The sequence below is a fragment of the Maridesulfovibrio salinus genome (genome assembly GCF_055394525.1).
In genome coordinates this window covers 115,343-173,013 of the sequence record NZ_AP042461.1, presented here as the reverse complement: position 1 = coordinate 173,013, position 57,671 = coordinate 115,343, and the positions used below count along the sequence as shown (strand labels likewise).

The 57,671-nt window shown below is 43.9% G+C and carries 44 protein-coding genes and 3 pseudogenes (2 of these 47 running past the window's edge); 22 read left to right on the top strand and 25 right to left on the bottom strand.

Translation table 11 applies throughout. The annotated features are described in order from the left end of the window. Both ACZ5PW_RS00745 and ACZ5PW_RS00740 read right to left on the bottom strand, forming a co-directional pair. On the bottom strand, positions 1–412 hold the 5' portion of the coding sequence (locus ACZ5PW_RS00745) for a hypothetical protein (RefSeq protein WP_464557137.1). Its footprint begins 125 nt before the window's first position; the window shows 412 of its 537 coding nt (coding positions 1–412); the start codon lies at positions 410–412; the stop codon falls past the left edge of the window. 34 nt (positions 413–446) lie between these two features. Next, positions 447–671 (bottom strand): hypothetical protein, encoded by a 225-nt coding sequence (locus ACZ5PW_RS00740; RefSeq protein WP_464560465.1) that lies wholly within the window; start codon positions 669–671, stop codon positions 447–449. A gap of 201 nt (positions 672–872) precedes the next feature. Between ACZ5PW_RS00740 and ACZ5PW_RS00735 the strand changes: the two genes are divergently transcribed. The 3 genes from ACZ5PW_RS00735 (at position 873) to ACZ5PW_RS00725 (ending at position 3,289) form a co-directional block, all read left to right on the top strand. Beyond that, positions 873–1,142 carry a hypothetical protein gene (locus ACZ5PW_RS00735; RefSeq protein ID WP_464557134.1) on the top strand — a complete coding sequence of 90 codons (270 nt, stop codon included), beginning with the start codon at positions 873–875 and terminating at the stop codon, positions 1,140–1,142. Positions 1,143–1,311: 169 nt separating this feature from the next. After that, positions 1,312–1,557 carry a helix-turn-helix domain-containing protein gene (locus ACZ5PW_RS00730; RefSeq protein ID WP_464557132.1) on the top strand — a complete coding sequence of 82 codons (246 nt, stop codon included), beginning with the start codon at positions 1,312–1,314 and terminating at the stop codon, positions 1,555–1,557. Positions 1,558–1,750: 193 nt separating this feature from the next. Further along, entirely contained in the window at positions 1,751–3,289 is a 1,539-nt protein-coding gene (locus ACZ5PW_RS00725) for a Fic family protein (RefSeq protein WP_464557130.1), read from the top strand. Between the two features lie 76 nt (positions 3,290–3,365). On the opposite strand, the gene ACZ5PW_RS00720 is transcribed toward ACZ5PW_RS00725, so the two are convergent. The 4 genes from ACZ5PW_RS00720 to ACZ5PW_RS00705 all read right to left on the bottom strand — a co-directional run bounded on the left by ACZ5PW_RS00720 (position 3,366) and on the right by ACZ5PW_RS00705 (position 7,037). Then, positions 3,366–3,812 carry a hypothetical protein gene (locus ACZ5PW_RS00720; protein WP_464557127.1) on the bottom strand — a complete coding sequence of 149 codons (447 nt, stop codon included), beginning with the start codon at positions 3,810–3,812 and terminating at the stop codon, positions 3,366–3,368. Further along, positions 3,813–5,717: an RHS repeat domain-containing protein gene (locus ACZ5PW_RS00715; RefSeq protein ID WP_464557123.1), complete on the bottom strand. Its 1,905-nt coding sequence runs from the start codon at positions 5,715–5,717 to the stop codon at positions 3,813–3,815. Positions 5,718–5,944: 227 nt separating this feature from the next. Then, on the bottom strand, positions 5,945–6,838 hold the full coding sequence (locus ACZ5PW_RS00710) for a tyrosine-type recombinase/integrase (RefSeq protein WP_464557120.1): 894 nt from the start codon (positions 6,836–6,838) through the stop codon (positions 5,945–5,947). Beyond that, on the bottom strand, positions 6,792–7,037 hold the full coding sequence (locus tag ACZ5PW_RS00705; protein WP_464557117.1) for a hypothetical protein: 246 nt from the start codon (positions 7,035–7,037) through the stop codon (positions 6,792–6,794). The genes ACZ5PW_RS00710 and ACZ5PW_RS00705 overlap by 47 nt, the downstream gene beginning before the upstream one ends. 344 nt (positions 7,038–7,381) lie before the next feature. On the opposite strand from ACZ5PW_RS00705, the pseudogene ACZ5PW_RS00700 reads away from it, so the two are divergent. Further along, positions 7,382–8,495, top strand: a pseudogene (locus tag ACZ5PW_RS00700) (IS3 family transposase). Positions 8,496–8,597: 102 nt separating this feature from the next. After that, the gene (locus ACZ5PW_RS00695) at positions 8,598–10,583 is read left to right on the top strand and encodes a hypothetical protein (protein ID WP_464557114.1); all 1,986 of its coding nucleotides are present in this window, start codon (positions 8,598–8,600) and stop codon (positions 10,581–10,583) included. Between the two features lie 11 nt (positions 10,584–10,594). Here ACZ5PW_RS00695 and ACZ5PW_RS00690 read toward each other — a convergent pair. The 10 genes and pseudogenes from ACZ5PW_RS00690 to ACZ5PW_RS00645 form a co-directional block, all read right to left on the bottom strand. After that, positions 10,595–11,706, bottom strand: a protein-coding gene (locus ACZ5PW_RS00690; RefSeq protein WP_464557112.1) for an IS3 family transposase whose coding sequence is annotated in 2 segments (ribosomal slippage) — positions 10,595–11,454 and positions 11,454–11,706 — 1,113 coding nt in all. Because the reading frame shifts where the segments join, the coding sequence is not laid out codon by codon here. 155 nt (positions 11,707–11,861) lie between these two features. Next, entirely contained in the window at positions 11,862–12,986 is a 1,125-nt protein-coding gene (locus ACZ5PW_RS00685; protein ID WP_464557109.1) for a class I SAM-dependent methyltransferase, read from the bottom strand. 75 nt (positions 12,987–13,061) lie between these two features. Next, positions 13,062–15,050 (bottom strand): hypothetical protein, encoded by a 1,989-nt coding sequence (locus ACZ5PW_RS00680; RefSeq protein ID WP_464557106.1) that lies wholly within the window; start codon positions 15,048–15,050, stop codon positions 13,062–13,064. Between the two features lie 851 nt (positions 15,051–15,901). After that, positions 15,902–16,989, bottom strand: a pseudogene (locus ACZ5PW_RS00675) (IS3 family transposase). A 286-nt stretch (positions 16,990–17,275) separates the two neighbouring features. Further along, positions 17,276–18,403: a hypothetical protein gene (locus ACZ5PW_RS00670; RefSeq protein ID WP_464557103.1), complete on the bottom strand. Its 1,128-nt coding sequence runs from the start codon at positions 18,401–18,403 to the stop codon at positions 17,276–17,278. Then, entirely contained in the window at positions 18,403–19,389 is a 987-nt protein-coding gene (locus ACZ5PW_RS00665; protein ID WP_464557100.1) for an alpha-ketoacid dehydrogenase subunit beta, read from the bottom strand. The genes ACZ5PW_RS00670 and ACZ5PW_RS00665 overlap by 1 nt, the downstream gene beginning before the upstream one ends. A gap of 1 nt (position 19,390) precedes the next feature. Beyond that, a complete protein-coding gene (locus ACZ5PW_RS00660) occupies positions 19,391–20,272 on the bottom strand; it encodes a thiamine pyrophosphate-dependent dehydrogenase E1 component subunit alpha (RefSeq protein ID WP_464557098.1) in 882 nt (293 codons plus the stop codon). A gap of 38 nt (positions 20,273–20,310) precedes the next feature. Beyond that, on the bottom strand, positions 20,311–21,213 hold the full coding sequence (locus ACZ5PW_RS00655; RefSeq protein ID WP_464557096.1) for a hypothetical protein: 903 nt from the start codon (positions 21,211–21,213) through the stop codon (positions 20,311–20,313). Between the two features lie 45 nt (positions 21,214–21,258). Then, a complete protein-coding gene (locus ACZ5PW_RS00650) occupies positions 21,259–22,239 on the bottom strand; it encodes a radical SAM/SPASM domain-containing protein (RefSeq protein WP_464557094.1) in 981 nt (326 codons plus the stop codon). Positions 22,240–22,286: 47 nt separating this feature from the next. Further along, positions 22,287–23,390, bottom strand: a complete 1,104-nt coding sequence (locus ACZ5PW_RS00645) for a DegT/DnrJ/EryC1/StrS family aminotransferase (protein WP_464557093.1) — start codon at positions 23,388–23,390, stop codon at positions 22,287–22,289. Positions 23,391–23,905: 515 nt separating this feature from the next. Here ACZ5PW_RS00645 and ACZ5PW_RS00640 point away from each other — a divergent pair. From ACZ5PW_RS00640 to ACZ5PW_RS00565, 16 genes and pseudogenes are all read left to right on the top strand, one after another. After that, positions 23,906–25,567 carry a TIGR04372 family glycosyltransferase gene (locus ACZ5PW_RS00640; protein WP_464557090.1) on the top strand — a complete coding sequence of 554 codons (1,662 nt, stop codon included), beginning with the start codon at positions 23,906–23,908 and terminating at the stop codon, positions 25,565–25,567. Between the two features lie 53 nt (positions 25,568–25,620). Further along, on the top strand, positions 25,621–26,487 hold the full coding sequence (locus ACZ5PW_RS00635; protein ID WP_464557087.1) for an N-acetylneuraminate synthase family protein: 867 nt from the start codon (positions 25,621–25,623) through the stop codon (positions 26,485–26,487). Positions 26,488–26,528: 41 nt separating this feature from the next. Next, a complete protein-coding gene (locus ACZ5PW_RS00630) occupies positions 26,529–28,061 on the top strand; it encodes a PfkB family carbohydrate kinase (protein WP_464557085.1) in 1,533 nt (510 codons plus the stop codon). A 9-nt stretch (positions 28,062–28,070) separates the two neighbouring features. After that, positions 28,071–29,051 (top strand): GSU2086 family protein, encoded by a 981-nt coding sequence (locus ACZ5PW_RS00625; protein ID WP_464557082.1) that lies wholly within the window; start codon positions 28,071–28,073, stop codon positions 29,049–29,051. Continuing rightward, a complete protein-coding gene (locus tag ACZ5PW_RS00620) occupies positions 28,969–29,613 on the top strand; it encodes an SIS domain-containing protein (RefSeq protein WP_464557079.1) in 645 nt (214 codons plus the stop codon). The genes ACZ5PW_RS00625 and ACZ5PW_RS00620 overlap by 83 nt, the downstream gene beginning before the upstream one ends. Before the next feature lie 26 nt (positions 29,614–29,639). Continuing rightward, positions 29,640–30,713, top strand: coding sequence for a radical SAM protein (locus tag ACZ5PW_RS00615; protein WP_464557077.1), 1,074 nt, complete (start codon positions 29,640–29,642; stop codon positions 30,711–30,713). Positions 30,714–30,743: 30 nt separating this feature from the next. Beyond that, positions 30,744–31,349 (top strand): HAD family hydrolase, encoded by a 606-nt coding sequence (locus ACZ5PW_RS00610; RefSeq protein ID WP_464557073.1) that lies wholly within the window; start codon positions 30,744–30,746, stop codon positions 31,347–31,349. A 13-nt stretch (positions 31,350–31,362) separates the two neighbouring features. Then, positions 31,363–32,403 carry a phosphotransferase gene (locus tag ACZ5PW_RS00605; protein ID WP_464557071.1) on the top strand — a complete coding sequence of 347 codons (1,041 nt, stop codon included), beginning with the start codon at positions 31,363–31,365 and terminating at the stop codon, positions 32,401–32,403. Then, entirely contained in the window at positions 32,384–33,217 is an 834-nt protein-coding gene (locus ACZ5PW_RS00600; RefSeq protein ID WP_464557069.1) for a transketolase, read from the top strand. The genes ACZ5PW_RS00605 and ACZ5PW_RS00600 overlap by 20 nt, the downstream gene beginning before the upstream one ends. Beyond that, positions 33,217–34,140 (top strand): transketolase family protein, encoded by a 924-nt coding sequence (locus tag ACZ5PW_RS00595; RefSeq protein ID WP_464557068.1) that lies wholly within the window; start codon positions 33,217–33,219, stop codon positions 34,138–34,140. The genes ACZ5PW_RS00600 and ACZ5PW_RS00595 overlap by 1 nt, the downstream gene beginning before the upstream one ends. 11 nt (positions 34,141–34,151) lie before the next feature. Continuing rightward, entirely contained in the window at positions 34,152–34,811 is a 660-nt protein-coding gene (locus ACZ5PW_RS00590; RefSeq protein WP_464557067.1) for a class I SAM-dependent methyltransferase, read from the top strand. Between the two features lie 24 nt (positions 34,812–34,835). After that, positions 34,836–35,903 (top strand): radical SAM protein, encoded by a 1,068-nt coding sequence (locus tag ACZ5PW_RS00585; protein ID WP_464557065.1) that lies wholly within the window; start codon positions 34,836–34,838, stop codon positions 35,901–35,903. Between the two features lie 82 nt (positions 35,904–35,985). Further along, positions 35,986–37,413 (top strand): FkbM family methyltransferase, encoded by a 1,428-nt coding sequence (locus ACZ5PW_RS00580; RefSeq protein WP_464557062.1) that lies wholly within the window; start codon positions 35,986–35,988, stop codon positions 37,411–37,413. A gap of 66 nt (positions 37,414–37,479) precedes the next feature. Then, positions 37,480–39,345, top strand: a complete 1,866-nt coding sequence (locus ACZ5PW_RS00575) for a 6-hydroxymethylpterin diphosphokinase MptE-like protein (protein WP_464557059.1) — start codon at positions 37,480–37,482, stop codon at positions 39,343–39,345. Between the two features lie 48 nt (positions 39,346–39,393). Continuing rightward, positions 39,394–40,746 (top strand): sulfotransferase family 2 domain-containing protein, encoded by a 1,353-nt coding sequence (locus ACZ5PW_RS00570; RefSeq protein WP_464557055.1) that lies wholly within the window; start codon positions 39,394–39,396, stop codon positions 40,744–40,746. A 75-nt stretch (positions 40,747–40,821) separates the two neighbouring features. Then, positions 40,822–41,909: pseudogene (locus tag ACZ5PW_RS00565) on the top strand (IS3 family transposase). A gap of 415 nt (positions 41,910–42,324) precedes the next feature. On the opposite strand, the gene nhaB reads toward ACZ5PW_RS00565, so the two are convergent. From nhaB to ACZ5PW_RS00550, 3 genes are all read right to left on the bottom strand, one after another. Then, a complete protein-coding gene (nhaB, locus tag ACZ5PW_RS00560; protein ID WP_464557054.1) occupies positions 42,325–43,947 on the bottom strand; it encodes a sodium/proton antiporter NhaB in 1,623 nt (540 codons plus the stop codon). Positions 43,948–44,255: 308 nt separating this feature from the next. Next, positions 44,256–46,055 (bottom strand): SLC13 family permease, encoded by a 1,800-nt coding sequence (locus tag ACZ5PW_RS00555; protein ID WP_464557051.1) that lies wholly within the window; start codon positions 46,053–46,055, stop codon positions 44,256–44,258. Positions 46,056–46,094: 39 nt separating this feature from the next. Next, positions 46,095–46,520, bottom strand: a complete 426-nt coding sequence (locus ACZ5PW_RS00550) for a universal stress protein (RefSeq protein WP_464557048.1) — start codon at positions 46,518–46,520, stop codon at positions 46,095–46,097. A gap of 680 nt (positions 46,521–47,200) precedes the next feature. On the opposite strand from ACZ5PW_RS00550, the gene ACZ5PW_RS00545 reads away from it, so the two are divergent. Then, on the top strand, positions 47,201–49,249 hold the full coding sequence (locus ACZ5PW_RS00545; RefSeq protein ID WP_464557044.1) for a S16 family serine protease: 2,049 nt from the start codon (positions 47,201–47,203) through the stop codon (positions 49,247–49,249). Here ACZ5PW_RS00545 and ACZ5PW_RS00540 read toward each other — a convergent pair. The 6 genes from ACZ5PW_RS00540 to ACZ5PW_RS00515 form a co-directional block, all read right to left on the bottom strand. Continuing rightward, on the bottom strand, positions 49,246–50,589 hold the full coding sequence (locus tag ACZ5PW_RS00540) for a sigma-54-dependent transcriptional regulator (RefSeq protein WP_464557043.1): 1,344 nt from the start codon (positions 50,587–50,589) through the stop codon (positions 49,246–49,248). The genes ACZ5PW_RS00545 and ACZ5PW_RS00540 overlap by 4 nt on opposite strands. After that, entirely contained in the window at positions 50,586–51,914 is a 1,329-nt protein-coding gene (locus ACZ5PW_RS00535) for a sensor histidine kinase (protein ID WP_464557039.1), read from the bottom strand. Before ACZ5PW_RS00535 ends, ACZ5PW_RS00540 begins: the two co-directional genes overlap by 4 nt. A gap of 352 nt (positions 51,915–52,266) precedes the next feature. Beyond that, a complete protein-coding gene (locus ACZ5PW_RS00530; RefSeq protein WP_464557037.1) occupies positions 52,267–52,941 on the bottom strand; it encodes a S1 family peptidase in 675 nt (224 codons plus the stop codon). A gap of 31 nt (positions 52,942–52,972) precedes the next feature. Beyond that, the gene (locus tag ACZ5PW_RS00525; RefSeq protein WP_464557034.1) at positions 52,973–53,866 is read right to left on the bottom strand and encodes a glycine betaine ABC transporter substrate-binding protein; all 894 of its coding nucleotides are present in this window, start codon (positions 53,864–53,866) and stop codon (positions 52,973–52,975) included. A gap of 36 nt (positions 53,867–53,902) precedes the next feature. After that, the gene (locus ACZ5PW_RS00520; RefSeq protein ID WP_464557029.1) at positions 53,903–55,546 is read right to left on the bottom strand and encodes a BCCT family transporter; all 1,644 of its coding nucleotides are present in this window, start codon (positions 55,544–55,546) and stop codon (positions 53,903–53,905) included. A gap of 173 nt (positions 55,547–55,719) precedes the next feature. Next, a protein-coding gene (locus ACZ5PW_RS00515) for a S9 family peptidase (protein ID WP_464557028.1) crosses the window boundary here: on the bottom strand, positions 55,720–57,671 show its 3' portion. Its footprint extends 508 nt past the window's final position; the window shows 1,952 of its 2,460 coding nt (coding positions 509–2,460); the start codon falls outside the window, past its right edge; the stop codon is at positions 55,720–55,722.

Sequence of the window (57,671 nt, the reverse complement as noted above, 5' to 3'; positions counted from 1 at the left end):
TCTTAGTGTTAGCGGCTTGGTCGTACTCCTGTGAATGGAGTTCAAGGAACCGCTTGCAGAGTTCTTTGTTCAGGGTGACGATGCTTCCGTGCTTGCGCCCTGCGTCATGGTTTTTACGTTCATAAAGCCCCGCCTGTTCTCCTTTAGGGATATGGAGCAGAACGCTTGCTTTGCTGCATCCAGCTGCGTGTTGAAGTTTGGAAATAACAATCGGGAACGGTTTTTCCATTGTCGGCGCGGACTGGATGAGAACTGCAATTATGTTTTTGGCTGTGTATGAAAGAGATCTGTAGAATTTGTTCAACTTGAGCCGAAGAAGTACCCGTGAATAACCCGCACTCGTTTGAAATTGATATTTTTCATTACAGTTGTCCGGGGTGTGGGAGGTTGAGTTGTGTTCCTCTAAAGTCATAAAATTAAGTAGCTGCTAAAGGTTTAGGGGATTTCTAAATTAATTCATCCAAATCTTCTTTGGTTACGATGTTCTTGTGTACGAAAGGCCTGTCTTCTTGTGTGATGGCAGAGCGTGTGGGTTTGCGCCGCTTTTTTCGCCGTACCCCGTCAAAGGTGTATGAACAAAAAATGGAGTAGCTCATCGTGACTTTGCCTTTTTCAGCCAGATGATCGTAGATCATTCTTTTATTATGGCCGCTTTCGTGAAGAGCTTTTATCTCTTTGAGGTTGGCTATGAATTCGACTCTGGCGAAACCTTTTTTCTTTTTAATTGTGACCTCGATTAATTTAAGGAGCCTTTGCTCGTTTAGTTTGGATGTGTGTTTGGACTGATTGACATGGAGTTGGCTTATGCTAAATTAGTATTTCTAGTCAACGCTAAATTAGCAAAGAGATATATTTAACTAAGATGGTCAGGAATGATGGAAAATAATGGGAATGAATTTGAGCGGGCTTTGGTGGCTGAGATCGTCAGTCTATATGTAGAGAAGGGGATTTCTCATACACAATTTGCACGATTGATGTACGGCGACACAAAGACAGCTCCGTCTAAATGGTGGAAAATCAGGGAGTGCTCCCCGACTGGCAAGCCTCAGAGTTTGCCGGTTTCAGAGGCTGTTCAAGCTGCGAGCGTGTTGGGAATGGACGTTGCCAGCCTGTTCTTTCGTGTTCAAGAGAGGCTGCGCTGATTAATGTTTTGAAAAAACTGGCTATCCAAGAGCTAGCTTTATGGGCTGATCTTTCTCTTGAGTTTGTAAAGCTTCTTTGTTAAATTAGCAAAGACTTATTGAGTCGGAATTCGAAATAAGCTTGGAGAATTAGATAGTGATTTTGGAAAAAGATATTTCAGAGAAAAATATGAAGAACATTCGACTGGCTATTGAAGAGGCTTTTAAGCCGGTCGTGGAACTGGAAATTTTGAACCGGAAAGAGGCACTGACAGTTCAAGAAGCCGCTGATTTTCTAACAGTGAAAAAGAATACGCTGGACCACTGGCGCAGTAATGGAGAAGGGCCGAGGTTTTCAACTCTTGGCCGCAGGATCGTGTACAGAAGGGTGGATTTGGTCCAGTACGTTAAGGATAATTCGGTGGAAGTTTTTTAGATTGGTGGTTGCTGAAGCAATAAAAACTAGTAGTTGTAAAGCATAAAAAACTAGTAATCTAAATACATAAAAAACTAGTTTTACAGCATCAAGTAAAACTAGTAATGATAAGGCATCTGCAATATTTTGCAGGTGCTTTTGTTTTGTAGAATTTTCAATAATTAAAATAGTTAATGTGCTGTCGGAGGTTTGGATGGCTACAACACATGAAAAGCTTGCCGCTTCTCTAAAGGAGCTTAGAAAGCTTCAGAAGAGCGGCAAAAGAGTATTCAAATCTGACGAGGTGACACGTGTCCATCGGGAGCGTTTGGAGAGTGCAGGGTATCTGGAAAAAATTATTAACGGGTGGCTCATGTCGACTACGCCGGATGTCCTGCCCGGTGACACTACTCCTTGGTTCTCGTGTTTTTGGGAGTTCTGTAAACGGTATTGTGACTTCCGTTTCGCAAAATCGTGGCACCTTTCGCCGGAACAGTCGCTTCTCATTCATTCCGGGGATATGAAAATTCCGCATCAAGTCGTTGTCCACGCCCGGAAAGGGCAGTTGAATATACTGGATTTGCCATACGATGTGAAGTTGATTGATCTCAGCTATTCCAAAAAGCGCAAGGTAACCCTTAAAGATATAGAGGTGGCAGGTGGCGTTAATGTGCTTAATTTGCCGCTGGCATTGACTCTTGCGCAGCCTTCTTTTTTTAAAACTAATGCAACTGCGGCAGAAGTTGTCCTTGGGTCTGTTGAAAGTGCTTCCGTGCTTCTTCCGTCTCTTTTGGAGGATGGGCGCACAACCGTTGCGGGGCGTTTGGCCGGAGCTTTTCGTTATCTGGGGCGTGATGAAATCGCTGATGAAATAAGCGAAACTATGAAGGATGCCGGTCATTCTGTCAGGGAAGAGAACCCCTTTGAAGAGAAAGCTTTTGTTCGGACTTGGATAAGATCGGAAAGTCCGGTGGTCGGGCGGGTGAATACATTATGGGATAAGGCCCGGTCTGTTGTTCTTGAAGAATGCCCAGCCCCGGCTCCCGGCGTGGCAGATATTAAAAAATATCTGGTTTCTGTGGAAGAAGCATATACGCATGATGCTTATCATTCCCTGTCAATTGAAGGGTACATGGTTTCGGAGGAGCTTCTTGAGCGCGTTGCTTCCGGTGGATGGAACCCGGACGATAGTGCTGCGGATGCCGACTCGAAAAATGCGCTGGCCTGCCGTGGGTATCTGGAATGTTTTAACAGGGTCAAAAACAACGTGCAAGAAGTGCTGGAAGGAGCGCACGCCGGGACTGTTGCCCGTCGCAATCATGGAGCGTGGTACAGAGCCTTGTTTGCTCCTCACGTCCGGTCAGGTCTTTTGAATGCCGTGGCTTTGGCTGGCTACCGTAACCATCCGGTGTTTATCAAGGGTTCGCGTCATGTTCCGGTAAATGAGGGAGCGGTGTCTGATGCCATGAGCGCATTATTTGACCGTCTTGAAGGCGAAGATTCGCCAATTGTTTCCGCTGTTCTAAGTCATTGGCTGCTGGGCTATATTCACCCTTACGCAGACGGCAACGGACGCATGGCCCGTTTTTTAATGAACTTGATGCTTGCTTCCGGCGGCTACCCGTGGACAACAATTATTGTGGATGACCGTGATGAATATATGGCCGCTCTGGAAACAGCCAGCGTGGACAATGATATCAGGCCGTTTGCCAAGTTTATTGCTCGTACGGTTAAAGCCGCCACAAACGTTTAGCGATAATGTTCACTACATGAAACGAGCCCCCGGCAGCTCTTGCTGCGGGGGCTTCTTAATTTTCTTCGACCGAGAATCAACTTCCGTCTGTAAGCATGACCGTTGGTGCTTTGCTTGGGCAGATTAGCCGAGCGGCTTCAAAGGCCGCCTCCTTGGTTTTCTTGGTTATAATGACTGCTTTGTAACCACGGAAGTTGTCCCAGGTAGGAGCGTCACTCTGTATAAGTCTACCCTGAACCTTAATTTGCACAGGTCTAGTGTAAATTTTACAATTATCGACCGTAACGATAATTTTTTCAGTGGCCTCATATACTTGAGCCGAGCGTGTCAGGGCTTCTTCCGTCAGGTAGGCCATGACTACATAATGATAACCTTCTTTGGTTGGACAGTGCCAAACTTCTCCACGAAGACGCCATACCTCGATTTTGATTACATCATCGCAAGAGAGTGGCAATATAGATTGCGCGCAGCTATTGGTTGGTATTAACAGTGCGACGAGTAGAATAAATGTTGCGAATTTCATTTAACCCCTTATGGAATAAGTAATGGTGCAGTTGTCGGCTCCATCGCATGTTATCGCCACTTCCCATGGCACCGGTATTTCGCCGAATTTCGTAAATTCAAAAGAATCGGACTGGCCTGGAGCCATATGTCCGGTGCTTTCCTGTACAGTGCCGTCTACCTGAATTCTACCCCCAGCAAGAAAGGGGCCGAGATTTGTCACTTCAACAACGATTTTTTGTCCGGCACCGAACTTATGACTATCGCTGCTACCTTGACCTTGAAGTGTGCCACTAACGTAGAAGCCCTTGAAATGTCTCTCAATCTCGCACTTACAGTTGGGGTGCGGTCTTTTAGGTTTTTTATCAAAGGTTTTTCCTTTAAGTGCCTGACATTTTCCGCAAGCATTTTTTTTGGGAGTTACCGTCCAATAGAAATTTTTGTCTTCTTTGTCAGGCTCAGTATCTTCGTCCTCACCCTTATCACTTGCCTCACTAGTGTCGCTCAGCCCCAGCCGATCAACAAAGTTAACCGGATCGTCTCTGCAATACCCATACAGATCCACATCACCACCAGCATAGCCCAGCGGATCAGGAGAGATGAAACGCCCGGTGGCCGGATCGTATTCACGGTAGCCGAAATGAATCAACCCTGTGTCGGAATCATACAAGCCTCCGGCAAAACCGAGCGGAAGCGCGAGTTCAGGATGACTGTTCTGTATCATCACCCCGAAAGAATCATATAGGACTTCCTGTACACTGCTTCCCGACAAATCAGCAACAGTAAAGACAGTCCCCAACTGATCGGTCGCCAGCAACAATTTCTGGCCGTTGCGGATCATCCCTATGGCGTCACCATCTTCATCGTAACGAAAACGGATTACCCCGGATTTATTTTCCACGGCAGACAGGGTGATCAGATCATCCCAGTGATAACGCTGGACAAGTTTGCCGTTGGTAAGCTTTTCTGCGCGGAACCCGTTTTCACCAAAGCGGTATTCAATCTCCCTGCCGTCAGGAAGCTGTACTCCACAAAGCTGCCCATTCTCCAGATAGCGGTAGCGGGTCAGCCCATGCGAGTTCTTTTTGCCAGCAAGATAGCCGTCTTTATCGTAAGAGTAAGTTTCATCGCCAGCCTGAACGAGCTGTCCATGTTCATTGTAATGGTATTTCAACGGCTGCCCACCGGAGACCTGCGAAAAAACACGCTGCCCCATGCGGTTATAGCGATACACCTCAACCGGCTTTCCAGCGTAATTAACAACCTGTAATCGCCCTTCGTCATCGTACTGATATTCAAGAGCATGGCTGGATTCTGCTGAGGCAAGGATTTTACCCACTATGCGCAATGTTTCATCCCGATCCACACCCAAAGCAGCAAAGGTGTTCCGGGACTTGGGAGTCTGAAATTGGACAACCTCATCAGCGATTTCATTGAGATCCACATTGTCGCGCTCCAGCTCGTCTCGGATGGTCCGGCCCGTTCCGGTCTTGGGCATGCGAGACTTGAGAACCGACTGCTTTCCGCTGAGCATCTTCTGGAATTCAGACTGAATCTCACTGCCGTAGGCCGTCCCCTGCAACCCCTGAACTACGGGCAGATTGGGATTCTCCTGCATGAACTGGGCATGGACCATACGTTTCAGTTTTGCATGTTGAGCCTTGGTCTCTTCCCATTCGTAATTTTTTAGGTCCCAGCGGCGTTTGACTTCCGGTTTCATCATGGAAGGATACATGCGGTCCGAGGATGAAAATTCATCAAAGTCGGGTCTGGGATCAGCGAGGTCTTCACCGGTCCTGCGGTGGACGATTTTCCAAAGATTTTCGATCTGCATTTCAGGCGGTTCAGTTTCGCCATATAGCACAAGCCCGGTTGTCAGTTCTCCACGATCCCGTTTTTTCATCATATAATCCGCAAAATTCACCATGCCGTTTTACCTCCGGCTTTAAAGATTAGCGGGGAGGGCGGCTGGACTCCTGTGATTCCATGGCTTCCTACCCCTATTAATCTATATGTTAGGTGGTAAGACGGACCTTGAGTGACTTGACAATGTCCGAAAGTGGGAAAAAATAATTTTTGGGAAGCCGCTTTGTAAAATAAAACCGCCATCAACTTTTAGCTGATGGCGGTCCTGTTTCCGGTTATTTGTCGCTCTTACCCATCTCCCACAATCCGATCAAAGGAAGCAGCCGCAGCCTTGAGCACTTCCGGTGCCAGATGGGAGTATCGCTGGGTCATTTCCAGAGAGGAGTGGCCCAGAAGTTCGCTTACGGTGTATAAAGGCGTCCCGTTCTGGACCAGCCATGAGGCGAAGGTGTGCCGCAGGGAGTGGAAGACCACGTGGTCGCGTTTATCGGCGATGCCGTCATTCAGCCCCAAGGATTTCACGGTGCGCGGAAAGCTCTTTGATATCATGGGCCGGATTTTACTGTCCCGGTTGGGGAAGATGAGTTCTCCTGCTTTGAGGTGTCTTTGACTGAGCTGGTAGCGCAGCTCCGTAGTCATGAAGACTGTCCGGGAACTTTCGCCCTTGCCGTCAACAATGCGGATCATGCCGTCTCTTAAGCTTATGTGCTCTGCCCGCAGGCAGGCAATTTCTCCGAAGCGCATGCCGGTGTGCAGGCTGGCCAGTGCCATCAGGTAGGTATCTTCGCTTCTGGCCCGCAGTGAGTTGAGCAGTTCATCTGCTTCGCTTTTTTTGAGGAAACGAAAGCGGCGGTTGTCCTTTTTGGGCATGGTGATTTGATCCGTGGGAACCGTACCTTTGTATTTTCCCCATGAAACCATTTTCTTAAAGACCGACCTGAAAATTGCGAGGCAGTGCGTTGCCGTGGCCGGAGCTAATCCTTCAGCTAGCAGCCTGTTTTTATACTTCTCCAGCATGATGGTGCTGATGTCTTTGAGCTTGATGTTCTCAAATTCGTCTTTCACTCTGGCATTATAAAGTCGTGTCACCCGGTCACCGCTTTTGAGGCTGGTCAGGTGGTTCTCTTTATATTCTTTAAAGGCCTGCCCGAAGGTCATGGGCTTTGGTGTTGAGACGTCCATGTTTGCGCATTATTTCAGCACGGACTTTGGAAGCGTAGGCGGCAGTGATTCCTTCCGATCTCCAGCCTACCTTCTGCCAGAGCTTGCGTGATCCTTCTTTGAACGTTACGTCAAAACAAATGTCCGGCTTGCCCTTGTATCTGCGGTCTTTGGACTCTCTCATGTACACGCCGGTGAACTTACTTTTTTTCCTTTTCATTGCTACCCTCGCTGCTACCCCCATTGCTACCCTAGGGAGTGAAAACTATCTAATTTGTTACAACTTACCACAAAGTACGGTTTATTCAACCTGTTGAATCTACAACATAATACAACTTGGTGGGGTCCAGTAAAACAGGGAGGGATGAGATTCGTAACCAGCAGGCCGTCGGTTCACTTCCGATCGTTGGCTCCAGTTAAATCAAGGGTTTACATCGCAAGATGTGAACCCTTTTCTCGTTGTTGCTACCCTATTGCTACCTTAGAATTGTTTTGCTAATCACCCCGGAAATTAATTATTCTTAAAAGTAGAATTTTCTCGTAAAGAAAACCGAGGAGATTCAGATGAAGAAATACCGTTACAGCGACAGTCAAATTTTGAGTATTTTGAAGCAGGCTGAAAACGGTGTTCCCGTTACCGAGCTTTGCCGTGAACATGGAATGAGTAGTGCCTCGTTTTACAAGTTGCGTTCCAAGTATGGCGGTATGGATGCATCCTTGATGGCCCGAATGAAAGAGTTGGAATGCGAGAATCGTCAGCTGAAGAAAATGTATGCCGAAGAACGATTGAAAGCTGAGATCGTCAAGGAGGCTCTTGAAAAAAAGTGGTAAAGCCGTCTTGTCGGCGCAAGCTGGCAAAGGCAGCCGTGAAGGGAGAAAAGGTAAATATCCGTCAGGCGTGCGAAGCTTTCAGCATCAGCCAAACTTGTTACAGATATGAACCGAAGCTGTCCGCTGAAAATGAAAAAATTGCGGATTGGTTGGTCCGGTTGACGCATAACCAGCGCAACTGGGGTTTTGGCTTGTGTTTCCTACATTTGCGCAACGTGCAGGGCTTTCCATGGAATCACAAACGAGTCTACCGGATCTACCGCGACCTTGAGCTGAATATGCGCATCAAGCCGAAAAAACGAATTGTGCGAGAAAAGCCGGAACCGTTAATCCTGCCTGAAGCAGTCAACCAAATCTGGTCTATGGATTTTATGCATGACCAGCTGGAAGATGGACGTAGCATCCGTCTGCTAAATGTGATTGATGATTTTAACCGTGAAGGCCTTGGTATTGAAGTTGATCTGTCGCTGCCAGCGGAGCGAGTTGTCCGAACCTAAATCAGATTATTGAGTGGCGCGGCAAGCCCAAAGCAATAAGATGCGACAACGGCCCTGAATATATCAGCAACAAACTGAAATTATGGGCTGAAAAAGAAGATGTTCGATTGGAGTATATTCAGCTAGGGAAACCGCAACAGAATGCGTACGTTGAACGCTTCAATCGGACCGTGCGGTACGATTGGCTGAGTCATTACATGTTTGAAAGCATCCAAGAGGTGCAGGATTACGCGACCAAATGGCTCTGGACATATAACAACGAACGGCCCAATATGGGCATTGGTGGCATCACCCCGATGCAAAAACTGAGAATGGCTGCTGTAGTAGCCTCTACTTTTCAGCTCCCCTAAGAATGGGGGGACTACCGCCCTTGGACACTTATGCTTGAATTAATTTTTTTTTTAAATAAAATATTAAGAAAACAACCATAAGCTAATCATCAGGCAATATTTATGACACATACTATTGGATTCAATCTACATACATCCAGAAGCCTAAAACGCTTGACCCCATACATAGAAGAAGCAATTCGAACTGGGCACAAAGTTATATTTCTTGACACCATACAGAGAGACATGTTTTTTGAATTGAAAGCAAAAGGAGAAGTCCGAAAAATTCACCCAGCCGCCATCGTAGATCAAGACGACCTTGACATCCTATTCACACAAGATGCATGCCTGAATCCTCCCTCAAAATGTTCTGTTGTTGGAATACCACACTTCCATGTTCCGATAAGCTACGATAATACGGATCCTGCTGCCTACCATCTTATTATTGAGCCATTAGCCGCATGTGACTATCTCATTCTAGGACATAATAATTTAAGAAAACTATCTGCCAATGATTTTGAATACTTACTATCCCTTATTCCTGCGCACAAACACATAAACAACAAAGACGCTGTTATAATTCCTGGAGGATACCCATCATTAGATTTATTAATTGAACACATAAGCAAAGACAACAATAAGCTTGAGGTTATTTTATTTGCACCAGGAGTTGCAGAAGGGGTGCTTGACGTACAAAATAATAAATTATGCATAGAGACGATTGCTGATACTATAAAAGACAAAAAAATAATTTATAGCCCATATCCAGCTGAGCTAGACATTCAAGATGGCATATCGATTACTCGAGCCCTCAATAATGACAACATTGAGCTAACCACCAACACCCACACAAGTGCTAAACTATTTTCGCAAACTTTAGTACTGATTACCGACACATCTACAACAGGATATACGTTCAGCGCTGCAACACTTCGCCCCCATATACAATGTCAGTTCAATGGAAAACAAAATCAACACACAAGGACTGAAACAGGATGGATTGTATATTCTCCATCCCAATTAAAACATATCCTCCAAAACTTCGACAAATTTCTTCCCGAATATAACCAATCGCTGCAAGACAAACGAAATAAAGACTATGCTAATATAGGCAACACAGCTCGATATATATTTGAAAATATTGACAACATAGCCAACAGAAAAACATCTAAAGGCTGGATTAGTATAAAAAGAAGAATTGAAAATGAATACGATTCCCTAACAGAAGTTGAAACTCTAAAAAAAATCAACAGACTTCCTGCAGGTCCTTTAAAAAAACATTTATACTACCATAAATTTATTTACCCACATCATGGCCGATACATTCCCACTTCGGAAAGTTATGAACTTATAAAATACTCAAGAGCACTCTCGCGTTTCAACTCTTACGATCTACTCGTATACAGAGTAACACCTGACTCTTTAAGATATATGGATCTTATAGAGTTTGAAAGAATATACAGTGGAAATTGTAAACATCCTTTTTTCTTATCCTGTGATGATAAACAATCTATAGACAGTTTCGATTTGCCCCGTAAATACACTAATAACAACTTCAAAGGATATATCGAATCGATAGCAACTCAAGATAAAACAAGACATACTTTGGACAATGTATTCACTGAGAATGATAACTTTATACTACTTGTAAGTAGGGATTCTTTATATAAACGTTTTTCTTTCGTTATCAGTATGTATCTATCTGCTAAAAAACATAGAAAAAGGATTGATTCTCCTCCACAAAAAGACAAATTTCCCTTAACAATAACGACAGCCAATGAAGACCTAGCCTTATCCCGAATACAAATTGCTAAAATTTTTAGCAATCAATACCAAGAAAAATTTATGATATGGGGAACTTCTAATTACTATAGACTTCTAAGAGATAGAAGTAACCTTCCCGATATGGCTGAGTGTGTTGGTTTCATTGAGAATAATCCTGAACAACAGGGACAAGCCATTGAGGGAATTACAATCTTTTCACCGGAACAAGCAATCGCTAAATTTAAAAATATCAATATTATTCTAGCTGTTTCTGACATATATGTACATGAAATAAAAAGACAAATAATTAGTCTTTTAAAAAAACAATCACAGATAAATTTGTAAACCTCCCCAAGTTAGTGCCATCCGTAAGTAGAGTTTTCTTGGGGTGAATGTGTTTGGACATATTCGACCGGAGTCATGTCTCCGAGCGATTCATGAGGTCGCTCTTCGTTGTATTCACGAATCCAGTCTTCGGTTATGCCCTTGACCTCAGATAACGTTGAGAACAAGTAGAAATCTAAAACCTCATTACGGAACGTTTTGTTGAAGCGTTCGATATATGAATTTTGGGTTGGCTTACCTGGTTGAATAAATTCCAGTTCAACACCATTTCTTTCAGCCCAGTCTGCCAATGTTACCGAAATAAGCTCCGGACCGTTATCCATCCTCATTTTCTCAGGAAAACCACGCCACGCTGAGACTCTGTCCAGCACACGAGTAATCCTTCCGGCGGGCAGACTTGTGTCGACTTCAATTGCCAAGCATTCACGGCTGAAATCATCAAGCACATTAAAAGTTCTAAACCGTTGTCCACTCATCAGCGAGTCATGCATAAAGTCGATTGACCAGCAGATGTTGGCCTTTGGTGGAACTGATAAAGTCTGAGGATTCCGGGACGGTAAGCGTTTCTTACCCTTTCGCCGGAAATTCATTTTAAGCATGCAGTAAACTCGATAAACCCTTTTATGGTTCCAGCGGTGTCCTTGCTTGCGCAGCAGGATAAATAATTTTCTGAACCCGTAACGAGGATACCGATCAGCCAACTTAAGAAGCATCTCAATGATCAACGAATCATCGCGCGGATTAGGCTTATAGCCATACACTGAGCGGCTTAAACGCAGCGCACTGCATGCATGCCGAATGCTGAGGCAAAATTCGTTGCGAAGGTAGTCAACAAGCTCACGCTTCTCAGCTGGCTTTAAAGCTTTTTTGCTATGACATCCTTCAGAGCTTCATTTTCAAGGCTCAAATTGGCGAACATATTTTTGAGCTTACGATTCTCTTCTTCGAGGTCTTTCAAGCGACGCATATCGGAAGCTTCCATACCACCGTATTTCGACTTCCACTTGTAGTACGTGGCTTGACTGACCTTGTAATCTCGGCACACGTCTACGACTCTGCGACCGCCTTCGGCCTCTTTCAAGATCTTGATAATCTGACTTTCACTAAATTTGGATTTCCGCATCGAAACAACCTCCTTCATGGCTGTCTTTAACAGAAATCTCTACTTTGCGCTGGGACTAATATACGGGAGGGCTACAAAGCACCCTCAAAAGGCCAAATTTCTCTATATTTGACTGGTACAGAATAGGGGAAGACGTCATAAGCAGGTAGATACATTTAATCGTCTGGAATAATGTAATTAACGTCAGGACGTTTCTCCTTAAGACGGTCAACAAGCTTACTAGCGATAGAAGCCATGAATCCCATTATAACTGTCGCCCCTATAGGAACATCTTCAGGAGCTAATACCGGCACATCAATATGCTTTTTACCGATTTGCCTTCTATCCTCTTCAACAAAAAAGGAAACAGTCTCCCCTAAGTTATGAGCCAACCAGGTCCCGGCTATTGCTGTACCGAAAACACCTAACTCGCACTTGGAATCAATATCTCTGGCCTTATTTAAGAATCGATACAAACAAGCTACAGATGATTTGAAAGGCTCTAGGTCCACAGCCGGATCAGCCACAATCCTTTTTGTTTCTTTCTGTGCTATAAAACCAATTTCTTTAGGAATCCAGTCAGTCGTAAGCCCGGAAAGACTCATACCACATGTCTGGGCCACGAACTTCAATGTTTCATATGAGTAATGGGAGCAATGGTCATAGACCATGAGATCAAAGGGACTCTCAAGGTAGTTAGGAACTAACACTAAAAGATACCCTTCAGGAGTTAACATATCCCTAATTGTCTTCAAAAAAGAGATGGGCTCTACTACATGCTCTAAAACCTGCAAAAGAACAATTACATCAAATTTTCCTTCTATCCCTGACAGGTCACCCGTATACAGGACTTTATTCTTAAGAAATGGAGACACCCCCTCAAGCCTCGCTCCCTGCTCATAACCACAAAGCTCCCACTCTGGCTTACGTTTATAAAACTGATCAAGAAAGCACCCATTCCCACAGCCAATATCTAAAATTTTACCTTTTTCAGGTATCGAAAATCTTTCCAGAAAATTATCTACCACAATAGTGCTTCTAAATGAGGCATTACCGCTATCGTCAAACTTTAGCTGATCGCTATCGGTACAAAGCGGATACAAGGTGTAATTTGCATAAATTTTAACTACCTCCTTAGACCAAGTTTCAGACCTCTCCTTTTGAACATGCCCACATGTACCGCACATAAACAAAGAGAAATCCTCAGTCCAAGGTTTGCAATCTGATGTAACACCTTTCACGACTTCAGAGCGATTCGGAAAATATAAATCATTGCCACTACAAAGCATGCATCGCTTCATGCTATCGCCTCCAGACATTACATTATTTAAAAATCCACATCACACAAGCGAACAAATCTAACGAATCTATCTTACTTAAGACAGGCTTTTCTTATTCAGAAGAGCCTCAATTTGCAGGATAATCTCAGGAATATAAATATGTGATACAGCAAAGACTATCATAAATTCGAAAGGTTTATCTCTTACAATCTCATCTAGAGAATTCACTAAAAGAGAATCAATCTCTGTCCCCCATTTAGACTGGTCATTGTCTATAAATCCCATACATCCTTCTGGTGTGGGCAAAAGAGAGTCTCCTTTTAATTGCTCGTAAAATCCCGAACACCCCCATATATAATATGGCTTTGGTGTACGATCTTCAATAACATTTAACACTTCCCATGAAGGCAGCATAGAAACAGCCCCTCTCAGAACTCTGGCCATATGAAGTTTGGATGAAGAAGGCCAAATAAACGAAAAATATGCAAAGTTCCTTAGCTTTTTGATTTGGCAAAACAAATCAACAGCCACTGAGAACCTCTCAACTTCAGTCTGGTTGGCAATAACAAGCAAAAAAGTTCCATATTTAAAAAATATTGATTCAAAATCTAACCAATCATAACTTCCTTCTTCCCCTTTCTCAATATACCCTGCAAAATTACTTGAAACAAAACTCTCACTAAAGGAAAAATCATCTATAGTATCATCAGTACTGCAACTCAAAAAGAACGGTAAAGAATGGTTCGTCTGGAACATCTGCTCGTATTCAGCATATCCAACAAGCCTCATGCATTGTTCATCAATTAGACAACATACAAGTTGATCACAATTATGTCTTGCTATTGGCCTTGCGTGCTTTATGAAATTTTCCATTTCAGAGAACAGAAGTTTGTCGTCAGCATCCACACAACAAGAGACACCAATCTGATAAGCACTCATCTTACGATAACCAGCCGGCAATTCTGACAACCTTTCAAAAAAACCGTATTGATTATCTGAAACAGACTCATCGGAACTTCTTCTTATATCTATCCACCCTTCAAGGACGTCTCTCTTACTGATAGCTCCCAATTGTCTGACAATATAATTAGCTGTTGACCCAAAATTTAAATATTGCCGACTTCGCTTTGCAGCTATCGAAGATTCGAAACTATCGTACTCAACATTCAGATTATCAATTGCTTCTTCCAATTGTTCTACAGAATAAACTATCCAACCTAAATCTGTGCGTTGCGCTTTCTTGCGCATACCAAAAAATTGACACTGAATGTGCGGCCTTAACGTACCACAGCTATAAGTTTCTGCGGCACTTGAAGAATCAGTTATTAAAACTTCTGCACGAGCAAACGGCAATGAAGTATCGTAATCAGTATTCAACTTAACACGACCTTCACCCGTCAAAAGCACTATTTCCATCCCATCATATATCTTCTCCAGAGAGGGATAAGGGCTGTAAACAATTTCTTTATTCGGAAATTTTTGCTTTATACAATTTAATATATCGACAATAACTCTTGCTTCATTAGAGCTACGAATTGATTCAACATGAGCAAAAAGGATTGTCCCTTGGGTAACATCATCATTAGATAGGTGCAATAAATCATCAACAGAAGAATACCCTCCTGGAATTACTACGTTAGATGTATATCCTTGATTGTGAACCGGAAAATGACTTAACATTTCTACAAAATCATCACTATTAAACCTATATAGGTTAGGTTGACCGAGAATAGAATAATGACACCTAGAAAACATCTTTATGTAATGATAATAAGCTTCGACCTCACCATTATCCCCTTCAATAGGATGATGTGAATGATGCACACCAACGACAACACAATTATCAGGTGGGTCATCACAACCATCTAAAGCAAATAAGACATCTATATCATGGTTGTTAGACTCAGAATCCCAAGCTGTTCTACGAATCTCACCCAAATGTTCTGCACAACTGAGTTCTACTTGATCCAACACGTGTAGAAAAACAACCTTATGTCCAGCTTCATAAGATTCAACAGCAAATGGAAACAACTTTCTCAAACAACGTAGTGAATTGATTCTAAAACCAACAGTTAGTCCAATCATTTATAAATAACCTTTAATCTTTTAGAGACTTCGGTATTTTTCAACCGATTCTTCAACTGTCAATTTATTGGATGCAATATTTATATCAGGATCATGAACCCTTTGGTACTCTGAGTTGTAGCCAGCAAGAGTATTAATCTCGCCATTTATGCTTTTTGATACAATCCTTTTGGATCGCGTTGTGCACACAAAGATAGGGCATCAATATAACAAACACGAACATTACCTCTAGAATTACGCACCAGATATCTTGCATATGATCCTGCTGTAAGCAGCAGCAATAACAATAGAGACATTCGATTCAAAACCTTTATCCATTATGAAAAGACATACATTGACGCCCCTGAGACGTTCTTCTTTGGAAAATCCAAGATCTACACCAAATAAATCCCGGACTTAATCTCCATCAATGAATAAAGTCGGGGAATAGCATGAATTAATCCTCTCAACCAAAGTCATACTAATTGTAGTCATCCCAAAAGAAGTCGGCCCCATTAACCAAAGTAAAAAGGCCTTGCCATTTACATCTCCAATATTTCAAGCATTGTTATATTTGAAGTCCATTTTTTGTAGAGTTCACCCATATTGCAAGCCATGCTAATAGCCTTATCAGGATATCGCCCAACGGCACTTTCAGCGGCAAGGACAGGCCATCAGCCCCCATTAAAACAGTACTGACAATATCAGTGAGTTCTGTACGTGAGAAACCTGAGTTCCCCATAGTTTCCAACAAATTCGCAACTACGTAAATCGGTTTCCCAAAAATTTTACATTTTGATATTATCCTTCTTTGCAAAAAATTTTTTTCAAGCGAGGTAGTCCCCATTTTTAAAGGGCCTGAAAAGTAGAGGCTATGCAGCCATTCTCATTTTTTGCATCGGAATGATGCCACCAATGCCCATATTGGGGCGTTCATTGTTATATGTCCAGAGCCATTTGGTTGCGTAATCCTGCATCTCATGGATGCTTTCAAACATGTAATGACTTAAGCAGTCATACCGCACGGTCCGATTGAAGCTTTCAACGTACGCATTCTGTTGCGGATTTCCCGGCTAAATATATTCCAGTCGAACATTTTCTTTTTCAGCCCATTATTTCAGCTTGTTGCTGATATATTCAGGATCGTTATCGAATCTTATTGCTTTGGGCTTACCGCGCCACTCAATAGTCTGATTTAGTGTCCGGACAACTCGCTCCGAAGGCAATGACAAATCTACTTCAATACCAAGTCCTTCACGATTGAAATCGTCAATCACATTTAGCAGACGGATGCTACGTCCATCTTCCAGCTGGTCATGCATAAAATCCATAGACCAGATTTGGTTGACTGCTTCAGGCAGGATTAACGGTTCCGGCTTTTCTCGCACAATTCGTTTTTTCGGCTTGATGCGCATATTCAGCTCAAGGTCGCGGTAGATCCGGTAGACTCGTTTGTGATTCCATGGAAAGCCCTGCACGTTGCGCAAATGTAGGAAACACAAGCCAAAACCCCAGTTGCGCTGGTTATGCGTCAACCGGACCAACCAATCCGCAATTTTTTCATTTTCAGCGGACAGCTTCGGTTCATATCTGTAACAAGTTTGGCTGATGCTGAAAGCTTCGCACGCCTGACGGATATTTACCTTTTCTCCCTTCACGGCTGCCTTTGCCAGCTTGCGCCGACAAGACGGCTTTACCACTTTTTTTCAAGAGCCTCCTTGACGATCTCAGCTTTCAATCGTTCTTCGGCATACATTTTCTTTAGCTGGCGATTCTCGCGTTCCAGCTCTTTCATTCGGGCCATCAAGGATGCATCCATGCCACCGAACATGGATCTCCACTTGTAAAAAGTGGCACTGCTCATTCCGTGTTCCCGGCAAAGCTCAGCAACGGGAACTCCATTCTCGGCCTGCTTCAAAATACTCAAAATCTGACTGTCGCTGTAACGTGACTTTTTCATCTGAATCTCCTCGGTTTTCTTTACGAGAAAATTCTACTTTTCAGAACAATTAATTTTCGGGGGGATTACCATAAATGGGGGGACTACCGTTGCTGCCCGTATCGGGATCTCAATTGTTCCTGAAGCATATCCCGGCGGAATATGCGTGGAGTGGTTTTCAGGGAACTGGTTGGAGACTATCCTGAGCTGAAGTTTCATTTTATTCGAGGGAATGAACTTTGTTTTACTGCATTGAATAACTCGATATATTATTCGCTTGGCTAACTAATGATATATGATATTAATTCTAGTGTTTATTGTTCCTGTATAATAATGAGTCTTTAGTCTTAACTACAGATCCTGGATCAATGCTTCTTGTTAAAATTGATCCAGAGGCTACTTTAGACTGGTACCCAATTTTTACTCTTGGTTCAATAAAAACCCCTGTTCCGAATTTTACTTCATCCTCTATTTTAACGTAGCTTGATGTTAGAACTCCTGGACCAAATGAACAACTGTCATCAAGTTTGCAGTCGTGTTCAATGCTTGTGTAAGGGCTAAGGTAGTTGTTGTTACCAATTTCAGATAAGGGGGATAAATTACAAAATTGCAATATAACATTGCCTTCACCAATGTTAGAGAGTGAAGAAATATTTGCTAACTTGTGGACTATGTTAGCAAATAAAAAACCTTCTGCTTTTAGCTTCTTATAAAAATAGCTCCTAAGTTTAGTTGTAGAGTTCATCGCGATAATTATTTTGTCGAAGTATCCCTTGTGAAACAGAAATCGCATGAAGTCAGGATCGATTGGTCCAACAATTGGAATATTGAGAAGCTCTGTTCCATGAAGATCTTCATTGTCATCAAATATAACCGATGGAAACATTTCATTATTGCCTATCAGCGCATCAATAATAACTGGGGCTGAGGGGCTCGCTCCTATTAATGCAATTTTTTCTCCCTGCTTCTCCCAAGTAATCTCAGCGAAATCTTTCATACTTTTTTTCTGATCTAAATACTTTAGAACATCATTCTCAGTTAACTTGATTCCCTTGTAGGAAATTTGTTCAATATCGATTTTGTGCTTTTTACATAAGAGAAGAGCCTTTTTGGTGTAGGGTGTTGAAGGTTCATTGTTTTTTTTTGAATTTGGTTTATTCAAGATGAACAATTGCCTCCAGTTTTCTGGGGTTTCAGCTTGTGAGATGATACCAAATAGGCTGCCTGTTGGGACGACATCTCCCGCAACATGAGGGGTATAGAAATAGCCGCCTGATTCGGCCTCAAGTTCAAAGGCAGCCTTGCTGGCTTCAAAGTCGGCTAAGATGTCTCCCGCCAAAACCTGGGCTCCATTTTCATAGAAAATGTCAATCACTTGAACCTCATCGTCATTGGCTGCGAACTGCGGAATGTATATTTTGGTAATTGTGGTCATTATAATCCCAATTTTTGGTATATGGTGCTGGTTATTTTTTTAGACGACATTATTAGTTCCTGCTCTAAGTCGAAGCAGGTTGGAATGATCTCACAATCTCTAGCGATAATATGTATTTTCTGTGGTGAAATTCCTGACTTGATCAATGATAGTGACATATTGGTAGACCAACCAAAATCTTTTTCAACTTCATCTACAATAAAAACCTGACTTGATTTAGGAATATTCTTTATTACTGCTTCAATTGTATATGGCGAGATTTCAGATATTAAAGATGGGTAGATTGCTGTAGCGTATATTTCTTCTTCTGCTAAAAGGAGCATAGCGTCATCAATTATTTTACTCATTCCTCCGTATCCTATTATCACTACATCGCTAGTGGTGGTTGTACCATGATTGTCGGTTAAAACTGTCGGAAAATTGTGGCTATTTTCGATGGTCTGTGAGTACGATAACTTACGTGGGTAAAGTAGTTTGTGCTCAGCGAATAAAATCGGTGATTTCTCATTAACGCTATTAATTAGTAGCTGGCCCGGGTTATGGAAATGAGACGGAGAGACAACTTTGAGGCCTTGGACTCCTAGAAAAAATTTTTCAAGGGATTGACTATGAACTGGGCCGTACCCCCTCCCTGCGCCCATTGGCGTTCGAATTACCAAGGGGACGTCCAGTCTGTTATCAAACATCGCCCGGAATTTAGATGCCTCATTGATGATTTGGTCAGCGGCAATAAGAATGAAATCCCCAAACATAATTTCTACTATTGCAGGGAATCCTCGTATGGCCATACCGGTTGCCATTCCTACAATGGAGGCTTCGCATATTGGTGTGTTAAGGACTCGATCCGGATGCTTTTGTGAGGCCTTTAGTGTTACTTTAAATGCTCCCCCATATGGAGCGCAAATATCTTCGCCAAGGATATGGGCATTCTGGTTTTCATCAAGTATCTCTGTTAATGCATCCTGCAAGCTCGCCAAATACCTCATGTTAGAGACCTTTCTCCTTGTAAGTTTCATAACTTAGACTGGGAGCTTGCAGTACTTTTTTAACCGTTGATTCAACCATGTTTATTATTTCTGCTTGTAAGGAGTCTATTTTTTCTTTTGGTAGTTTAAAGGCTACGTTATTAAGTGGGTCATTTTTCCAATACTCAGCAAGTTCTTCTTCTGGGCGGGTGTCATCTCCTTTGCTATGAGCACAAAGTCTATTTGTTCTAAGCTCAATTAGTTCAGGGGAGTTGCTGGTTCTAATTCTAGAGTAAGATTTTACAAGATGGTCGTGGACTAATTCAACGTTATTACCATCAATTGAAGAACATGGAATATTGAATGCAGCAGCGCGCATAGAAATATCACCTGCGTGAGCATGGCAGGTCTTGGTTGTTTGAGCGTATCCGTTGTTTTCAAGAATGAAAGCTACTGGAATTTTCCACTTTGCAGCAAAATTGAAACTTTCATATACTATACCTTGACCCATAGTTCCATCACCCATAAAGATTATTGAGATGGCATCAGATTTTTTTTTCTTTTCAGCAAATGCAGCACCAACACCAATCGGGAGAAGACTTCCCTGAATACCGGATGTCATAAAATTCTTCCAAAGCATGTGTTGGGAGCCACCTAAGCCTCTTGATGGGCCGCAAATTTTACCCATGAGCTCCCCCAAAAATTTATCAAGAGGAATTCCATAAGCTAACAAATGACCGTGACCCCGGTGGTTTGAAAACACAAGGTCTTTTTCTAGCTCAGCAGCCATCATCGAACCGACTGCGCATGCTTCTTGACCAATACAGGTATGAACAGTGCCTTTAATTTTTCCTTGTGTGAACAGTGAAAGTAATTTCTCTTCCACTGAGCGAATGAGGAACATTTGTTGATAAATCTTTGATAACATGCGAGTTAGTGTGGTTAACCTTGTTTTGTATCTAGCAGGTTTAGAGCAGGAGTAAGGCGTATGTCTTTTTGAGTAAACCAATCTTTTACTTCTGGAATTGAAGAAGAAAGCGAAATGAATTCATTGGCTCTCTCCCCTGAACAATTGAGGAAAAATCCTTCAACAACATCGTTTCCAAGCGAAAGTAGTTCTCCACTCTTAGGTCCAGGAGCTTTGATGCCAAATAGGTGAAATAACGGCTTATCTAGCTTGTCGACTAAGCTTTCAAGAGAAAAGTAAGTATGGCATTTCCCCAAACGTGAAGTGTGAAAGGTGTGCCCTTTGTTGAAATATAAATTGCAATACGAAATATCAAATTTGTTCATAAAAAAAGCAAGTTCGTCTGTGTTATCGAATGCATAGCTAGTGACATTCCTATCATAAAGAAGACCATCCTCTATTGAGGGAAGTTTCGATAATTCTTTATGTGTTTGGACATTATGATTTTTGTGAAGCTCTTTAGAGGCTTGAGCCAGCAAGTCGGATAATTCAACACCTAAAAAAGTAATATTGTCGACTTTTAGTTGAGGTAGTAAGGATTCCTTCTTTTGTTTGTAGTCTGTTAAAACCTCTAGCCCATCAATCATTTCAAAAAGTGATGACCCAAGTTCTGTAACGGATTGTAGTTGAGGGTTTGCTGCAAGCAAAAGATAGACTATGAGATGCTTTTCTTTTCTAGAAATTAAATCGAAACTGAAGTCAGATTCCATCAATTTTCTGCATTCAAGAATCTCCTTGAAATACAATGCCAGGTGCCAAGTGTCATATGCTTCTTGGTCTGACAAACTTCTGTGAACTACTTTAGATTCGCCATTTATAGAATAAATATCGAGCCTTGTCGTTGCTGTCTGTCTTCCGTAATAATCGGTGATAGCCATATGAGCTCCAGATTGTTGATGTCTAATGGTGTTGTAGTAGATGGTTTATTTTTCTAAAGAAAATTCCTTGTCAAAAAGATAACATCCTCGACAAAAAGAAATTTCGTTTCGCTTGCCGGAGGAATGGAGTTTTCTAATCCTTTCCCACTTGGCGTTATTCCATATATCTGAAATAAAATTTTTATTTGCATCTCCCAGGTTGGCTTTAGCATCATAGTCCTGTGGGCAAAGTGGAACAAGCCCCATTGTCGTTACATGCAGCGTGGACCATGGAAGGATGCATGGGTGAAAAACATTTTCATATTCAGGGATGTATTGCCCTTCTTTTTGATTGCCCCAGCTATGGGCTTGCTTCATATAAATACGATCTTGCGATTTTCTGAATTGTCCCCAAAAGGATTCCCACTTTTCGAGTTCGTTGATTCCTTCTGTGGAATTAATGTCAAATGTTGCCACTCCGCGAACCCGAACGATAACTTCAGGCCGTATCTTTTCTCTGATTTCGAACAGTGTTCTTATATTTTTCATTACTGTATCAAAGTCTAGACCTCTGCGGACTGACTCGTATTTTTCTCTGTTGACAGTGTCGATAGAGAGCATGATGTCGTCCAGTCCTGCATTGAGGAGATCTAAAGCTTTTTCTTTAGAAAGAAGTGACGCATTAGTAGAGAGTGTTACTTTATTTATTCCTATCTCTTTTAAGGTTTTGACTTTATCGACTATTTTTTTATCAAGAAGAGGTTCACCTGCGCGAGCGAGACAGACTACTTCAATATGATTTGTATGGTTTTTAAATTCAGTTACTAATTTATCAAAAAGTTTGTCTGGCATGAAAGGGACCGATTTGTCCCAGTCGTCAACAGCGCAGAAACGGCAGCGTGAATTACATACTCTTGAGGGTTCTATTTGAAAAAATTTTGGAAAAATCAGTGCCTCATCAAGGCTATTAATCTCTAGCCTTTTGCGGATTTCTTCAAATTCTTGTTTAAGGCTTTCTTCGTTTATATCTTCTTTTCTTCTGATCACAGTAAACCTCACAAAATATAATATTATTTGATTATATTGTTATGCGTTTATTTTACAGGGTTGGAGTAAAAAGCCTTAATGCAGTCTGCAACATAAGCTATGTCTTCTTGTGAAAGTTTTTCATTTGCCGGTAGGCAGAGAATTTTTTTAACAACTTTTTTGGCGTTGCTCCATTCTCCTCTAGTATTCTTAGAATATGCTGGTTGTTCCGGCATCAGTATTGGGTGTTGTATTTTGGTTTCAATCCCTTTCTTTTCTAAGAAGGACATCAACTCATCCCTTTTTTCTGCTTGGATTGTATAAGTGTAATAAACATCCTCGCTTTCTGCTGAACGAGTAGGGGGGGTAACATAATTTCCAATTTTACTATCGTAAAATTGGGCAATTTGGTTTCTTTTTCGTATCAGTTTGTTCAGTCGCTGGAGGCGTTTAAGCAGTATAGCAGCTTGGATAGTGTGTAGTCGTCCATTGAGACTAGGTTGTATGCATGTCTCGCGATTAATTGTGCCGCTATATCTTAATGATTGGAGTTTGTTTTTGGTTTCTTCGGAGTCTGTGAGGATTATTCCTGCCTCGCCGCATGAAGCTAATACTTTCATTGAGTTGAAGCTGAAACAAGCGGCATCGCCTATTGATCCGGCTGGTTCTCCGTTATATTTTGCACCAAAAGCCTGTGCAGCATCTTCTATTACAAGCAGGTTGTGTTGTTTAGCAAGCTCCATTATTTTGTTCATGTCACACATTTTCCCAGTGTAATGAACCGGGATAATTGCTTTTGTTGCCGGGGTGATTAGTTTTTCTATACTTTCAGAGGATATATTAAGATCATCAGTTATGTCTGCAAAAACAGGCGTTGCACCGGTCATTGCTATGGCGTTTGTAGTTGCTATCCATGAAAGAGATGTTGTAATTACTTCGTCCTCTGGACCAATCCCAAGTGCTCTTAGGCATGTGAACAGTGCCTCAGATCCTGAATTAACACCGACAGCATATTTCCTGTTGCAGATTTCAGCGATTTTTTTTTCTAGAGTTTCAACTTCAGGGCCAATAACAATCCGACCATGAAGAAGTACAGCCTCAACTGCCTCCATTATTTCAGCACGTTCGGTTGGGTCTGAAACTTTTAAATCCAGAAAGGGGATTCTCTTCATGTTGGTTTCTCTGAGTAGTGAAAATGAGTTGTTAGTTTATCATGTGAATAAAGTTTATCCTAAGCTGAAAACGCTGCCAATATATTGAATAAAACAGAAAAAAACAAGACGAGAACCTATTCTTTACCGTTTAGTAAAGCTATGTAATTCTGTCATTCTCTTCGGCTTTTTGGATAAATTTCTTTAGTGCGTATTTTAAAATTGTTGAGTGAATAGTTTGTATAAGTTACTTTCCTTTAAGGGTATATAAATGTTTGATGTCATTTCTTTGAGGAGAACAGGTAAGCAGTAGATGTTTTTTTAGTGTGGAGTGGCCTAAATCGTGCCCGTCGTTTGGGGCAACATTTTTTTTGGCCATGATTATGTAAATAGCTATTCATTGAGTTTAAATTTTTTATTTTTAATTGAGGTTGTTTAGGAACGGTGTCAATTAGATAAAATTCTATTATAAAGGGATCTTTGTTCTTGCGCAATTAGCTAAAAGTGGCGCGCTATTCTTTATTGGAGATGGGAGGATGCAGTTGATGAATAATGTAAGGTGTGGAGAAGCTTTGTCATCCTATACTGAAATTTTATCCTTAAGTGTTGAAGAAAAAATTGTATTACTCAAAAGACTCGGCGCAAAATCTTTGTCCGCTTCTGTTGAGGATAAAATCGCATTTGCTTGTGCTGCGATAGCATGTGGGGCTTTTAGCTTGGCAGGGGAAGTTCTTTCCGGTGTGAAATCAGTACCAATTCGTATTAAATCTGCTCTAGACTCTGGAGATACATTTTTTGAGAATGAACCCTCATCTATATTAATACCTTATGTAACTTTTAAAAATGGGAAGTTGGATCATCCTACACTCGAATCTTTGGTAGTTTGTCATAATTGTCTAGGGAAGGTAAAAATAAGCGTACTTAATCCCAGACTGGGTAAAGACAGATATTTGTGTCCACATTGCTTAGCAGTCTTTGGTTTGGATAAGCAGTCTCTGAAGCCTAACCTTGAAGAGTTGTTTATCGATCATATTCAATATCTCGAAAAAAAGCTTAGGAAAAAAGAGTTCTCGTATAAAGATTGTGAACAAGTGGTTATGCTTGCGGATAGCGTTTCTCCGTGGCTAAAGGTGCGTTTTGGGCTCATGCGTAGTGAACGTATTGGGCATTTTGCCCTTAATACTGAGCAATACATAACAGAGCGGGATGCAGATATACTCGATTCTGATACCTTAGATTTTTTAGGTCATAATGATCCTGTCTCTAATAATTTTTTGAAATTGATGTGGAATAGGATTCTCAATTATTCGCCAGTCGCATCAGTTGTTGCTCCAATGCTCGCTCATGAGAGCCCATATAGTACTCATAAAGATTTGTTTGGGAAAAACGGAAGAGATGATCATCTATTGTGGCATAAAACTAAGCCTTCTTTGTCTTTTACTGATAAAGAGAAGGAGATGGGGGGTGAAGAGTTGAGACGAATGGGAATCGGTCCCAATGATAAATATGTATGTCTTAACGTTAGAGATGGTGCGTACCTTAATGCACATTTGAAGGATAAAGATTGGAGTTATCATGATTTCCGGGATGCTGATATTGATAACTATAAAAGTGCTGCTCTAGAATTGGCTGAAAGAGGACTTTTTGTACTAAGAATGGGTGCAGTAGTTGAAAAAAAATTTGATATATATCATCCTAGAATAATAGACTATTCTTGCAAATTCCGCTCTGAATTCATGGATGTTTTTTTGTGTGCAACATGTAAATTCATGATTTCTTGTGGTACTGGGCTTGATGGAATAAGCATGATTTTTAGAAGACCTGTTTTATTTGTGAATTATTCTCAACTGCATGGTGCATGTGAATGGCATACCAACCTTATTACCTTGTATAAGCATTTTTTTAGTGTCTCTAATGACAAGGAGATGAGCTTTAAAGAGATAATTGAGGCTGGTGCTGTTGGCTTGTCCCGCTCGGAAGATCTTGTTGAGAAAGGGGTTTATTTGAAAGAAAACACTCCGGAAGAAATCAGGAAGGCATGTATTGAGATGAACGCTAGAATAGATGGTGAATGGGAAGATACACCCGAGATGAATGAAAGACAGGAGCTGGCAAAACAAATAGTTTATCCCCATAAATTGTTTTTAGGACGGTTTGGTGATAGTTATTTGCGAGAAAATCCAATATTGTTAAGATGATATTTGCATATATTTATATTAACGAGTTGCTCGTGTTAGCGTCAAGGATAATAATGAAGTTGCCAATGTTTGTCTCTGAGGTTTCAAGCAATCATGCCCGTGACCTGAAGCGTTGCTTTGAGTTTATTGAAAGGTCAGCTGAAATTGGTTGTGATGCAGTAAAGTTTCAGCTTTTCAAAATTGATGAGCTTTTTTCTCCTGAAATACTTGTTGCAAGTGAAGAGCACCGCAGTCGCAGGGGATGGGAGTTGCCGGAGGAATTTATTCCCCAGATTGCTGAGAAGTGTCGTGAGTGCGGAATATATTTTTCCTGCACTCCTTTTTATCTGGACGCTGTTGAAATTTTGGCTCCTTATGTGAATTTCTTTAAAATAGCATCATATGAATTGTTGTGGGATGATTTGCTCGTCAGTTGTGCTGATACGGGTTTGCCTGTTGTACTTTCAACAGGTATGGCAAATCTTGATGAAATATCTCACGCCGTGAATGTGTTGCGTGATGGCGGTTGTAGAGATCTTACATTATTACATTGTGTTTCCGGATACCCTACTCCAAGCAATCAGGCAAATTTGTCAGCAATGTCCTTGCTGAAAAAGAAATTCAGTTGCAAAATAGGCTGGTCTGATCATACAGTTGAAGAAGGGGTTGTTCAGCGGGCAATACATAAGTATGAGGCCAATATGATTGAGTTCCACCTCGATCTTGATGAGCAGGGTGCAGAATATGGAACAGGGCATTGCTGGCTACCGGATAAGGTAGAAAGAATGATCAGGAATGTTAGAGTCGGTTTTATGGCGGATGGAAACGGTGAAAAGGCTCCAGTTGAGGCAGAACTTCCTGATCGGGATTGGCGGGCAGATCCTGCGGATGGATTGCGCCCTTTGAAAAAGTTGAGAGATAATTTTAAGTCTTCAAAATGATTTGTGAACGATCTCCAATATCCATTAAGAGGTAATTTCTAATGGCCAACAACACTGATAATAAAATAAAAAGTGTAGCCGAACTGGCAGAGATAGCAGAAGAGCTTAAAGCGCAGGGTAAAAAAGTGGTGCTCTGTCATGGTGTTTTTGATCTTTTGCACATTGGACATATCCGTTACTTGAGTCAGGCTAAAGAGCATGGTGACATCCTTATGGTCAGCCTTACCCCAGATCGGTTTGTCGATAAAGGGCCTGATAGACCTGCATTTACTGAGATTTTAAGGGCAGAAGCCTTGGCCTCATTAGGTGAGACCGATTATGTAACAATTAATGAATGGCCGACAGCTGAGGAAACCTTGCGTCAAATCAGGCCCAATGTTTACGCGAAGGGTGATGAATTCAAAAATATTGAAGGCGACCCAACCGGAAAGATTGGTCCAGAAGCTGACGTTGTTGAAAAGATAGGGGCTGAGTTGATTTTTACTTCTGATATAGTTTTTAGCTCATCAAATCTGATCAACCGCTACTTGAGCAAGAACAGTGAAGAGTTAGACGAATACCTAAAGATGTTCCGCAAGCGTTATGAGCTAGATGATCTTCTGGGTATTCTTGACCGGATGCATGATCTACGTGTTTTGGTTGTCGGAGACACAATTCTGGATGAATACCAGATTGCTTCTGCACTGGGGAAATCTTCGAAAGACCCCATTCTGGCCCTTAAATATCAATCTAAAGAGCTTTATGCAGGCGGAGCCTTGGCTGTTGCCAACCATGTGGCCAATTTTGCCGGGGAAGTTACGCTGCTTTCCATGTTGGGGGATATAGAGCGTCATGAAGAATTTATTCGCGAGAAACTAAACTCAAAAGTAGTTCCATATTTCTTTACCCGTCCCAATGCGCCGACGACACTCAAACGTAGATTTATTGACGGCTACACACTCGGCAAGGTTATGGAGATCTATCATATGAATGATGATCCGTTGCCGGAAGAAATTGATAGCGGGTTGTGTAAACAGCTTGAGCAGCTTGTCAGGAGCTATGACCTCGTGCTCGTTGCTGATTTCGGTCACGGTCTGATTTCTCCGTCGATGATTGATATTCTGTCAACAAAGTCCCCTTACCTTGCTGTAAATACACAGGCAAATGCAGGTAACAGGGGATTCAACACCATAGGTAAGTATCCCCGGACAGATTTCTTTTCCCTTGCTGAGCACGAATTACGCCTTGAAACTAGGGATCAGGTCAGTGAGATTCGTCCGCTGTTGATCGAAGTTGTTAAAAGGTTAGATGCGAATCTTGCCTTAGTAACTCAAGGGAGTCGCGGTTGTTCTCTTTTTAATCCTAAAAGTGAGTTTGTGCGTGTGCCTACCTTTGATTCCAACGTAGTGGACCGTGTTGGTGCGGGGGATGCCCTTTTTTCTGTTGCAGCAATGTGCGGTTCTATGGGGTTGCATGAAGAGTTGGTCGGTTTTCTCGGCAATATTGCCGGTTCTCTAGCAGTGCAGATTATGGGTAATGATCGTTCCATCAGTAAGCAATCTATGCGGAAATACATAACAGCAACTCTTAAGTAGGTTTGTGGCATGGCTTCGAAATACAGACTCTTTGATCGTTCAAAGCTGAGCGTTCTTCCGCTTGCTCAAAGGAATTGTCTTCTTGATGTGTCCATAGTTGAGGAACCTGAAGCCCGCGCTGATGTTCACTCTTCTTTTAATGAAATTGCTTCAAGCCTAAAGTATGCCAAAGATATTGATGCTTCCCGGGTTTTGATGATTGGTGCGCATGTGTTACGGTCCGGTATGCAGAAGTATCTTTTTGATCTTATGTCCGAAGGGCTGATTAGCTGCATTGCAGTCAATGGAGCCTGTGCAATTCACGATTTTGAACTCGCACTGCATGGTAAAACCACAGAGTGTGTAGCTACATATATTTCCAACGGACAGTTCGGTCTTTGGCAGGAAACCGGACTGTTGAATGATATTATTGCTGAAGGTGTCCATAACGGTTTTGGTTTCGGAGAAGCTGTCGGCAGGTATATAATTGAGAATAAATTGCCGAATGCAGAGATCAGTCTTTTTGCCAAAGCCTACGAGCTAGGCATTCCGGTAACTGTTCATGCCGGGATCGGCTACGATATTATTCATGAGCATCCTAATTGCAACGGGGCCGCAATAGGGCAGGCCAGTTATACTGACTTTTTAATTTTTGTTGCGGCCATTGAAAAGCTTGAGGGGGGGGTGGTAATGAATTTTGGCAGTGCCATTATGGCTCCGGAAGTTTACCTCAAAGCCCTTGCCATGGTGCGTAATGCTGCTTCTAAAAGTTTGGGAGAAATCCGGCGTTTTGCTACTTTGGTATGTGATTTGCAAGATCTGCCGGAAAAGGTAGATGCAGAGGCCCCGAAGACAAGTGCTCAGTATTATTTCAGGCCGTGGAAAACTATGTTGGTGAGGACCGTCGCCGATGGCGGAAGGAGTTATTATGTCCGTGGATTTCATGCCGATACAATCCCCCAACTTTGGACAGCAGTCAGAAGACAGACTCCAGATGGAGAAACAGGGTGAAAGTGTGTGGAGCAAGCACACAAATTCATTGCAGAATTGTCTTGAGTCACTGGAAGTAACCTGTGAGTCAATCAATACCTGCGCATGCGATCGGGCTTTCAATAAATGGAAGGATTTGACCGTGACCCTGCGTGAAAATGGCAGGATCATCTACCTGATCGGGAATGGGGCGAGTGCTTCCATGGCCAGTCATTTTTCCGCCGACCTAGCAAAAAATGCCTATGTACATACTCAAGTTTTCACCGATCTTGCCCTGATTACCGCTGTTGCCAACGACTTTTCCTATGATCAGGTTTTTGTCGAGCCGCTGAAACGCAGATTGACTCCCAATGATATGTTGGTTGGTATTAGCAGTTCCGGTAATTCACCTAATGTAGTCAATGCTTGCCGTTATGCATCTGAGCTCGGAGCATCAGTGGTTACTATTACAGCCATGAAGCCGGACAATAAAATGCGTCAGATTGGTGACCTCAATTTTTGGATTCCAGCTGATACTTATGGGATGGCTGAAACCGGTCATGCTTGTATTCTGCACTACTGGATGGATTCAGTTTCTATATAAAATCAACACGAGGACATGTCATAAAAATGTCAAAAGATGAATTTCGCATTGATTCCCACAAGCTCATGTTCCATCCTCGAAGAGTGGCTGACTGGGTAGAAGGAAAAAATGTTTATCCAATTTATATGGAACTAAGTCCCGCGGGAGCCTGCAACCATCGTTGCAAGTTCTGCGGGCTTGATTTTGCGGGCTACAAACCGGATTTCATGGACGCTGAAAAGCTTGGTGAGCGTCTAGATGAAATGGGTAGGCTTGGAGTTAGAAGCATTATGTATGCAGGCGAGGGCGAGCCGTTTTTGAACAAAAAAATGGTTGATATCATTCTGCGTACAAAAGCTGCGGGAATTGATCCTGCCTTGACTACCAATGCCGTGCTCATGAAGCCTGAAGTTAGCGAAAAGATTCTCCCCGTCATCAGCTGGATTAAAGTCAGCCTTAACGCAGGTTCTGCGGAGACCTATTCAGCCATTCATCGGACCTGTGCAGATGACTTTGAAAAGGTGATGAGTAACCTTGCTGAGGCAGTGAAAATCAGGTCCAGAATCGGTGCTGAATGTGCTTTAGGAGCTCAGATTCTTCTTCTGCCGGAAAATGCTCATGAGGTTGAATCTCTTGCTCTTAGATGCCGTGATATAGGTATGGATTATCTGGTGGTTAAGCCTTATTCACACCATCCTCAGAGTGAGTGTACTGAGTACGAAAATATTTCTTATGATGGTTACGAAGAACTTGCGGAAAAAGTGAACGGGTTGAGTTCCGATTCTTTTAATGTGGTTTTTAGACTCAGTACCATGAAGGCTTGGGATGAACAGCAGCACCGCTACGACAGATGTCATGCCCTGCCGTTCTGGTCCTATATAGATTCTCGCGGAAACGTCTGGGGTTGCAGTGTCTATCTTGATGATGAGCGTTTCAATTACGGTAATATTTTTGAGCAGACCTTTGAGGAAATCTGGACCGGAGAGAAGCGGACTGAATCCATGAAGTGGTGTGCCGAGAATCTTGATCCGCATCACTGTCGCGTTAACTGCCGTATGGATAAAATCAATGCTTATCTTTGGGAACTGGTTAACCCCAATGCCCATGCCAATTTCATTTAACAGTGCTTCTGTCCCGACCCAGAGGATGCGATGATATTCGGTTCTGATTTCGACAACACCATTGTTGATTACAACGAGCTGTTTTTTTCTGCTGCGTGTGAAGCAGGGCTGGTCACTAGTGATGTTCCCTCAAACAAAACAGCAGTCCGCGATAGTGTGCGTCTGTTGCCTGATGGGGAAGTGACTTGGCAGAAGTTGCAGGCGGAAGTTTACGGCCCGAGGATTAATGAAGCGGTACTTTTTTCTGGCTTGTCTGAATTTCTAGAACGGTGCATTGTAAATAAAATTCCGGTCTATGTGGTCAGTCATAAGACTCAGTATGCCCGCCGTGGAAATGTTGATCTCAGGATCGCAGCTATCGGCTTCATGGCAGAGAAGAGCTTGTTTAATGACGGTCCTTATGGATTGCGAGAAGACCGGGTCTATTTTGCTGACACAAGAAGTGAAAAAGCCCAGATAATATCTTCACTTGATTGCGATGTATTTGTTGATGATCTGGTGGAAGTCTTTGAAGAATCTCTTTTTCCTGAAAAGACCGTAAAATACTTTTTTAATCCAGCTTCAGGTCCAACTAAGCCGGAACTTGAAAGTGTTTGTTCATGGGAAGATATAACCGCCAAAGTCTGGCCTGTTTAGTCTGGTGCAGGGAATGATGGATTCAGATTTCTATCAGCGAGTGTTCGGCGAAGATCCTGCTGAAGTCACTGAATTAGGCGGCGGTGGCAACAGCCGGGTATTCAAAGTGTGTCTTGGTTGGGGAAAAGCTTACGCGGTTAAAGAGTACTATCCGCTATGTGCGGATTGGCAGGACCGGGTTGAGGCTGAGTTCGGATCATTTCAGCTACTACGGGAGAACGGCATCTGCTGTGTACCTGAACCTGTTGCCCGGGATGATAAAGGCCGCGCGGCGGTGTATTCTTTTGAATACGGGGAGAAACTTGGCTCTGCTGATGTTTTGGGTGAAGATCTTAAAGCCTTTGCCTCTTTTGCAGGTGATCTGCATAAGGTGTCTCTCAATCCTGAATTGGGAGAATACAGAACTGCCAAGGCACACTGTCTTGAGTGCATTTCCATTGAGTTGCAGATTGAACTCAGGATGAAGAATCTGAGAGGTCTTTCTGCAGATGATTCACTGACGCAACAAATGGTGGAATATCTGGAGCAAGAATTTGTTCCTTTGTTCCGCAGAGTTTGTGAATGGCGAAAGGAAGAACTTAATGCCGCTGGGCAGTGGGGCTATGTCCTTAAGCAGGGCGAATGGACTTTGAGCCCATCGGATTTCGGATTGCACAATGCACTGCGTCGTAAAGACGGCTCATTTGTTTTTGTGGACTTTGAATATTTCGGGCGGGATGATCCCGCTAAAATGGTTGCTGATTTTCTTTTGCACCCGGCTATGAATCTGGAAGCAGAGCAGTGTACAGCGGCTTATGGCTATTTTAGTGAAGTTTTTAGTGATAGTTATTTCCAGCTGCGCTTGAAGACCATTTTGCCTCTGGTGGGGTTGAAATGGTGCACAATTTTTCTCAATGAGTTTTTTGTGCACGGGGCGGCTCGCCGCGAACATGCCCGTGGGCGTGGTGCCGGACTGGATGTTATTCGAGAACAACAGCTCGGGAAGTCCCGTAAGCTGTTAGAAAATATTAATAAAGGATATAAGAGGTTCCTTGATGTCATTATCAGCCAATGAGCCGTGTTGTACCGATGAAAGATCTCTGGAGTTGCGGAGAACCATTCTAAATACTATGCGTTGCGGCGGAAGGGGACACCTTGCCTCAGCCTATTCGCTGGTAGAAATTCTGCGCGTTCTTTATGATGATATTTTGAAAATTGATTCTGCTAATCCGAATTGGATCGAACGCGACAGATGTATCCTGAGTAAAGGGCATGGCTGTCTAGCATTGTATGCTATTCTGGCTGATAAAGGTTTTTTCCCTATTGAAGAGCTGGAAAAATTTTGCTCTGGTGAAACATTTCTCGGCGGTCATCCTGAGTATCATAAGACTCCCGGGGTGGAAGCGACTACGGGAGCACTTGGACATGGTCCATCCATCGGGATCGGCTATGCTCTCAGCAGCCGTATGCGTGGTGATGGCTCTCGTGTTTTCGTAATCACCGGCGACGGTGAGATTAACGAAGGTTCTGTTTGGGAAGCAGCCATGTGTGCTTCCAAGCACGGTCTGGATAACTTCACACTGATGGTTGATTACAACAAGCTTCAGTCCAGTGGACCCGTATCTGAAATTCAGCCGCTGGAGCCGCTCGTTGATAAATGGGAGTCTTTTGGTTTTGCTGTGCGTGAAGTGGACGGTCATGATCCGGTTGCTCTAAAGGATCTGCTTTGCTCTCTCCCATTTGAAAAAGGTAAGCCCTCTGCAGTTATATGTCACACAGTCAAGGGTAAAGGTCTCAAGGATGTGGAGCACAATCTTAAATGGCATCACAAAGCCAATGTGGACCCGGAACTTATGGACAGCATGTTTGCAGAATTGGGAGCTGAATAATGAGAAAAACATGTCTTCAGGAAGTACACAGACTGGCTGGAATTGATGAACGGGTTGTCTTCATCGGTTCGGACCTCGGGTTCGGAACTCTCAGTGAGATGAAAGAAGATTTTCCCGATCGTTTTTTTATGGAAGGTATCAACGAAGCCAACGTTATCGGCATGGCTGCGGGGATGGCTCTTGATGGCTGGATGCCTTATGTGAATACAATCGCTCCCTTCATTACCCGCAGGGCTTATGAACAGGTAATCGTTGATCTGTGCATGCATAATGTTCCGGTCAGGCTGATTGGTAACGGCGGTGGAGTTGTTTACGCACCTCTCGGCCCGACCCATCAGGCTATTGAAGATATTGCCGTTATGCGGGCAACCCCTAATATGACCGTTGTAGCTGTTGCTGATGCTGACGAAATGCGCCGCCTGATGCCGCTGACTCTTGATGTGAAAGGTCCGATCTACATCCGTCTGGCTAAAGGATATGATCCTATTGTCACTGACGATTCTCAACCTTTTGAAATTGGTCGCGGGATTCCATTCCAGAAGGGAACTGATGTTCTGCTGGTCACAACCGGAATCGGGCTGCGTCTGGCACGTGAAGCAGTTTCTACGCTTGAAGAAAAGGGACTGTCCGTAGGAATTCTGCATATGCCTACAGTTAAGCCTTTTGATTCAGATATGCTGCTTGATATGGCTTCCAAAGTTAAAGCGGTCATCAGTGTTGAAGAGCACTCTGTGATCGGCGGGCTCGGCAGTGCAGTCGCGGAAACTCTTGCTGAGGCAAATTTTGATTCTCCTCTGAGATTCAAGCGTCTTGGCTTACCTGATTGTTTTTCCGATACTTACGGTTCACAGTTGCCGCTCATGGCCAAGTATGGTGTTTCTGCGGAAGCTATTGTTGAAACTACCAATGCCCTTCTTAAATAAGGAGAATAGTCGTGGGTGAACTTCTCAATTTGATTACTCCACTGCACAAGAGCACGAGCCGTGAATACCTGCCGCGCATGTTGGACGAAAAAGTCAAGTGCATGCTTAAGGCGAAAGAATATGAATTTGATTATTGGGATGGCAACCGCCGCTTTGGATACGGTGGGTATTCATATCGTCCCGGTTATTGGAAACCCATGGCCAAGGGGTTGATTGACCAATATAACCTCAAGCCCGGAGCTAAAATTCTTGATGTGGGTTGCGGTAAAGCATACCTGCTTTACGAATTTCACCTTCTGGGGATGGATGTTCACGGGTTTGATATTTCAAAGCACGGACTCGCTGACGCCAAGGAAGAAATCAGGGGTCGTCTGTTTTTCCATCGGGCCGAAGATAAGTTTCCATATGAAGATGGTGAGTTTGATCTAGTCATTTCCTTAAACACCCTGCATAACCTGCGCATTTTTGATCTCAAAAAAGCTCTTTTCGAGATGGAACGGGTCGCCAAGCACAAATACATGTGCACGGAAAGTTATCGCAACGAGCAGGAGCAGTTTAACCTGCAGTGCTGGGCTCTGACCTGTGAATCATTCTTTGATAAGGAAGAGTGGGAGTGGATTTTCAAAGAGTTCGGATTTTCCGGGGATTATGAATTTATTTATTTTGAATAAGAATCTGTAAGAGCAGAGGGACTTATGCAGCTTTATACCAGCCTTAAAATTTTTCATTATCAGGAGAAGTTAGATTCATTGCCACAGGGCAGCGGTGAGGTGAAAACTCCTATTCACATACGCATTAAGCCGACCAACGTCTGCAACCATAGCTGCTCTTACTGTGCATACCGTGACGACAATCTTCAACTCGGACAGGATATGGTCATCAAGGACAAAATCCCCGCCAAAAAAATAGCTGAAATTGTCGAAGACTGCATTGAAATGGGCGTAAAGGGCGTGACTTTCAGCGGCGGTGGAGAGCCGTTTTGCTATCCTTATCTGGCAGAAACAGCCCGCAACCTTGCTGAAGGTGGCATCAGTATTGCCTCATTGACCAACGGTGGTCGTCTTCAGGGTGAAGCAGCAGAAGTTTTTGCGTACATGGGAACCTGGATCAGGGTGTCCATGGACGGCTGGGATGGCCCCAGCTATGCAAAATTTCGCAACGTGTCCGAAAATGAGTTCGCCAAGGTTATGACCAACATGGAAAACTTCCAGAAACTGGATGGAAAGTGCTTCATGGGTGTGAGCTACATCATCAACCGCGATAATGCTGACCATGTTTTTGAAATGGGCAAGCGTCTCAAGGATATCGGCGTTAACAGCGTGAAGTTTTCCGCCTGTGTTGTCAGCAACGAAGGCAGCGAGAACAACGCATACCATGCTCCGGTTTATGAGAAGATTAAAGAGCAGACCCAACGGGCGGTAGAAGAGCTCTCAGATGATAGTTTTGAAGTTTTTGATTCCTATCATAGACTGGATGAGAAGTTCGAGAAAAATTATGATTGGTGCCCTTATCAGCAGATATTGCCAATTATTGCTGCGGACCAGCGAGTGTACTCATGCCAGGATAAAGCATATAATCTTGATTGCGGGGTATTGGGCTCAATCAAAGATCGGCGTTTTCGCGATTTCTGGTACGATGGCCAGGATAAGTTTTTTAAGATCAAACCTTCCAGAGACTGCAATCACCACTGTGTTGCTAACAGCAAGAATATGCTGATTCACGAATATCTAGGGGCTGACCCGGATCATTTGGTCTTTGTGTAAAGAAGTCGTTGTTATGTTGGGCATAGATATTTGATTGTAACTTTTATAAAATTTGCGTTTATTTGATAAGTAGGAGTCTGTTTTGGAGAATACTAAATTATCTGTCCACCATATTGGCGGAAGGCGTGGAACTTCTGCATTATGTCAAAGTTATTTCCAAGAGGATTGCTCCTGGACTTTCTATGACGCAGACGAATCCTGTTTGGATCAGATTAAAGCTTCTGAACGAGAGGCTGAAACAAAAGTGTTACCTTACTGTTTGTTTTCTGGTGAGGTTGAAGTGGATTTTAAAATTAATGCTGATCCGAGTACCAATTCTATTTTTGATTTCAATGAGAAGTTTTCAGAATTATATTTGGACAATAATTATCCTCTCTATGGTCCAATGGATTATCGGCTTCAAGATACGGTTCAAAAAGTAAAAGAAGTGAAAATGAAATGCACCTCTCTCGATCTTTTAGCCGATGGAGCAGGTTTTGAGTCTCCTGATGTCCTTTCAATAGATGCACAGGGTGCTGCTTTTGAGATTCTTAAGGGTGCTGAAAACACCCTTATCAATAAGACGATAGCTGTATGCTGTGAAGCCGAGTTTATACAAATTTATAAAGATCAAAAACTGTTTAGTCATGTTTCGCAGCTTCTTGACGAAAAAGGGTTCATATTCGCTGGATTTTTGAAATTAACTAAAGGGTCAATGTATCGAGAAAGTATAGGAGTAAGGGGAGACCATTTCCACATCTGTGCCGATGTTCTGTTTCTGAAGGAAATAGATTCGGTAGTTAGCGAAAGTCGTGCAGGGGAAGGTGCTTTAAGGCTTTATAAACTTGCATATACTGCTCTAGTTCATGGTTATGTTGAATATGCTGCTCAGTGTGCAAGAGTTATCAAAGCGAATTATCCTGAGTCAGAGCAAATATCTACTGCCTACGCAAAGATTATAGATGAGTTCTATTCAATTTTACAAAAAAGAGAAGTGAAATACCATCAGTCTTTTCATGAAGTGTTTAGCCCCGAAGCAAGTGCCCGTAGGTTCAGCGATGACCAAAGTATTGTAGATTATGATTCATATAGTCGACTTGTAGAAGTCTTAGGTGCTTTGGGCAGGAAAGTGAAAACTGACGGAGGCAAAGAAATTTTGATTGTTACTTATAAGCGGTTTGGTGAACGCTTGTTGAGTAGTAACGACCTTGATAGTGAACTTAATTATACGTTTGACTATGCTATCCCGGATTGTGAATTCTCTATAGCAGGTAAGCTGGGTGAAATCCCTGAAAATGCATATATCCTTTTAACTGCTTCGCACAAAACCCCAAATCTTAAAGAACAACTAAAAAAACGTGGTATCTCAGAGGATAAAATTTTTGTGACAGGACACTGGGTTCCTGATTGTGATGAAAATGACTCCGAGTTAGAAGCTTTTTTTAGGTCTAAAAACTTGGGGCATGTGGCTTACCTAGTGAAGGAAAAAAGAATAAATCAGAGCTACAAAGTAAATCCTATTTTGCCATAGTTGTAGCCTTTTTTAGGTTTGAGGAAACTTTTTGAGTATTAGGCTTTATTTGAATGGAGTAGTGAGTTGTTTAAAACTTATATAGGAATTGATGAGTTTGTTGATGATGGGCAAACCCTATGTTTTTTTCTTGGAGTAAAACCTCCTGCCTCAATTCCTCGGACTAGAAAATTATTTTTTCCTGCAATCAGCGAAGCAGCTGTTATTGCTGTCAGGGAGCTTTCTCCTAAATTATTAAAAAGAGGCGTTTCAGTAATTATTAATCCTGAAACATATGATCAGGAAAAGACCTTTGTAGATAATATCCAAAGACATCTTGCGTACTTGTATGCAAAATTCATTGTATTTCCTAGTGCGAGTAATACAATTCCAGATAGTTACAATGTGAGAGGAGGTGAATCCTCTTTTTCCGTTATCCGTGAATGGGTCAAAGCGAAAAATCTACCTTTGCATTTGCGGTATCCACTGTGTGACGTTTTAGCCAAGTTGAAATTAAACTACCCGGTCCTAGTTCTTCTGGCAGGTCCAAGCTTATCAGGTATAGGTCCTCATTTAAAAGAGTTACGAGATAAGTGTATTGTTGTATGCATAGCTCGGAGCTTACCCTTTTGCCTTGAAAACTCATGCCCTCCAGATTTTGTTGTTCATCTTGATACGGATATCAAGATGAAACACTTATTTCCGGAGGGGAGGTTTGATGAAACTTTTCTCGTGACGTTGTCGTCGGCTAATATTTCTGAAGTGGCACCTCAATTTGCCGGCACATTTTTCAAAGACAGTTTTGCTCCTGGTTTAACTGGAAACACCTATCGACTCAGGGAGTCGTGGTTAAGTTGCTCTATTTCATGTTTAGGGATGGCAGAAGCTCTAGGAGCCTCAAAGCTCTTTGTCGCCGGAGGGGATCATTCTTGGGGAAGCAATAAGACTGAGGTAATTCATTATATTGATGAGAAGAGAGAAAAACATGATGATTTTTCTGGACCATTCAGGATAGCAAATAGGTATCCGGGCGAGAATGTGCATGTTGACGTAGAAGGGGTTTTTGATTCCTTTGAATTTGCCGATGTCAATGGTAAGAAATGTTTTACCTCTTTTCATTATCTTGCAACGGCCGAAGAGTTAAGAATTATTGCATTGGAATTTAAAGAGAAAGGGATTGATTGTTTTAAGATTCAGTCATCTGGGATCCTTAGTGAAGATGCTTTCCCATTTGTCGACATAGAAACATTGCTGAAGGGAAAAGATATTGATCGCTACAAGTTGTTGGCGGATTTAAAGCGAGTTGATTTTCAGAATTGCAAGTTGGATTACGCTGTTATTGAAAATTTACATTATGATCTTCTCCGTCAGGTTGAGCAAAATGTCTCCTTTTTAAGAATTAAATATAATGAACATGATTTGCGTAAGATGAGTGAAAGTAAGTCTCTAGAATATGATGGTTTAGATGAGTCTATCTGTATAAGTCATGATGCAGTTGAGCATCCTTATGTTCGTTCAGTTATTCAGGCTAGTGCGGCAAGAAAATTCCAGGCTCCATTGAGGCCTTGGATTGCTGTTGCCTATGCGATACAGATAGGTTCAAAGTGGGCGAAAAGTCTTGAAAAGAGTCTTGCTCATATAAAATTTAGACAGATTGTTGCAACAGGTACTAAGGTTCGATTCTTTTATGTTGATAAACTTAATATAGATGATTTAGAGATTGTTTACAAATATATCTCTAAAGAAAATGTAGATGTCCGTAAGATTGTTCTTTCTGGAATTGAAGAGCATACATTTTCAACTTGTGAGGTTCCATACCTTTCTTTCGGCGTCTCTCCATATTACTTTTTTTGTATTTTTTCAGATGAAGTTGAAACAAAATATGGTTATCTATTAGATATATCTTTGAGGTTTAACTACTTATTAACATCTGAAATAGAAAATTTAGTGTAGTCGTAGCAGTTTTTAACGTGATGATTTTGGTTGTGCGAGGAATGTGTTATGGAGTGTATTATTACAGATGATTTAAGTGAGATAGACTTCCGATCTCAAGTATACATATACGGAACCGGTGCAGTTGCTAAGAATTTATACGAATTTATTATAAGATACAGGCCCGATCTGAAGATAATTGGATTTATAGATAGTTTTATAAGAGATGGGGAAATTTTATCTATGCCAATTATACATATCTCATCTTTATCGATTAGGCGTAGATCAAAAATAATTGTAGCTTCTTCATTCCAAGGTGAGATCTTAGCATCGTTAAAATGTGTATTCGAAGGTGAAGTGTATGTCTATGATTGGAATAATGGGTCTAACCCATATGACCAGACAGGGCCGAATGATTTGGCGATTGCAAAGCAAATATTTAGTCGTTTAAATAGTAGGAGTTTGGACAAAGTTGATTTGTTGCAGTCGTTGCCGCTAACTATCGAACAAAATTGCTATCTAGTCATTAATTATGGTTTTGGAGTATTGCGTCAAAATAAAAATTTAAATAATTTACTATCCCAATGGAATCATTCTTCAGAATTTGGTAAAACAAGTGTTGAGGATTTTACGGGTTTAAATGCTTTTAGTGGTTATTCAAGCCTTAAATTTGATAAAGTGTTAATAGTGGATGCAGGGGAGGATCTTTCTCCATATGAGTATAGGGCACGATCAAAACATCTTCTTCGTTTGATTGATTATGTTGTTGTTAAGCTAGGTAAACCCGTAAGTTTTTACAAATTACCCACATCGTGGCGTATTTGTTCAATTCTAGATGAAAGCAAGGTTGTTTTTATTAGCCAATGTAAAAATGGATCTTCTTCAATGCGTAGAATGTTAGATTTGATAAGAGGGGAAGTCGGCACTTTAGGGACATATACATATAATGATATTGCAGCATCATCTTTGCATGACTACACTAAGTTTACTTTTGTAAGAAATCCATATGATCGAGTTGCGTCATTGTATGCGCATACTAACAGAGTTAGTAATGAACAAATGTTAAATCCAGTATACAAAAAAGAATTAAATATAAAATCTTTCGAAGAATTCTGTAAATTTATAGCGCGATGTCCTGATATATTCTCAGATTTACATTTTCAATCTCAAACTTCAGTTCTGAGGATAGCTGGATGTGAAGAGTCTGATGTTCTTAAGTTTAAAACAGAAGAATATGATGCAACTGTTATTGAGTTTTTTAACAAGAAAGGAATACCTTATAAAGGTAAAGTTCTCCATAGTAACAAGTCAAAGTCAGATCCAGTGAATTATATTAAAGATTGGTACACCCCTGAATTGATCGATTTGATTAATTTGCGTTACGAAGAAGATTTTATAAATTTTGGTTACGAGATGTTATAGTTTATGGTAATCCCCCCAAAAATTAATTTTTCTGAAAAGTAGAATTTTCTCTTAAAGAAAACCGAGGAGATTCGGATGAAAAGATCACGTTACAGCGACAGTCAAATTTTGAACATTTTGAAGCAGGCCGAAAACGGTGTTCCCGTTGCCGAACTTTGCCGTGAACACGGAATGAGCAGTGCCACGTTTTATAAGTGGCGGTCCAAATATGGCGGTATGGATGCTTCTTTGATGGCCCGCATGAAAGAATTGGAACGCGAGAATCGCCAGTTAAAGAAAATGTACGCTGAAGAGCGGCTAAAGGCAGAGGTCGTCAAGGAAGCTCTTGAAAAATAGTTCTAAAGCCGTCTTGCCGCCGCGAGATGGCAAAGGCAGCCGTGAAGGAAGAAAAGGTCAATATCCGTCAGGCGTGCGAAGCTTTCAGTATCAGCCAAACTTGTTACAGATACGAACCGAAGCTCTTCGCTGAAAATGAAAAAATTGCGGATTGGCTGGTTCGGTTGACGCATAACCAGCGCAACTGGGGTTTTGGCTTGTGTTTCTTACATTTGCGCAACGTGCAGGGCTTTGCATGGAATCACAAACGTGTCTACCGGATCTACCGCGAGATTGAGCTGAATATGCGCATCAAGCCAAAAAGATGAATTGTGCGAGAAAAGCCAGAGCCGTTAGTTCAGTCCGAAACAGCCCATCAAATTTGGTCCATGGACTTCATGTATGATCAGTTGGAAGACGGACGCAGTATACGTTTGCTGAATGTGATTGACGATTTTAACCGTGAAGGACTTGGTATTGAAGTCGATCTGTCATTACCTGCGGATTGAGTTGTCCGGACACTGAACCAAATTATTGAATGGCGCGGCAAGCCCAAAGCGATAAGATGCGACAACGGCCCTGAATATATCAGCAACAAACTGAAATCATGGGCTGAAAAAGAAGAAGTTCGATTGGAGTATATTCAGCCAGGGAAACCGCAACAGAATGCGCACGTTGAACGCTTCAATCGGACCGTGCGGTACGATTGGCTGAGTCATTACATGTTTGAAAGCATCCAAGAGGTGCAGGACTACGCGACCAAATGGCTCTGGACATATAATAACGAACGGCCCAATATGGGCATTGGTGGCATCACTCCGATGCAAAAACTGAGAATGGCTGCATAGCCTCTACTTTTCAGCTCCCTTAAGAATGGGGGGACTACCATGGACGAGGGCAAAAGCTATCTGATTATCTGTGGATTAACTTTTCTTCGTGGCAAAATCATTACTGTGAAAGTTTCCCTGTCCCATGTGTATCGGCGATCCTCATCATTTCCAGCTTGTCCTTGACGTAATACTGATAGCAGCCACTCAGCAGAATCATCCCTTATTCTCAGAGCTAACCTGCCGATACCTTACGGGCATTTTCAGTTGGTTGAAGGAGTAATTCGCAGCCTTTCTGATACTGTCTTTTTGGGAAAGATGGAGGGCTCTTTGTAGCTGGTGGATTATGGAATTTATTTAATGGAGAGAGCTCTTTCCCCGGCAGTGGAGATTCTGCCGGGGAAAGAGAATGCCGCAATGAAGCGGCGTGGCTGAATTACAGAAAGTAATTCACTGCCACGAGTCCCGTCAGGGACATGGTGATGGTGTATGGTAATGCGAGCATTACCATCCGGCCGTAAGAAAGCCTTATGACCGGAGCGAGGGCTGAGGTCAGGAGAAACAGAAAAGCCGCCTGGCCGTTAGGGGTGGCCACACTGGGAATGTTGGTCCCGGTATTGATGGCTACAGCCAGTCTGTCGAACTGATGCATAATTTCAAGTACCTTGGCGGCAGTAGCTTGAGGCATAGCTGCGACAACATCGGCCCGCAAAAGATGCGGATCGGTGAGTTTTTCCATTAAAGCCTGACCTGTCATGCCTATATCCGGGAGAGTTCCCAGCAGGTTAATGAAATGCAGTTTTGTTTCAGAAATGTATACCGTGGCGACAAATACATTATCAGAGATCGCGGATAGCAGTCCATTGGCTACATAATAGGCAACCAGTTGGGCCTGTCCTTTCATACTCAGGACAAACTCGATGATGGGATGAAAGATTCCCTGATCGTGGATTACAGCAACGATTGAAAAGAAAACCACTAGAAGTGCCGTGAAGGGAAGTGCTTCTTCAAAAGCCTTGCCCAGTTGATGCTCTTCTATGTAGCCGTTCATGGAAGTAAGTATGATAATTACCGAAAGTCCGATAATCCCCACTGCGGCGAGATGAAGTGCCAGAGCCACAACAAGCCAGACTCCGGTAAGGGTCTGGATTATAAGTCTGGTTTTTCCCTTCTGCCCTTGTTTTTCTTCCATTTCAACAGCAGTTTCAAGCAGATGGGATCTGATATTTCCGGGCAGCGTGGCCCCGTAGCCGAATAAATGAAATTTTTCTACTGCAACGCAGGTCAGAAGGCCTACGACAAGAACCGGAATAGACACCGGCATTACTTCCAGAAAAAATTCAACAAAGTGCCAGCCCATCTCTCCGCCTATGAGCAGGTTCTGGGGTTCTCCCACCAGAGTACAGACACCGCCTAGCGCGGTTCCGACCGCTCCATGCATCATCAGGTTGCGCAGGAATGCTCTGAATTCAACAAGATCCTGACGGTTCTTATCAATTACAGCCTGATCATTGCACAGGTCATGGTCACAGTTGAGGGTCTTGCCCGAGGCAAATCTGTGGTAAATATTGTAGAAGCTGTAAGCCACGGCAATAATTACGGCTGTAACCGTGAGTGCATCCAGAAATGCAGACAGAAAAGCTCCAGCAAAACAGAATAAAAGTGAAATAACTGTTTTGGATTGAACCCGGACCAGAATGCGGGTGAAGGTAAATTGTAGAAATTCCTTCATAAAGTAGATACCGGCTACCATGAAGATAAGAAGCAGGATAACTTCGAAGTTGTTCAGGGCTTCGTGGTAGATAGTTTCCGTTGAGGTCATACCAAGGGCAACGGCTTCCAGCGCAAGTAAGCCTCCGGCGGGAAGCGGATAACATTTCAGAGCCATCGCAAGGGTGAAGATGAATTCGGCTATAAGAGCCCAGCCGGCAATTATCGGCCCGGCGGCAAACATCAAAAGCGGGTTGATCAACAGAAAAGCAAGTATAACCTTTTTGTACCAGTCGGGAGCGTGGCCGAGAAAATTACTGCCAAGTGACTGCAGAAACGAAGGCTGCATTGAAAACTCCTTATATCTCGTGCCCGGAATAAATCGGACGGCCTCTTGCTTTAAAGGCTTTCCTCCGGTGCAGTTGAAACGGTAAAATCAGACTGCCCGTCAATGGCCGGGAACATCCGGCCTTGGTATGCTCCGACCTTGGTATGCTTCGAAAAGATAAACTGCTGCAAAACAAGAAAAGGGTATGTTTCCTACGCCTTCTCGGTGTAATTTTGTGCACTTTGAATCAGAAACATTTCCAGCAGTCTGCAGGGGCAGCTGTATCAGACAAATCAGGCCGGGAACTCCCGGCCTGATTTGATAATTGCCTAGTAAAGCGTCATTAAAGCCAGGATCATGACTCCCATATAAAGAATGGTCATACCTGTCCCGGCTCTTACATAATCAACGGTCTTGTATCCCCCGGGGCGCATGATCAGAGCGTTTACCTGATGGGTAGGCAGCACAAATGTGTTCGAGGCAGCCACTGCAACGGTAAGAGCTGCAATACGTGGATCAACGCCGGCATTGAGTGCCATGTTCATAGATAACGGAACCAGCAGAACCGTTGCTCCTACATTGGACGCAACAAGAGTGAAGAATGAAGTGAGCGCGCCTATTACTGTCAGCAGGACCAGAGTGGAAGGCTGGCCTAGTGCAGACATAATTGTATCGGCAATGTATTTTGCGGCCCCGGTATTTTCAAAGGCCATTCCGAGGGGAATAAGTCCACCGAGAAGGAATACGGTCATCCAGTCAACGGACTGGTATGCTTCGTCAATTGAAAGGACTTTGGTAAGAACCATTCCCAACGCCCCGGTTAAAAGGGCAATGGAAAGCTGGATATGCAGACCCAGAATCATGAACAGGGATACAGCCAGCCACATAAGAGCAACCTTGGCTTTATCTGTTCTCAGAAGTTCCCCTTTCACATCCTCAGTGAAAACGAAATCAGGCCTGTCTTTAAGCATGTGGAACATTTCCCAGCGTCCGTGGAGGAGCAAAGCATCCCCGGATTCAAGGGTGAGGTCGGTCAGCCCGCTGATAAACAGCTTTTCACCCCTGAAAATAGCCATGGGCGAAACCTGAAAGCGGTTACGGATGCCGAGTTCCCGCAGGGTCATGCCAACGAGCTCGGAGCGGGGGGTAATAATTCCTTCCATGATCCCGGCATTATTGGGAGAGAGTTCTTCCGCAAAGGTTTCAAGGTCTTCTTTGAGATCCCATCCATACTCCTTTGCCATGCTCTGAACAAAATCAAGAGGTCCTACCACTGCCAGATGGTCGCCGGGGAGGATTTTTTCCTGGGCGTCCGGGGCAATCTTGTGGTTTTTACCTCTCTCTCGTGCAATTGCTACTACAGTGGAGAAGTAAATTGGACGAAGCTCAAGGCCCATCAGATCATGGTCACATGTCCATGTTTCGGGAACGTGAAGTTCATAAAGGGAACCTATGCCGCCGTATGTATTGGAAAGCAGTTCTGACATGGGGCCTGTGCTTTCGGATACGTTCTGGCTGGGCAGAATAAACCTTCCAAGAATCATGAAATAGATCAACGCGGCAACCAGCAGAGCCAAACCTATAGGGGTTACTCCGAACATTCCGAAAGGTTCGTAATGTTTCCCGCCCACAACCATGAGGTCGTTCAAAAGGATGAGCGGGCTGGAACCGACCAGAGTCAGACAGCCACCTATAATGGCGCAGAACCCCATGGGCATTAACAGTCTGCCTACAGGTACTCCAGTCTGGTTGCCTATGCGTTTTGCCGCGGGCAGAAAAAGGGCTGCGGCCCCGATATTCTGCATGAAGCCGGAAATGATAGCGACAGTTCCGGCAATGAGTGACATGATTCGGGTTTCGCTTTTACCTGCGAATCTCAGGATTACTCTTGCAAGGGAGTTCATTACACCGGTCTTATCCAGACCGGCACCGATAATGATTACCGCGATGATGGAGACGACAGCGTTACTGCTCAATCCACTGATGGCCTGCTTGGGAGTAACAAGCCCGAGCAGGGGCAGTAATACCATCATGATGATGCCGACAACGTCGACCCTCACCCATTCGAATATGAAAAGCAGTACCGCGAAGGCCAGTACTGCCATGACTAATAGAATTTCAGGAGTCATAAGTTTCCCTTTTGTCTTGAGCAGCAATATGAAAACGGGCTATTTAACCCGCATCATCGCTCGCGTATATACCGGGATGGCTCTTCCGGATGACCTGTGGCTGTTAACATCTTCCATTACATAACGGACTTCGCCGTCCTCTTCATGGAGTTCCGCGACAACTGAATCCTCAGCTCCCTGTTTGACTACATGGGCAAACAGAAGCCCGGCTTCTTCAGCCTTGTCTGAGAAATGGGAGATGTTTTCTTCAGATTTTGAACAGAAGTGGTCAAAATTAGCCCCTTGTTCGTCTAGATTGAGGGCGACCAGACTGCTTCTGGTTCTAGCTGCCATTTCAACTGCGTAGCTGACAACGTTGCCGGAGAAAGCAGCTCCTTTGCTTACTACGAGAATTTTTCCGCCTGAACAGGTATTTTCAGAAAGGCTGTCTACAAGAGAGCAGCTTTCTTCTTGTGAAACTTCCATTTTCCCGCTTTTGGTTCGGAAGCGATTCAATAAATTTTTCAAGAAAAACCCCCTATCGTTTGGCTTGGTCAAGATTTGATCCCGGTTGATGGCCCACGCACCAACATTACAGGTGTTACATTGATTCTCGGCTTTTGATGCATACATGCGTTCCAATAGACCAATAAAACTTTGTCCTGTGGCCATGGTGCCTCCTGTGTTTAGTTCCTTCCTTTGATTTTACTCCTATAAATCAATATCCATGCCAAACCTAATTTTGTTGTTATTGTCTTTAAAAACAGGTGTTTATATGGAGTTGTTGTGGAACTTTATTGTCGTGGTGTTGCAATATGAAACATGCTGAATAGGCGGAAAGGCGTAATATCTGAAATGCGCATTTTGGGGGATGTATGTTGGTGTTTCATTCTGCAACGAAAGAGTTGCGTCTAAAGAGCGATAATTGTGAATCAAAGAATGAAAACAACTTTTATAACAAATTATAATATTGTTTTATACTTTTATAACAGGATTTTAGGTGGCAGAAGGTGTCGATAGTTCAAAAAAGAACAATCTGTGCAGCAGGTGTTTCATGATGCAACATTAACAGGGAGCATGTTTTAGTGTTAATACTCAGGGAGTTGCACGGGTAAAGATTTAGCGGTTAGACAAATGCTATAAGTCCGTTGATTGCGGGAGGAAAAATGAAGTGGTTCAGCAGAAAGAGTTCGGGCACTAGCGATGCCGCAGCAGTGGAGCAGGAAGTTCAGCCTGATCAGGAGCAGGTCTCTGACAGCGTTGCGGAAGATCTTCGCAAAAGGGTGTCGGAGGCTGATCTCCCGGCGCATGTTTTAGATGTCGCTCAGGAGGAATGTGAAAGACTTCTCAATACTTCTGCTTCATCTCCTGAGTATGCGCAGGCTCATGCATATCTGGAGTTTATATTATCTCTCCCTTGGAATGAGGTCACAAAGGATGATCTGGATATCCAGAGAGCTGCCGAAGTACTTGATGCACGTCACTACGGGTTGAGCAACGTTAAAGAGCGCGTTCTTGAGTTTCTTGCAGTAAAAAATCTGCGCAGCCGCATCAACCCGAAACTTATTATCGCGGATGATGAAGTTATTGCCCGTGAAAATCTGTCCATAATTTTCGAACATGACGGTTTTGACGTAAGGACTGTTGCCAACGGTCTTGAAGCTGTTTCCGCAATGGAGGAAGATCCGGCAGACATTTTGATCACTGATTTGAAAATGGATGGTATGGACGGTCTTGAACTGCTTCAGGTTCTACGCAGCCGCTGGCCCGATACCGGTGTAATTATGCTTACCGGCTATGCTACAGTTAAAACTGCTGTCGAAGCCATGAAAAAAGGAGCGGATCAGTATTTAGGCAAGCCTGTCAATCTTACCCGGCTGCGTGAGCATGTTGATGATCTTCTGGGACGCAACCTCAGGCTAAAGGGAATTCAGGGGCCGGTACTCTGTTTCAGCGGTCCTCCCGGGACCGGAAAGACATCTATCGGAAGGGCTGTTGCAGAGGCTATGGGACGCAAGTTCATTCATATGTCAATGGCCGGACTCCGTGATGAGTCAGAGTTGCGTGGTCACAGGCGCACCTATGTGGGGGCCATGTCAGGAAGGCTCCTGCAGAGTATCCAGAAATGCGGTGTCCGAAATCCTGTTATCATGCTTGATGAGATGGACAAGATTATACAGGATTTTCAAGGTGATGCTTCCTCTGTGTTCCTTGAAATTCTCGACCCGCAGCAGAATTCGGCTTTTGTGGATCTCTATCTTGGTATTCCTTTTGATCTTTCAGGAGTATTATTCATCACAACGGCCAACATTGTGGAGCGCATCCCCGGTCCACTGCGGGACAGGATGGAGCTGATAGAATTTTCAAGCTATACCGGAAGGGAAAAGCTAAAGATCGCCGAGGATTTCATATTTCCTGCCCAGCTCCAAAAACATGGTTTTTCATCAAAAGATGTCCAGATTTCCCCGGAGGTTTATAAAACTCTGGTGGATGACTATACCCGGGAAGCCGGGCTGCGCGGGCTTGATAAGCAGGCTGCAGCCCTCTGCCGCAAGCTTGCAAGGTTCGTGCTTGATGAAAATGGTGGCACCCTGCCGCTGAAAGTTACAAAAGATGATCTGGCCAGAATTATGGGGCCTCCTCCTCATTTCAGTGCCACAGTAGGAAAGATCTTGAAGGAGGGTGTTGCTACGGGGCTGGTCTGGTCTGAAAATGGGGGCGAGATAATTTTTGTCGAATCATCAAGAATGTACGGGAATAAGAATCTGATTCTGACTGGCTCACTTGGCGACGTTCTACGGGAGTCCGCCCAGACTGCTCTCAGTTTTCTGCGTTCCAATGCTGTTAAGTTCGGTCTTTCAGAGGATTTCTTTGAGTCATCGGATATTCATGTACATATTCCGGCCGGCGCAGTTACAAAGGAAGGACCTTCCGCCGGGGTGACGATTGCCGTTGCCATTCTATCTCAACTTACAGGACGTCTTGTCCGTCAGGATATGGCTTTCAGTGGAGAAATCTCATTGCATGGTGATGTCCTGCCGGTCGGCGGGGTCCGTGAAAAGGCTATGGCGGCGGTCAGGGCCGGAGTCAGAACTGTGGTTCTACCGGAAAAATGTGGACATGCGGTGGAAAGTCTTGATGCTGAAATACTCGATAAACTGGAAATAAGACTTGTTTCCCGCTTGGAGGAGGCTCTTGAAATCGCTCTGGCCTAGCTGTCTTTTTCGAAGCCCAGTTTTTTCATCTTCCGCCACAGCGAGACCCTGTCAATTCCGAGTATTTTGGCTGCCTGTGTTTTGTTCCCGTTGGTTGCCAGCATTACCTTCTGAATATGGCAGCGCTCCACTTCTTCAAGAGTCTGGAGTGGGGCTCCTCTGTCAATACTGCTTATTTCCTCCGGAAGCAGATCCGGTGTAAAAAAAGTTCCTCTAGCCAGCGCAAGTGCCCTCTGGGCGATGTTTTCCAGTTCCCGCACGTTTCCCGGAAAAGGGTAATTCATCAGAATATCCAGTGTTTCCTGTGAAATGGTGTCGATGCTTTGAGTTTCGGTTCTGTGCTTTTCCAGAAAATGGCCAAGAAGAACCGGAATATCTTCACGGTGCTCCCTCAATGGGGGAGAGTAGAGAGTAACTACATTCAGGCGGTAGAACAGGTCCTGCCTGAAATTGCCATTTTCTACTTCCTCTTTAAGATCGCAGTTGGTTGCCGAGACAACGCGGATATCCACCGGAATCTCCTGAGTACCGCCAACCCGCAGGAAGTTTCTCTCCTGCAGAACGCGCAGTAGCTTGACCTGCATATTAAGGGGCAGCTCGCTCATTTCGTCAAAAAAAACAGTACCGCCGTTTGCTACTTCGAGAATTCCTTTCTGTCCGCGCTGGGCTCCGGTGAATGCTTCTTTTTCGTGCCCGAAAAGCTCCTTGTCCATCAGTTCTGCGGTAAAGGTTCCGCAGTTTATTGCCATGAAACGTTCATTTGAACGTGGGCTGAGCATATGGATTCCCCGCGCGATGAGTTCCTTTCCAGTACCGGTTTCGCCTTGAATGAGAACGTTGCAGTCCATGTGTGCAAGCTGACCTATTGTCTTTTTCAGCTTTGTGATCTGGTCGCTTTGACCTACAAGGGGAAAATCCTGTTTACCGGCTTCAATCACCTGCCTGAGGCGTAGAACTTCAACGGAAAGTGCCTGCCTTTCAAGCGCATTGAAAACCTGAGCCTTGAGCTCACTGAGATTGAGTGGTTTGGCAATATAGGAGTGTGCTCCTTTCTGCATGGCAACCACCGCGGTATCCACTGTCGCGTGCCCTGTAATGACGATTACCTGTGTGGATGGCTGTGCTTCCTTGATATGTTCAAGGAGTTCAATCCCGTTCATCCCCGGAAGCATAAGATCGGTGAGAACCAGTTCAAATTCCTGTCTCGCCAGTTGTTGAAGAGCTTCAGTTCCGGAGCCTACCGCTGTAGTGGTGTGCCCTTCTTCAGTCAGGACATGCGTGAGATTGTCTCTGGCAATTGCTTCATCATCAACAATCAGTATATTGGCGTGGCTGATCATGCTTTGTGCTCCTCATCCAGAGGGAGGGAGACGAAGAAGCAGGTTCCTTTTCCGGGATTGCTTTCAACTCTGATAGTACCCTGATGCTTTTCTATAATCCCGTACACAATGTACAGCCCCAGCCCGGTACCCTGACCGACTTCCTTGGTTGAGAAAAAGGGATCGAAAATACGCTCCAGAATTTCTTTGGGGATACCCGGTCCGGAATCTTTGATGCTGATAATGGTGTTTTTGTCGTCAGTTGAAGCACTAACTGTAATCTGCCCCTGTTCAGAACCGATTGCCTGAATCGCATTGATCAGAAGGTTGATAAATGCTTCCTGAATTTTACGTCTGTCGGCGAATATGATGATATTCTCGGGCAGCTCGGCGGACAGGGTTATGTTTGATGGAATCTGACTGGAAACGAGATTTACGGCGGATTCGACCATTTTATGCATTTCCACGGGACCGGGCGAGTATTCCCTTTCCCTTGAAAATTCAAGCAGACCTTTGACTATATCCCTTGAACGCAGGGTTTCCTGCATAATATTATGCATCATTCTGTCGGCTAACTCGTCCTCGCCTTTTTTCCGTTCCTCCAAAATCTGGCAGGATGTTGAAATATTGTTCAAAGGATTGTTTAGCTGGTGGGCTATTCCGGATGCAAGGGTGCCTATGGAGGAGAGTTTCTGCGCCTGAACAAGCTGCCGCCTTCTCTTGAGCAGTTGTTCCACCATTGAGTTCAGGGCGGCAAAAACCTGCTGGATTTCATCATGTGAATTCTTGATTTGCAGTGGTTTGAACGTTCCCTGTGAAATGTCTTCGGTGGCTTTTTGAACAAGTCTGAGCGGTTTTAGTATGTGCGAAGAAAAGAAGATCACCAAAGCTGTGACCACAGCTGCAATGCCGAACATGGATATGAAAAGTGTAGAACGCAGCGTCCGGTTTATATCGAGTATGTTCTGGCGTTCAAAGTTCGAGATCGCTTTGGAGTGTTCAGCGAGGGCCTGTCCCACCTCACGCATTTCAATGCTCAGAGAGTTGTCCTGTGCCAGTGAGTCCCCTGTTTCCAAGTCTATTTTACTGAGAAGTTTTTTGTATAAAGTCAGATTTGATTTCAGCCTGTGAACATGCTCCTTGATCTTGGGTTTTCTGAACTCATCCATCAGCTCTTCAAGAAGAGCTTCGGTTCTGTCCAGATATTCAAGGCCGAGGGTGAACAGAGCAGGATCGTGGTACAGGAGATAGTTTTTTTCGATACGCCTGATTTCGAGTATGAGGTTACTGAGGTCATCACTTCGTTCAATGAGTTGAACCTCGTCTTCCAGCTGAACTGTGTTCATATACGAAATCACACCGAGACATCCGAAACAGAAGGTAAATATAATTATACCGATTACAATTTTTTGGCGAATATTTAATTTGAGCACAGGGAACCTCTTTTACAGGGACACAGCGATGGTTTCTGAAATCTAATAACTGAGTCAGTCTAGGGCTGACAGGCGTAAATAGCAATTACCTGACCATGGTTTTATTTATGACAGCTGATTCAAATTGATGCATTATTGAGCTCGCATATCTGTACAAAGCAATGCCCCGCGGTTTTCAATGAAACTGCGGGGCAATATTATTAAAAACTATCTTGGGGTAGCTGCTCCGGACATAGTAGAGTGCCGGAACAGCAGAAATGTTCAATCAGACAAATTCCACCCCAAGTTCTTCCATGAGCGGCACAGCATATTCAATTGAAACCGCGTATGAAAAACTTGTTGGCATCCCTTTCTCCTTTTCTTCGATAGGGGAGGCCTCAAGGCAGTCAAAGCGGCCGCTTACAACGCCGATGACCCGCTGGTCATCCATGCTGATGAGCGGAGCTCCTCGGGTCCCGTCATGCACTCTGCTGTCAAATAGGAACAGTTTGGTGTCATTGGCGGAGAGGATTTTTCCACTGACGACGGCCTGCTGCAGAACCTGATTGTAAATGCATTGAAAACCGAACGGAAAACCGATGCATGCCACTCCGGTTCCCATGGTTATTGTCTCCGGGGCTCCCAGAATATGGTCGGGCATGTTCATCCCGACTTCATCAGTAAACTGCAGGAGGGCAATGTCATGCTCGAGGTCTGCGCCGGCAACATTGACAGGGATAGCGCGAAAAGAGGCGCTTATCATCGGCATGAAATCATCTTCAGGTGAGACCGGAACGACCATGAGATTTTTCTGCATGGAAACAGCGTGCGCTGCTGTAAGCAGGTATCCGTCAGGATGGATAACAAATGCAGTACCAAGGAAGACCAGATGATTCTGTTCATCCATGGAGTAAAGGCTCATGCAGCCACTGCGGTATCTCAAAAATACATCTTGAAGCATTAGTTATATTTCTCCGGTATTATATGATTTTTTAGGGAAGCCAGGAAATTACGCGATGGGGATGGGCCCGCATCCAGCGCAACGCCTTTTCATAAGGAAAAAGGCCGTCATCTTCCTGAATCCAGAGCATAAGCTGTCCCATTTCGTCTGGAGTCCAGCTGAAATTGTCCAGCATTCTGTACACTTCCGGGTCTTCCTGTTTCAGACCTTTACGAACCATTGTGCCTATGTAACCGGCTTTCCCGAAAACATTCTCAGGATCATCGAGAAAATCCAGCTCCCAGCGGGCAAAAATCCAGTGGGGTTGCCAGCAGGTCACCACGACCCAGCGCTGGTGTCTGATTGCATGGGTCAATTCGGCGAGCATGGAAACTTCGCTGCCCGGGACAAGTCTGAAAGAATCCTCAAGGCCGTATGTGGCAATGGCTTCTTCGGCCTTGTGCATAATCCCGGCACCGGGATCAATTCCGATTATCCGGTGTTTGAAATTATCTGCATTCTCCTTGAGTTCGGGGATGGTATCGGTGCTGATGTATGGACGGTTGCGTATACCTGTTCCGGCGGTGAGCCGGCCCGCGGTTACTTTCGGTACTACCAGTCCGATTCTGGTCCCTTTCAGGTTGGGGCCGAGTTCATCCACCCTTGCCCCGTATTTCTGATAATACTTGCTCTGTGCATCAGGCAGCCATGCGGAAAGCATTGCATCAGCTTTGCCTTCAGCCACCATTTTCCACATATTTTCCGCATCAGCTTCCACCAGCACACATTTGCGTCCCAGTTCTTCCTGAATAACGGCCTGAACAAGATTAGCACTGGCGATTGCCGAGGACCAGTCCGCGTGGACGATGGTAATCGGTTTTTGTTCAGCCAGTACAGCGGAGGCAGTAAGAAGGACCATAAGAAAAGCCACGATTAGATTGCGCAAAACAATTCCTCCTTTCTTTTGCCGGTTAAAAAGGGACTACCAGAGACGCCTGCGTCCAAATGTTCTCCCTTTTGCAAGGGGTTTATGTTTTACACGGAACTGTGAAGGCTTCTTGGATAAATCCATACTGAATTCCTGAGGTCCTGTGTATTCCTGTAGTCCCCGGTATAGAGAATAACACATTCCAATTAGAATAAAGGCGAAAGGCAGTCCGGTGGTAATCGTTGCCGTCTGTAGTGCTACAAGTCCCCCTCCGGCAAGGAGCACCGCAGCAACAACCCCCTCGAGAATTGCCCAGAAAAGACGTGACAGAACAGGAGGGTTCGGGTCTCCCCCGGAAGTAATAATGTCAATGACCATGGATCCGGAGTCGGATGAAGTGACAAAGAAAGTCATAACAACCAATACCCCAAGGAAACAGGTCACTCCGCTGAGGGGAAAGTTCTCAAGCATGACAAAAAGGGAAATGGGGATGTTTTCCTGTACAACTTTGGCAATGCCGCCGTTGCCGAACATCTCGATATTGAGTGCGGTATTACCGAATATTGTGATCCACAGAAAGGTGATCAGGGTCGGGACCAGCAGAACACTGAGAATAAATTCACGGATGGTGCGGCCATATGAAACACGGGCGATAAACATGCCTACGAAAGGAGACCATGCTATCCACCATGCCCAGTAGAAAATCGTCCAGCCGTTCTGCCACTGGGTATGTTCATAGGTCTCGTTCCACGTGGATAACTGGGGAAGGAACTGAACATAGTATCCGATGTTTTCAAGGACGGCATTGAAGATGAATAGAGTCGGTCCCAATATAAGAACAAACAGGGCCAGTCCACCCGCAAGAGTTATGTTTATTTCACTGAGGCGGCGGATACCGGCATCAAGGCCTTTTACAACACTCCATGTCGCTACGCCGGTAATGCCTGCGATGAGGAAAATCTGTACGGTGGTGCTCTGTTCAATGCCCCAGAGGTGGTTCAGCCCCGCGTTGACCTGCTGTACTCCCAGACCAAGGGAGGTTGCCACACCGAAAAGAGTGGCGACGGTGGCCATGATATCAATGATGTTACCGGCAGCTCCGTATATCCGGTCTCCGAGAATGGGGTAGAATGCTGTTCTGATTGAAAGCGGCATGCCTTTGTTGAATGAAAAAAATGCAAGTGCAAGTCCGACGATAGTGTAGACTCCCCAGGGATGGAGGCCCCAGTGCAGGAAGGTGATGTCCATTGCTTTACGGGCAGCCTCAGTGGTGCCGGGGGTCGTGAGCGGATTTGCAACATAGTGGAACATCGGTTCCGCCACACTGTAGAAAAGCAGGCCGATTCCCATTCCGGCAGAGAACAGCATTGCAAACCATCCGGTTGTCGTAAACTCAGGTTCGGCATCAGGACCACCAAGGCGGATATCGCCAAAGCGGCTTGCAAGCAGTGTAAGCACGAAAATCAGGACGATGTTCATAGTTGCAATGAAAAACCATCCTGCATAGGTGGACATATATGTCTGCATGGCACTGAAAACATTACCCAGGTAATGCTGAAAAATGACTGTGATACTTACGAAAAGAATTATCAGTGCAGCAGATCCGAAGAAAACCCACGGGTGCACATCAAGATGAAACCAATCCTCCTGAGTCGAATCATTTTCCTGAACTAGTTTTGTCTTTTCCTGATCGCTCATTTTAAAAAATCCTTTTGACAGGCGGTGAGGTCAAGCCTGTTTTTTGTTTATTTCAAGTGGTTGTGAAGTCCTCAAAACACACTATCTCAGCTTTAAAATTACTTGAGAAAGTCTCAGTGGTCAAGAATACCCTGATCTGCCTGATTTAAAGGCATAAATTTAAGGTGCCAAACCTACGGCCCGTTTCCTGACTGCCGTTTTTCGGTCTGCTCCTGTTCTTTACCTTTTTTGAGGTTCAAATCCAGCCATCGTTCCATTTCCCATATCATATGCATGACCGATTCTCTTCCGTAATATGAATGATTTTCGTAAGGAAGCATAACGAGGCGCGCTTTCTTTCCCAATCCTACCAATGCCCGGTAATAGCGTTCAGATTGTTCCGGGTAAGTGCCGGAGTTCTGGTCATGCTCACCGTGAATAAGTAAAATCGGGCTTTTTATTTTTGAAATGTGAAAAAACGGAGATACTTTTTCATAAAGTTCCGGTTCAGTCCAGAAGGTGCGGTGCTCCCGTTGGAATCCAAAAGGAGTCAGTGAACGGTTGTAAGCCCCGCTTCTGGCTATCCCGGCAGCGAAAAGATCTGTATGAGTCAACAGGTTCGCAGTGGCAAATGCCCCGTATGAATGCCCGCCCACAGCAATTTTTTCGGGAGAAGCCACACCTATTCGAACCAGTTCATCAACTGCCGCTTTGGCGTTCATGCGCATCTGGGACAAAAAAGTATCATTGGGTTGACTTTCACCGCTCCCGATAATCGGCATAGTGGGGCTGTCCATGAGGGCATAGCCCAACAACGGCCAGAACATTCTGGATTTTCTTCCAAGTGGGATAAAAGCACTGGATTCTTTAATGGCCTTTGCTGCGGCCTCTGTGTTTTTGTATTCCCGGGGGTAAATCCATAAGAGTACGGGCAGCGGGCCGTCCTGAACTTTATATCCGGGAGGGAGGTACAGGTCGGCGGCCAGAGGTACTCCGTCTTCACGTTTGTACTCAAGCCTCATTTTCTGGATGGTTGATACTTCAGGAACAGGGTGTATAAAATTTGTCAGCGGTTTGATAGGCCAGTTCTGTCCGTCTCGATAGTAGTAGTTCCGGGGGTCTTCAAATGATTCTCCACGCACAATCCATAGTGCTTTATCACCGGAAACAGGCATTATGACCCTTTCTTTCACCTTCTCTGTTCCTATCCACCCAGGCTTCAAGGTTTTGCTTTCCATACTCAGGCTGAGCAGAATCTTTTTTTCAGGAAAGGGAACAGTATTGAAGCCTTCAAGGTAAATGCTTTCGCCATCCGGGGAGAGCATGCATTGCTTAAAATCTCCTTCGGAACTGGAAATTCTGGGCTTAAGGTTCCCTGCTCCGTATTCTTCTGCACCGGGAAGCGGATCGTGAATAATCGACTCCTTATTCTCTGGGTTGACTATCCAGTATTCGGTGGATCCGGATGAAGTGTCTGTTGCGGAGATGATTGCGAATTCTTCGCTAGCCCAGTACATACGGCGGAATCGTGCCGGAATTCTGAATCTGGAGGATGGCGGACTGTCGAAGGGAGCACTTATTGAGAAAAGCTCGTCCCGGAACTGCACTCTTTTTTCAGGGTTTCCCTCGTCAAGGGCATTTACCCACCATAGTTCAGCAGGTTTCGCGGGATTCCATGCGCTGGAACGGGCTCCGGTTCTGACACTGAGTTTTCCCGGCGGGGTCCGGAAAGCAAGTGGCAGGTCGTCCACTTTGTGGACCTTTTCTCCATTGAGATCCATTACTTCAACCCTGAAAGGGAACCTTCCTGCAGGAAAGTAAAACGAGTAGGGAGGATGTATTGTTTCGGTGAGCAGATAACCGGCGCTGGGAGAAGGGCTGATTCTCTTGTATAGATCCGGGGCTGCGACCGTATTGTGTTTTCCGTCCAGCCTGATTCTTGTGATGCAGGACTTGGCCAGATACTCAAAGAGCATGATATCATAGCCGCTCTGCAGAAGGTTCTGGTATGTCCGTGCCGGTCTGGCCTGACCGTCCGAGTCTCTGACCCGGGGGCCGAACTTGTGTTTTGATACTTCCGGTCGCGGACCGCGTTCCAGAGGAACAGTAAGTGCGATGATGGACCGTCCGTCATTATGCCATTCAT

What these genes read in the sequence shown, in the direction of transcription:
- ACZ5PW_RS00600 (WP_464557069.1), top strand. Translation starts at nt 32,384, where the DNA reads ATGTCATTATCAGCCAATGAGCCGTGTTGTACCGATGAAAGATCTCTG.
- ACZ5PW_RS00530 (WP_464557037.1), bottom strand. Translation starts at nt 52,941, where the DNA reads ATGCTTCAAGATGTATTTTTGAGATACCGCAGTGGCTGCATGAGCCTT.
- ACZ5PW_RS00660 (WP_464557098.1), bottom strand. Translation starts at nt 20,272, where the DNA reads ATGTTCCTCATTCGCTCAGTGGAAGAGAAATTACTTTCACTGTTCACA.
- ACZ5PW_RS00520 (WP_464557029.1), bottom strand. Translation starts at nt 55,546, where the DNA reads ATGAGCGATCAGGAAAAGACAAAACTAGTTCAGGAAAATGATTCGACT.
- ACZ5PW_RS00715 (WP_464557123.1), bottom strand. Translation starts at nt 5,717, where the DNA reads ATGGTGAATTTTGCGGATTATATGATGAAAAAACGGGATCGTGGAGAA.
- ACZ5PW_RS00555 (WP_464557051.1), bottom strand. Translation starts at nt 46,055, where the DNA reads ATGACTCCTGAAATTCTATTAGTCATGGCAGTACTGGCCTTCGCGGTA.
- ACZ5PW_RS00540 (WP_464557043.1), bottom strand. Translation starts at nt 50,589, where the DNA reads ATGATCAGCCACGCCAATATACTGATTGTTGATGATGAAGCAATTGCC.
- ACZ5PW_RS00710 (WP_464557120.1), bottom strand. Translation starts at nt 6,838, where the DNA reads ATGGACGTCTCAACACCAAAGCCCATGACCTTCGGGCAGGCCTTTAAA.
- ACZ5PW_RS00670 (WP_464557103.1), bottom strand. Translation starts at nt 18,403, where the DNA reads ATGACCACAATTACCAAAATATACATTCCGCAGTTCGCAGCCAATGAC.
- ACZ5PW_RS00585 (WP_464557065.1), top strand. Translation starts at nt 34,836, where the DNA reads ATGCAGCTTTATACCAGCCTTAAAATTTTTCATTATCAGGAGAAGTTA.
- ACZ5PW_RS00645 (WP_464557093.1), bottom strand. Translation starts at nt 23,390, where the DNA reads ATGAAGAGAATCCCCTTTCTGGATTTAAAAGTTTCAGACCCAACCGAA.
- ACZ5PW_RS00595 (WP_464557068.1), top strand. Translation starts at nt 33,217, where the DNA reads ATGAGAAAAACATGTCTTCAGGAAGTACACAGACTGGCTGGAATTGAT.
- ACZ5PW_RS00570 (WP_464557055.1), top strand. Translation starts at nt 39,394, where the DNA reads ATGGAGTGTATTATTACAGATGATTTAAGTGAGATAGACTTCCGATCT.
- ACZ5PW_RS00695 (WP_464557114.1), top strand. Translation starts at nt 8,598, where the DNA reads ATGACACATACTATTGGATTCAATCTACATACATCCAGAAGCCTAAAA.
- ACZ5PW_RS00630 (WP_464557085.1), top strand. Translation starts at nt 26,529, where the DNA reads ATGGCCAACAACACTGATAATAAAATAAAAAGTGTAGCCGAACTGGCA.
- ACZ5PW_RS00625 (WP_464557082.1), top strand. Translation starts at nt 28,071, where the DNA reads ATGGCTTCGAAATACAGACTCTTTGATCGTTCAAAGCTGAGCGTTCTT.
- nhaB (WP_464557054.1), bottom strand. Translation starts at nt 43,947, where the DNA reads ATGCAGCCTTCGTTTCTGCAGTCACTTGGCAGTAATTTTCTCGGCCAC.
- ACZ5PW_RS00605 (WP_464557071.1), top strand. Translation starts at nt 31,363, where the DNA reads ATGATGGATTCAGATTTCTATCAGCGAGTGTTCGGCGAAGATCCTGCT.
- ACZ5PW_RS00655 (WP_464557096.1), bottom strand. Translation starts at nt 21,213, where the DNA reads ATGGCTATCACCGATTATTACGGAAGACAGACAGCAACGACAAGGCTC.
- ACZ5PW_RS00640 (WP_464557090.1), top strand. Translation starts at nt 23,906, where the DNA reads ATGCAGTTGATGAATAATGTAAGGTGTGGAGAAGCTTTGTCATCCTAT.
- ACZ5PW_RS00720 (WP_464557127.1), bottom strand. Translation starts at nt 3,812, where the DNA reads ATGAAATTCGCAACATTTATTCTACTCGTCGCACTGTTAATACCAACC.
- ACZ5PW_RS00550 (WP_464557048.1), bottom strand. Translation starts at nt 46,520, where the DNA reads ATGGAAGTTTCACAAGAAGAAAGCTGCTCTCTTGTAGACAGCCTTTCT.
- ACZ5PW_RS00620 (WP_464557079.1), top strand. Translation starts at nt 28,969, where the DNA reads ATGTCCGTGGATTTCATGCCGATACAATCCCCCAACTTTGGACAGCAG.
- ACZ5PW_RS00725 (WP_464557130.1), top strand. Translation starts at nt 1,751, where the DNA reads ATGGCTACAACACATGAAAAGCTTGCCGCTTCTCTAAAGGAGCTTAGA.
- ACZ5PW_RS00685 (WP_464557109.1), bottom strand. Translation starts at nt 12,986, where the DNA reads ATGAAGCGATGCATGCTTTGTAGTGGCAATGATTTATATTTTCCGAAT.
- ACZ5PW_RS00635 (WP_464557087.1), top strand. Translation starts at nt 25,621, where the DNA reads ATGAAGTTGCCAATGTTTGTCTCTGAGGTTTCAAGCAATCATGCCCGT.
- ACZ5PW_RS00545 (WP_464557044.1), top strand. Translation starts at nt 47,201, where the DNA reads ATGAAGTGGTTCAGCAGAAAGAGTTCGGGCACTAGCGATGCCGCAGCA.
- ACZ5PW_RS00610 (WP_464557073.1), top strand. Translation starts at nt 30,744, where the DNA reads ATGATATTCGGTTCTGATTTCGACAACACCATTGTTGATTACAACGAG.
- ACZ5PW_RS00665 (WP_464557100.1), bottom strand. Translation starts at nt 19,389, where the DNA reads ATGAGGTATTTGGCGAGCTTGCAGGATGCATTAACAGAGATACTTGAT.
- ACZ5PW_RS00535 (WP_464557039.1), bottom strand. Translation starts at nt 51,914, where the DNA reads ATGAACACAGTTCAGCTGGAAGACGAGGTTCAACTCATTGAACGAAGT.
- ACZ5PW_RS00730 (WP_464557132.1), top strand. Translation starts at nt 1,312, where the DNA reads ATGAAGAACATTCGACTGGCTATTGAAGAGGCTTTTAAGCCGGTCGTG.
- ACZ5PW_RS00615 (WP_464557077.1), top strand. Translation starts at nt 29,640, where the DNA reads ATGTCAAAAGATGAATTTCGCATTGATTCCCACAAGCTCATGTTCCAT.
- ACZ5PW_RS00735 (WP_464557134.1), top strand. Translation starts at nt 873, where the DNA reads ATGATGGAAAATAATGGGAATGAATTTGAGCGGGCTTTGGTGGCTGAG.
- ACZ5PW_RS00705 (WP_464557117.1), bottom strand. Translation starts at nt 7,037, where the DNA reads ATGAAAAGGAAAAAAAGTAAGTTCACCGGCGTGTACATGAGAGAGTCC.
- ACZ5PW_RS00680 (WP_464557106.1), bottom strand. Translation starts at nt 15,050, where the DNA reads ATGATTGGACTAACTGTTGGTTTTAGAATCAATTCACTACGTTGTTTG.